Origin of the sequence: Inhella proteolytica, assembly GCF_016093275.1 — a bacterium.
Lineage (GTDB): Bacteria > Pseudomonadota > Gammaproteobacteria > Burkholderiales > Burkholderiaceae_C > Inhella > Inhella proteolytica.
Window position 1 is genome coordinate 53,894 of the sequence record NZ_JAEDAK010000013.1, and the last position, 54,198, is coordinate 108,091.

At 69.8% G+C, this 54,198-nt stretch carries 57 protein-coding genes (1 of these 57 running past the window's edge); 32 read left to right on the forward strand and 25 right to left on the reverse strand.

Translation table 11 applies throughout. The features are described 5' to 3' along the window. Nucleotides 1–93: 93 nt before the first annotated feature. The gene (locus tag I7X39_RS16980) at nt 94–663 is read left to right on the forward strand and encodes a response regulator (protein ID WP_198112359.1); all 570 of its coding nucleotides are present in this window, start codon (nt 94–96) and stop codon (nt 661–663) included. Next, entirely contained in the window at nt 653–1,819 is a 1,167-nt protein-coding gene (locus tag I7X39_RS23715) for a sensor histidine kinase (RefSeq protein ID WP_310739940.1), read from the forward strand. Before I7X39_RS16980 ends, I7X39_RS23715 begins: the two co-directional genes overlap by 11 nt. Nucleotides 1,820–1,827: 8 nt before the next feature. On the opposite strand, the gene I7X39_RS16990 is transcribed toward I7X39_RS23715, so the two are convergent. Then, entirely contained in the window at nt 1,828–2,223 is a 396-nt protein-coding gene (locus I7X39_RS16990; RefSeq protein ID WP_198112360.1) for a DUF302 domain-containing protein, read from the reverse strand. Between the two features lie 206 nt (nt 2,224–2,429). Here I7X39_RS16990 and I7X39_RS16995 point away from each other — a divergent pair, with 206 nt between their 5' ends. The 5 genes from I7X39_RS16995 to arsC are packed head-to-tail and all read left to right on the forward strand — an operon-like array spanning nt 2,430 to nt 6,521. Continuing rightward, nucleotides 2,430–3,029 carry a TetR/AcrR family transcriptional regulator gene (locus I7X39_RS16995; protein WP_198112361.1) on the forward strand — a complete coding sequence of 200 codons (600 nt, stop codon included), beginning with the start codon at nt 2,430–2,432 and terminating at the stop codon, nt 3,027–3,029. Beyond that, nucleotides 3,026–4,216 (forward strand): efflux RND transporter periplasmic adaptor subunit, encoded by a 1,191-nt coding sequence (locus tag I7X39_RS17000; protein ID WP_198112362.1) that lies wholly within the window; start codon nt 3,026–3,028, stop codon nt 4,214–4,216. The genes I7X39_RS16995 and I7X39_RS17000 overlap by 4 nt, the downstream gene beginning before the upstream one ends. Continuing rightward, nucleotides 4,213–5,433 carry an ABC transporter permease gene (locus I7X39_RS17005; RefSeq protein ID WP_198112363.1) on the forward strand — a complete coding sequence of 407 codons (1,221 nt, stop codon included), beginning with the start codon at nt 4,213–4,215 and terminating at the stop codon, nt 5,431–5,433. Before I7X39_RS17000 ends, I7X39_RS17005 begins: the two co-directional genes overlap by 4 nt. Before the next feature lies 1 nt (nt 5,434). Further along, nucleotides 5,435–6,139: an ABC transporter ATP-binding protein gene (locus I7X39_RS17010; RefSeq protein WP_198112364.1), complete on the forward strand. Its 705-nt coding sequence runs from the start codon at nt 5,435–5,437 to the stop codon at nt 6,137–6,139. Nucleotides 6,140–6,176: 37 nt separating this feature from the next. Beyond that, entirely contained in the window at nt 6,177–6,521 is a 345-nt protein-coding gene (gene arsC, locus I7X39_RS17015) for an arsenate reductase (glutaredoxin) (RefSeq protein WP_198112365.1), read from the forward strand. 44 nt (nt 6,522–6,565) lie between these two features. Here arsC and I7X39_RS17020 read toward each other — a convergent pair whose 3' ends face one another. Together I7X39_RS17020 and I7X39_RS17025 are read right to left on the reverse strand one after the other, a co-directional pair. Continuing rightward, nucleotides 6,566–6,838, reverse strand: a complete 273-nt coding sequence (locus I7X39_RS17020; protein ID WP_198112366.1) for a GNAT family N-acetyltransferase — start codon at nt 6,836–6,838, stop codon at nt 6,566–6,568. Beyond that, the gene (locus I7X39_RS17025) at nt 6,838–8,937 is read right to left on the reverse strand and encodes a prolyl oligopeptidase family serine peptidase (protein ID WP_198112367.1); all 2,100 of its coding nucleotides are present in this window, start codon (nt 8,935–8,937) and stop codon (nt 6,838–6,840) included. Before I7X39_RS17025 ends, I7X39_RS17020 begins: the two co-directional genes overlap by 1 nt. A gap of 122 nt (nt 8,938–9,059) precedes the next feature. On the opposite strand from I7X39_RS17025, the gene I7X39_RS17030 reads away from it, so the two are divergent. Both I7X39_RS17030 and I7X39_RS17035 read left to right on the forward strand, forming a co-directional pair. Beyond that, nucleotides 9,060–9,740, forward strand: a complete 681-nt coding sequence (locus I7X39_RS17030; protein ID WP_198112368.1) for a hypothetical protein — start codon at nt 9,060–9,062, stop codon at nt 9,738–9,740. A gap of 11 nt (nt 9,741–9,751) precedes the next feature. Next, complete coding sequence (locus I7X39_RS17035; RefSeq protein WP_198112369.1) at nt 9,752–11,794, forward strand: M3 family metallopeptidase; 2,043 nt, start codon at nt 9,752–9,754, stop codon at nt 11,792–11,794. 51 nt (nt 11,795–11,845) lie between these two features. On the opposite strand, the gene I7X39_RS23295 is transcribed toward I7X39_RS17035, so the two are convergent. Then, on the reverse strand, nt 11,846–12,226 hold the full coding sequence (locus I7X39_RS23295; protein ID WP_232352017.1) for a response regulator: 381 nt from the start codon (nt 12,224–12,226) through the stop codon (nt 11,846–11,848). A gap of 252 nt (nt 12,227–12,478) precedes the next feature. On the opposite strand from I7X39_RS23295, the gene I7X39_RS23300 reads away from it, so the two are divergent. Further along, nucleotides 12,479–12,763, forward strand: coding sequence for a hypothetical protein (locus I7X39_RS23300; RefSeq protein ID WP_232352018.1), 285 nt, complete (start codon nt 12,479–12,481; stop codon nt 12,761–12,763). Between the two features lie 39 nt (nt 12,764–12,802). Beyond that, nucleotides 12,803–13,183, forward strand: a complete 381-nt coding sequence (locus I7X39_RS23305) for a hypothetical protein (protein ID WP_232352019.1) — start codon at nt 12,803–12,805, stop codon at nt 13,181–13,183. On the opposite strand, the gene I7X39_RS17050 is transcribed toward I7X39_RS23305, so the two are convergent. Then, a complete protein-coding gene (locus I7X39_RS17050; protein WP_232352020.1) occupies nt 13,173–14,000 on the reverse strand; it encodes a crotonase/enoyl-CoA hydratase family protein in 828 nt (275 codons plus the stop codon). The genes I7X39_RS23305 and I7X39_RS17050 overlap by 11 nt on opposite strands. A gap of 62 nt (nt 14,001–14,062) precedes the next feature. Here I7X39_RS17050 and I7X39_RS17055 point away from each other — a divergent pair, with 62 nt between their 5' ends. Further along, nucleotides 14,063–14,371, forward strand: coding sequence for an antibiotic biosynthesis monooxygenase family protein (locus I7X39_RS17055; protein WP_198112372.1), 309 nt, complete (start codon nt 14,063–14,065; stop codon nt 14,369–14,371). A 35-nt stretch (nt 14,372–14,406) separates the two neighbouring features. Here the strand turns inward: I7X39_RS17055 and I7X39_RS17060 are convergent, their stop codons facing one another. The 6 genes from I7X39_RS17060 to I7X39_RS17085 all read right to left on the reverse strand — a co-directional run bounded on the left by I7X39_RS17060 (nt 14,407) and on the right by I7X39_RS17085 (nt 18,991). Further along, on the reverse strand, nt 14,407–14,826 hold the full coding sequence (locus I7X39_RS17060) for a diacylglycerol kinase (protein WP_198112373.1): 420 nt from the start codon (nt 14,824–14,826) through the stop codon (nt 14,407–14,409). Nucleotides 14,827–14,871: 45 nt separating this feature from the next. After that, complete coding sequence (locus I7X39_RS17065) at nt 14,872–15,897, reverse strand: adenosine deaminase (RefSeq protein WP_198112374.1); 1,026 nt, start codon at nt 15,895–15,897, stop codon at nt 14,872–14,874. Between the two features lie 140 nt (nt 15,898–16,037). After that, a complete protein-coding gene (locus I7X39_RS17070) occupies nt 16,038–16,442 on the reverse strand; it encodes a hypothetical protein (protein WP_198112375.1) in 405 nt (134 codons plus the stop codon). After that, the gene (gene rsgA, locus I7X39_RS17075) at nt 16,435–17,388 is read right to left on the reverse strand and encodes a ribosome small subunit-dependent GTPase A (protein ID WP_198112376.1); all 954 of its coding nucleotides are present in this window, start codon (nt 17,386–17,388) and stop codon (nt 16,435–16,437) included. The genes I7X39_RS17070 and rsgA overlap by 8 nt, the downstream gene beginning before the upstream one ends. Next, on the reverse strand, nt 17,385–17,711 hold the full coding sequence (locus I7X39_RS17080) for a 4a-hydroxytetrahydrobiopterin dehydratase (protein ID WP_198112377.1): 327 nt from the start codon (nt 17,709–17,711) through the stop codon (nt 17,385–17,387). Before I7X39_RS17080 ends, rsgA begins: the two co-directional genes overlap by 4 nt. Beyond that, the gene (locus I7X39_RS17085) at nt 17,708–18,991 is read right to left on the reverse strand and encodes a M48 family metallopeptidase (protein ID WP_198112378.1); all 1,284 of its coding nucleotides are present in this window, start codon (nt 18,989–18,991) and stop codon (nt 17,708–17,710) included. Before I7X39_RS17085 ends, I7X39_RS17080 begins: the two co-directional genes overlap by 4 nt. A gap of 77 nt (nt 18,992–19,068) precedes the next feature. Here I7X39_RS17085 and orn point away from each other — a divergent pair, with 77 nt between their 5' ends. The 4 genes from orn (at nt 19,069) to I7X39_RS17105 (ending at nt 22,910) form a co-directional block, all read left to right on the forward strand. Further along, a complete protein-coding gene (gene orn / locus I7X39_RS17090; RefSeq protein ID WP_198112379.1) occupies nt 19,069–19,623 on the forward strand; it encodes an oligoribonuclease in 555 nt (184 codons plus the stop codon). Further along, complete coding sequence (locus I7X39_RS17095) at nt 19,620–21,413, forward strand: chorismate-binding protein (RefSeq protein WP_232352021.1); 1,794 nt, start codon at nt 19,620–19,622, stop codon at nt 21,411–21,413. The genes orn and I7X39_RS17095 overlap by 4 nt, the downstream gene beginning before the upstream one ends. Next, nucleotides 21,410–22,051, forward strand: a complete 642-nt coding sequence (locus I7X39_RS17100) for a trimeric intracellular cation channel family protein (protein WP_198112380.1) — start codon at nt 21,410–21,412, stop codon at nt 22,049–22,051. Before I7X39_RS17095 ends, I7X39_RS17100 begins: the two co-directional genes overlap by 4 nt. 121 nt (nt 22,052–22,172) lie before the next feature. Next, nucleotides 22,173–22,910, forward strand: coding sequence for an N-acyl amino acid synthase FeeM domain-containing protein (locus I7X39_RS17105; RefSeq protein ID WP_198112381.1), 738 nt, complete (start codon nt 22,173–22,175; stop codon nt 22,908–22,910). Here the strand turns inward: I7X39_RS17105 and I7X39_RS17110 are convergent, their stop codons facing one another. Next, nucleotides 22,911–25,859, reverse strand: coding sequence for a putative bifunctional diguanylate cyclase/phosphodiesterase (locus I7X39_RS17110; RefSeq protein WP_198112382.1), 2,949 nt, complete (start codon nt 25,857–25,859; stop codon nt 22,911–22,913). Between the two features lie 432 nt (nt 25,860–26,291). On the opposite strand from I7X39_RS17110, the gene I7X39_RS17115 reads away from it, so the two are divergent. The 4 genes from I7X39_RS17115 (at nt 26,292) to I7X39_RS17130 (ending at nt 32,496) form a co-directional block, all read left to right on the forward strand. Beyond that, the gene (locus tag I7X39_RS17115) at nt 26,292–28,079 is read left to right on the forward strand and encodes a DEAD/DEAH box helicase (protein WP_198112383.1); all 1,788 of its coding nucleotides are present in this window, start codon (nt 26,292–26,294) and stop codon (nt 28,077–28,079) included. 4 nt (nt 28,080–28,083) lie between these two features. Continuing rightward, nucleotides 28,084–28,731, forward strand: coding sequence for a DUF1294 domain-containing protein (locus I7X39_RS17120; RefSeq protein WP_198112384.1), 648 nt, complete (start codon nt 28,084–28,086; stop codon nt 28,729–28,731). A 250-nt stretch (nt 28,732–28,981) separates the two neighbouring features. Further along, complete coding sequence (locus tag I7X39_RS17125; RefSeq protein ID WP_198112385.1) at nt 28,982–31,069, forward strand: DUF1800 family protein; 2,088 nt, start codon at nt 28,982–28,984, stop codon at nt 31,067–31,069. Nucleotides 31,070–31,077: 8 nt separating this feature from the next. Then, a complete protein-coding gene (locus tag I7X39_RS17130) occupies nt 31,078–32,496 on the forward strand; it encodes a DUF1501 domain-containing protein (protein ID WP_198112386.1) in 1,419 nt (472 codons plus the stop codon). Here the strand turns inward: I7X39_RS17130 and I7X39_RS17135 are convergent, their stop codons facing one another. The 3 genes from I7X39_RS17135 to I7X39_RS17145 are packed head-to-tail and all read right to left on the reverse strand — an operon-like array spanning nt 32,497 to nt 34,713. Beyond that, complete coding sequence (locus I7X39_RS17135) at nt 32,497–32,844, reverse strand: FKBP-type peptidyl-prolyl cis-trans isomerase (protein ID WP_198112387.1); 348 nt, start codon at nt 32,842–32,844, stop codon at nt 32,497–32,499. A gap of 13 nt (nt 32,845–32,857) precedes the next feature. Further along, complete coding sequence (gene gluQRS / locus I7X39_RS17140; RefSeq protein ID WP_198112388.1) at nt 32,858–33,733, reverse strand: tRNA glutamyl-Q(34) synthetase GluQRS; 876 nt, start codon at nt 33,731–33,733, stop codon at nt 32,858–32,860. Further along, nucleotides 33,733–34,713: a LysR family transcriptional regulator gene (locus I7X39_RS17145; RefSeq protein WP_198112430.1), complete on the reverse strand. Its 981-nt coding sequence runs from the start codon at nt 34,711–34,713 to the stop codon at nt 33,733–33,735. The genes gluQRS and I7X39_RS17145 overlap by 1 nt, the downstream gene beginning before the upstream one ends. Before the next feature lie 109 nt (nt 34,714–34,822). On the opposite strand from I7X39_RS17145, the gene I7X39_RS17150 reads away from it, so the two are divergent. Beyond that, complete coding sequence (locus I7X39_RS17150; protein WP_198112389.1) at nt 34,823–35,578, forward strand: pirin family protein; 756 nt, start codon at nt 34,823–34,825, stop codon at nt 35,576–35,578. A 79-nt stretch (nt 35,579–35,657) separates the two neighbouring features. Further along, nucleotides 35,658–37,256, forward strand: coding sequence for a carboxypeptidase-like regulatory domain-containing protein (locus I7X39_RS17155; RefSeq protein WP_198112390.1), 1,599 nt, complete (start codon nt 35,658–35,660; stop codon nt 37,254–37,256). Between the two features lie 44 nt (nt 37,257–37,300). Here I7X39_RS17155 and I7X39_RS17160 read toward each other — a convergent pair whose 3' ends face one another. The 7 genes from I7X39_RS17160 to I7X39_RS17190 all read right to left on the reverse strand — a co-directional run bounded on the left by I7X39_RS17160 (nt 37,301) and on the right by I7X39_RS17190 (nt 43,241). Further along, complete coding sequence (locus I7X39_RS17160) at nt 37,301–37,990, reverse strand: ABC transporter permease (protein ID WP_198112391.1); 690 nt, start codon at nt 37,988–37,990, stop codon at nt 37,301–37,303. Continuing rightward, the gene (locus I7X39_RS17165) at nt 37,991–38,680 is read right to left on the reverse strand and encodes an ABC transporter permease (RefSeq protein WP_198112392.1); all 690 of its coding nucleotides are present in this window, start codon (nt 38,678–38,680) and stop codon (nt 37,991–37,993) included. A gap of 14 nt (nt 38,681–38,694) precedes the next feature. Continuing rightward, entirely contained in the window at nt 38,695–39,477 is a 783-nt protein-coding gene (locus I7X39_RS17170; RefSeq protein ID WP_198112393.1) for a lysine/arginine/ornithine ABC transporter substrate-binding protein, read from the reverse strand. Between the two features lie 112 nt (nt 39,478–39,589). Continuing rightward, nucleotides 39,590–40,363, reverse strand: coding sequence for a transporter substrate-binding domain-containing protein (locus I7X39_RS17175; protein ID WP_198112394.1), 774 nt, complete (start codon nt 40,361–40,363; stop codon nt 39,590–39,592). Nucleotides 40,364–40,391: 28 nt separating this feature from the next. Next, nucleotides 40,392–41,150, reverse strand: a complete 759-nt coding sequence (locus I7X39_RS17180; RefSeq protein ID WP_198112395.1) for a sulfurtransferase — start codon at nt 41,148–41,150, stop codon at nt 40,392–40,394. 7 nt (nt 41,151–41,157) lie between these two features. After that, a complete protein-coding gene (locus I7X39_RS17185; RefSeq protein ID WP_198112396.1) occupies nt 41,158–42,162 on the reverse strand; it encodes an alpha/beta fold hydrolase in 1,005 nt (334 codons plus the stop codon). Continuing rightward, the gene (locus I7X39_RS17190; protein ID WP_198112397.1) at nt 42,159–43,241 is read right to left on the reverse strand and encodes a peptidylprolyl isomerase; all 1,083 of its coding nucleotides are present in this window, start codon (nt 43,239–43,241) and stop codon (nt 42,159–42,161) included. Before I7X39_RS17190 ends, I7X39_RS17185 begins: the two co-directional genes overlap by 4 nt. Before the next feature lie 98 nt (nt 43,242–43,339). Between I7X39_RS17190 and I7X39_RS17195 the strand changes: the two genes are divergently transcribed. Genes I7X39_RS17195 through I7X39_RS17210 form a run of 4 tightly spaced genes read left to right on the forward strand, consistent with a single transcriptional unit; the run spans nt 43,340 to nt 45,045 of the window. Next, a complete protein-coding gene (locus I7X39_RS17195) occupies nt 43,340–43,705 on the forward strand; it encodes a hypothetical protein (RefSeq protein ID WP_198112398.1) in 366 nt (121 codons plus the stop codon). Continuing rightward, nucleotides 43,706–44,185, forward strand: coding sequence for a hypothetical protein (locus I7X39_RS17200; RefSeq protein WP_198112399.1), 480 nt, complete (start codon nt 43,706–43,708; stop codon nt 44,183–44,185). It abuts the gene before it with no gap. Nucleotides 44,186–44,188: 3 nt separating this feature from the next. Continuing rightward, nucleotides 44,189–44,386 (forward strand): DUF1272 domain-containing protein, encoded by a 198-nt coding sequence (locus I7X39_RS17205; RefSeq protein WP_198112400.1) that lies wholly within the window; start codon nt 44,189–44,191, stop codon nt 44,384–44,386. Then, entirely contained in the window at nt 44,386–45,045 is a 660-nt protein-coding gene (locus tag I7X39_RS17210; protein WP_198112401.1) for an ankyrin repeat domain-containing protein, read from the forward strand. The genes I7X39_RS17205 and I7X39_RS17210 overlap by 1 nt, the downstream gene beginning before the upstream one ends. Here I7X39_RS17210 and I7X39_RS17215 read toward each other — a convergent pair. The 3 genes from I7X39_RS17215 to I7X39_RS17225 form a co-directional block, all read right to left on the reverse strand. After that, nucleotides 45,042–47,603, reverse strand: a complete 2,562-nt coding sequence (locus I7X39_RS17215; protein ID WP_198112402.1) for a [protein-PII] uridylyltransferase — start codon at nt 47,601–47,603, stop codon at nt 45,042–45,044. The two genes, I7X39_RS17210 and I7X39_RS17215, sit on opposite strands and share 4 nt — an antisense overlap. Before the next feature lie 83 nt (nt 47,604–47,686). After that, nucleotides 47,687–48,490 carry a type I methionyl aminopeptidase gene (gene map, locus I7X39_RS17220; protein ID WP_198112403.1) on the reverse strand — a complete coding sequence of 268 codons (804 nt, stop codon included), beginning with the start codon at nt 48,488–48,490 and terminating at the stop codon, nt 47,687–47,689. 10 nt (nt 48,491–48,500) lie between these two features. After that, nucleotides 48,501–49,325 carry an undecaprenyl-diphosphate phosphatase gene (locus I7X39_RS17225; RefSeq protein WP_198112404.1) on the reverse strand — a complete coding sequence of 275 codons (825 nt, stop codon included), beginning with the start codon at nt 49,323–49,325 and terminating at the stop codon, nt 48,501–48,503. 91 nt (nt 49,326–49,416) lie between these two features. Here I7X39_RS17225 and I7X39_RS17230 point away from each other — a divergent pair, with 91 nt between their 5' ends. From I7X39_RS17230 to gph, 6 genes are all read left to right on the forward strand, one after another. Beyond that, nucleotides 49,417–50,073 carry a protein-L-isoaspartate O-methyltransferase family protein gene (locus I7X39_RS17230; protein WP_198112405.1) on the forward strand — a complete coding sequence of 219 codons (657 nt, stop codon included), beginning with the start codon at nt 49,417–49,419 and terminating at the stop codon, nt 50,071–50,073. A gap of 169 nt (nt 50,074–50,242) precedes the next feature. Beyond that, the gene (locus I7X39_RS17235; protein WP_198112406.1) at nt 50,243–51,601 is read left to right on the forward strand and encodes a TolC family outer membrane protein; all 1,359 of its coding nucleotides are present in this window, start codon (nt 50,243–50,245) and stop codon (nt 51,599–51,601) included. A gap of 19 nt (nt 51,602–51,620) precedes the next feature. Then, nucleotides 51,621–52,418 (forward strand): peroxide stress protein YaaA, encoded by a 798-nt coding sequence (yaaA, locus tag I7X39_RS17240; protein ID WP_198112407.1) that lies wholly within the window; start codon nt 51,621–51,623, stop codon nt 52,416–52,418. Further along, nucleotides 52,415–53,254 carry a 2OG-Fe(II) oxygenase gene (locus I7X39_RS17245; RefSeq protein WP_198112408.1) on the forward strand — a complete coding sequence of 280 codons (840 nt, stop codon included), beginning with the start codon at nt 52,415–52,417 and terminating at the stop codon, nt 53,252–53,254. Before yaaA ends, I7X39_RS17245 begins: the two co-directional genes overlap by 4 nt. A 54-nt stretch (nt 53,255–53,308) precedes the next feature. Beyond that, nucleotides 53,309–54,019: a bifunctional 2-polyprenyl-6-hydroxyphenol methylase/3-demethylubiquinol 3-O-methyltransferase UbiG gene (gene ubiG, locus I7X39_RS17250; protein WP_198112409.1), complete on the forward strand. Its 711-nt coding sequence runs from the start codon at nt 53,309–53,311 to the stop codon at nt 54,017–54,019. Further along, nucleotides 54,019–54,198, forward strand: the start of a protein-coding gene (gph, locus tag I7X39_RS17255; protein ID WP_198112410.1) for a phosphoglycolate phosphatase. Its footprint extends 489 nt past the window's final position; only the first 180 of its 669 coding nucleotides appear in the window; the start codon lies at nt 54,019–54,021; its stop codon lies off the right edge, out of view. Before ubiG ends, gph begins: the two co-directional genes overlap by 1 nt.

Below are 54,198 nucleotides of genomic sequence, written 5' to 3' on the forward strand. Positions count from 1 at the left end.
GTCGCGGCCGGTCCCGGGCTTGCCCAGTCCCCTGTCCGAAAGCGGACAGCCGCCTCGCCCGCCACCGCCCAGGCGACGAAGATGCAGGTCGTGATGAGCCCTACGCCGCCGATCCTGCTGCTTGACGACGACCCGGACGTCGGCCTCGCCGCCCAACTGCTGCTGCAGCGCCGTGTCGCCCCGGTGCATTGCATCCAGCGCCCGGCCGAGCTGCCGGCTGCGCTGGATCGCCTTCGCCCCGGCTTGCTGCTGCTGGACCTGAACTTCGGCCCGGGCCGCAGCGATGGCGCGCAGGGGCTGCGCCTGCTGGCCGAGGTGCAGGCGCGGCCGCAGCCGCCGGCCGTGGTGGTGATGACGGCCTATGCCGAGATCGACCTGGCCGTGCAGGCGGTCAAGCGCGGCGCCTTCGATTTCCTCACCAAACCCTGGGACAACCCCCGCTTGGTGGCCACCTGCCGGGACGCCTTGCAGCTGACCCCGCGCGCAGCCGCGGAGACCGTGGCGGGGGCACCGGCCGAGCCGCCGCGCTCGCTGGCGGTGCAGGAGCGCGCCGCTGTGCTGGCCGCCATGGCCGAGGCGCAAGGCAATCTGAGCGCGGCCGCGCGGCTGCTCGGTCTTTCGCGTGCGGCCCTGTACCGGCGCCTGGACAAACATGGGCTCTGAGCGCTGGCGTGCCCTGGCAGGCCTGGCGCTGGCGGTGGCGGCCGGTGCCGCTGCCGGCCAGGCCAGCGCGCGCTGGCTCAGTGCGGCCGCCCTGCTGCTGCTGGCCGCGCTGGCCCTGGGCTGGCCACGCCGCACGGCCGCGCCACCCCCACCGGAGCCGCTTGCGCCCGCGCCGCCGCCCGACGCCCTGGCGCGCCTGCAGATCCAGCTGGAGCACCTGCCGGCGGCCAGCTGGGTGCTGAGCGGCGCGGGCCGGCTGCAGCCGCTGAGCCAGCGCGCGCGCCGCCTGCTGGCCCCCGGCGCGGTGCAGGACGCGGCGGCACTGCAAGCCTTGCTGATTGAGCGTGCGCGCGCCGGTCAGGCCGGTCAGCTGCAGCTGGACACCGAGCGCGGCAGCGAGCGCTGGAGCCTGGCCCTGCAGCCCCTGCAGCTGGCGGGCGAAGCCCAGGTGCTGCTGGTGCTGCTGCCGCTGGAGTCGGCGCTGGAAAGCGAGCGCCTGCTGGCCTGGCAGCAGCTGGTGCAGGTGCTGACGCACGAGATCATGAACTCGCTCACGCCCATCGCCAGCCTGAGCCAAGGCGCACTGGAACTGCTGGACGACCCCGCGGCGGGCGACGAGCTGCGCCTGGCGCTGGACACCATCGCCCAGCGCGCCGCCGGTCTGCAGCGCTTCGTGGCCGACTACCGGCGTCTGAGCCAGCTGCCGCCGCCGCAGCTGGAGCCGGTGGACCTGGGCGCGCTGCTGGCACGCCTGCAGGCCGCGGTGGCGCCGTCCTGGGCCGCGCGTGGCGGGGCGGCGCACTTCGATCTGGCCCACCCCGGCCTGCGCCTGCAGGCCGACCCGGCGCAGCTGGAGCAGGCGCTGCTGAATCTGATTCGCAACGCCGAGATCGCCACCCAGGACACCCCGCAGCCGCAGCTGTGGATCGAGGCGCGCCTGTCTCGCGGCGGACGCCTGCGCCTGACCGTGCGCGACAACGGCCCCGGCGTGCCACCCGGGCTGGAGCAGCAGATCTTCCTGCCCTTCTTCAGCGCCACGCCCGGGGGGCATGGCATCGGCCTGACGCTGACGCGCCAGCTGGTGCACGGCATGGGCGGCCGCCTGCGCCATGCGCGGCCGCTGGAGGGGGGCGCGGCATTCGTGCTGAGCTTCTGAGGCTCAGATCAGTTGCCTGCCAGGGCCGCGCAGGCGCGCCGCAGGCGGCGCTCGGCTTCGTCGGCCACCGCCTTCACGCCGGGCTTGCCCACCAAGGCCACCATGGTCTGCGGGTCCAAGAAACCCACCACCACCTGCCCCGGTGCCTCTTCGCGCACGATGACATTGCAGGGCAGCAGCAGGCCGATGTCGGGCTCGGCCTGCAGGGCTTGGTGGGCCAGCGGCGGGTTGCAGGCGCCCAGGATGCGGTAGGGGCGCATCTCGGCGCCGAGCTTCTCCTTCATGGCGTGCTGCACGTCGATGTCGCTGAGCACGCCGAAGCCCTCGGCCTTCAGGGCGGCCGTGGTGCGGCTGAGGGCTTCGTCGAACGACAGGCCGGTGAGGGTGGTGGTGAATCCGTACATGGCAGACCTCGCGAGGGGCGGGTGGGGTAGCGCAGCTCAGGCGCTGCGGGAACGTTTTGATTATTGGAGTCCGACCTTTGCGGGGTGGCTGGGGCGGCCGCATGGGCCAGGGACCTACCCGGATTTCCAGGGGCCCCCTGGCAGCCTGCGTCAAAAGTGCGTAGACTTGGCAAGTAATAGGTTACTTACCAATAGGACGCAGTCCCATGCCCGCCCGACTGCCCACCGAAAAACGCCAGGCCGAGATCGTGGCCGCGGCCTTGCGCTTGGCCAGCGAACGCAGTCCGGGCCAGATCACCACCGGCGAGATCGCCGAGGCCGTGGGCGTGACGCAGGGTGCGCTGTTCAAACATTTCTCCAGCAAGGACGCCATCTGGCTGGCGGCCATGTGCTGGGTGCACGCCACCCTCCTGCAAGCCGTGCAGGAAGCCGCGGAGGGTGCCGCTTCACCCCGCGCCGCGCTTGAGGCGGTGTTCCACGCCCATGTCGAGTTCGTGGTGGCCCACCCCGGCGTGCCGCGCGTCATCTTTCATGAGCTGCAGCAGCCGGGAGACTCCCCCGCCAAGCGGGAGGTGCGCGCCCTGCTGCAGGCTTACCGGCAGCTGCTGCTGGCGCTGCTGGGGGCTGCCGGCGCGCAAGGGCAGCTGCGCGCCGGGCTGGACGCCGAGGCGGCCGCCACCGCCTTCCTGGGCTTGCTCCAGGGCCTGGTGATGCAGTCCATGCTGACCGGGCAACCGGCGGCGATGCGCCCGCTGGCTGGGCGTGTGCTGGCGCTCTACCTGCGCGGCGTGGGAGCTTCGTCATGAAGCGCCTGGGTGTGAAGGGGCGTCGGTTGGTGCTCGGGCTGCTGGGCTTGGCGCTGCTGGCGGCGCTGCTCTTTGGGGCGCTGCGCGCCGGGCCGCTGGCGCCCGTGCGCGTCACGGTGGCGCGGGCCGAGCCGGCGCGCCTGGCGCCCGCCTTGTTCGGCATCGGCACGGTGGAAGCGCGCCGCAGCGTGCTGATCGGCCCCACGGGGGCCGGGCGCGTGCAAAGCGTGGCGGTGGATGTGGGGGAGCGCGTGCGGGCCGGTCAGCTGCTGGCCGAAATGGACCCCGTGGACCTGGAGGCCCGCGTGGCCGCGCTGGACGCCGCCAGCGCCCGTGCAGCAAGCGCGCTGCAAGCGGCCCAGGCGCAGTTGGACGACGCGCGGGCGCGCCAGGCCCTGACCGCGGCCAACTGGCGCCGCCATGCCGAGCTGGCGGCCCAGAACTTCATCAGCCCCGGCGCGTTGGAGGCCCGGCAGCAGGAGCTGGCCTCGGCGCAGGCCGCCGTCGGTGCGGCGCAGGCCAATCTGGCCGCCGCGCGGCTGGACCAGCAGCGCCTGGCGGCCGAACGCGCGGCGGTGCGCCAGCAGCGCGCCCATGTGCAGCTGCTGGCGCCGTTTGATGCCGTGGTTGTCAGCCGCGAGGCCGAGCCCGGCGCCACGGTGGTGGCCGGCCAGCCGGTGTTGCGCCTGATCGACCCGAGCTCGCTCTGGGTCAAGCTGCGCCTGGACCAGGGGCGCTCGGCCGGATTGGCCGCCGGCCTGCCGGCGCAGATCGTGCTGCGCTCCGACCCCGAGCACCCGCTCCCTGGCCAGGTGGCCCGGGTGGAGGCGCTGAGCGACAGCGTGACTGAGGAGCGCGTGGCCCAGGTGCGCTTCGAGCGCCTGCCCGCCACGCTTTCGGTGGGCGAACTGGCCGAAGTCACGCTGAACCTGCCCGAGACTGGCCTGGCGCCGACCGTGCCCAATGCCGCCATCCGGCGCCAGCAGGGCCGCAGCGGCGTCTGGCAGCTGGATGCCGAGGGCCTGCATTTCCGCCCGGTGCGCCTGGGAGCCAGCAGCCTGGAGGGCCGCGTGCAGGTGCTGGAGGGCCTGCCCGCCGGAGCCACCGTGGTGGTGCACAGCGAACGGGCGCTGGAGGCCGGCAGCCGCACGCGCGTGGTGGCCGCGCTGGCGGGGGCGCCCTTGTGATCAGCCTGGCCGGCCGCGACATCCTGCATGCCTGGGGCAAGTTCGTTCTCACCGGCATGGGCCTGGGCCTGCTGATCGGCGTGACCCTGACCATGGCGGGCGTCTATCGCGGCATGGTGGATGACGCGCGCGCCTTGCTCAGCAACAGCGGCGCAGACCTGTGGATCGTTCAGCAGGACACCCAGGGCCCCTATGCCGATGCCTCCAGCCTGCGCGACGACGTGGTGCGCAGCGTGCGTGGCCTGCCCGGCGTGGCGCGCGCCGCCAACGTCACCTACCTGACGATGCAGGTGCGCCGCGTGGGCCCGCTGCACGAGGCCGCCAGCGGCGAGGGCGAGGTGCGCGCCCTGGTGGTCGGCTTCGAAGCCGGCCAGCCGGGCGAGCCCGGTTACCTGGTGGCCGGCCGGCAGCTGACGCGCAGCCACTACGAGGCCGTGGCCGATGTGCGCACCGGCTTCGCGCTGGGCGAGCGCATCCGCATCCGGCGCCACGACTACACGGTGGTCGGGCTGACGCGGCGCCAGGTGTCTTCCGGCGGCGACCCGATGGTCTTCATTCCGCTCAAGGATGCGCAGGAAGCGCAGTTCCTGAAGGACAACGAGGCCATCCTGAACGAGCGCGCGCGCAGCGCGGCCAACCCGGTCTTCAACCGCCCCGGCGTGCCGGGCCTGCTGGAAAGCACGCAGGCCGCGTTGGCCAGCAACCACCAGGTCAACGCCATCCTGGTGCAGCTGGCCCCCGGCTTCCCGGCCGAGGCGGTGGCCGAGCCGGTGCGCCGCTGGAAGCACCTGGCGGCCTACAGCCGTGCGCAGATGGAGGAGCTCCTGGTGGCCAAGCTGATCGCCACCTCGGCGCGGCAGATCGGCCTGTTCCTGGTGATTCTGGCCGTGGTCAGCGCGGCCATCGTGGCCTTCATCATCTACACGATGACGCTGGGCAAGATCCGCGAGATCGCGGTGCTCAAGCTCATCGGCACCCACAACCGCACCATCGCCGCCATGATCCTGCAGCAGGCCTTGGGCCTGGGTCTGATCGGCTTTGCGGTGGGCAAGTTGGCGGCCACCGTTTGGGCGCCGGTGTTCCCCAAGTACGTGCTGCTGGAAGCGGGCGACGCGGCGCGCGGCCTGGTGGCCGTGCTGCTGATCTGCGCGCTGGCCAGCACCCTGGCCATCCGGGCGGCGCTGCGGGTCGATCCGGCCGAGGCGATCGGGGGCTGAGGTGACGGAGCCGGGCATCCGCATCGAAGGCCTGCGCAAGCGCTACGGCCAGGGCGACACTGCGGTGGATGCGCTCAAGGACGTGCACCTGCATGTGGCGCCGGGCGAGGTGGTGGGCCTGGTCGGCCCGTCGGGCTCGGGCAAGAGCACGCTGCTGAAGTGCCTCGGCGCGGTCATCGAGCCCAGCGGCGGCCGCATGGTGCTGGGGGGCGACACCATCTACGACGAAGGCTGGAAGACCCCCGACCTGCGCGCGCTGCGGCGCGACCGCATCGGCTTCGTGTTCCAGGCGCCCTACCTGATTCCCTTCCTGGACGTGACCGACAACGTGGCCCTGCTGCCCATGCTGGCCGGTCGGCCCAATGCCGAGGCGCGTGCCCGTGCCCGCGAGCTGTTGAAGGCGCTGGACATGGACCACCGCGCGCGGGCGCAGCCCTCGGAGCTCTCGGGCGGCGAGCAGCAGCGCGTGTCGATTGCGCGTGCGCTGGCCAACCGCCCGCCGGTGATCCTGGCCGACGAGCCCACCGCCCCGCTGGACAGCGAGCGCGCCCTGGCCGTGGTGGCGCTGCTGAACCAGATGGCGGTGCAGCACCACACGGCGGTGATCGTCGTCACCCACGACGAGAAGATCATCCCGACCTTCAAGCGCCTGTATCACATCCGTGATGGCCGCACCCATGAGGTGAGGGGCGAGGGCCAGACTTGAGCGACAGTGCGGCCCCCGCTTTTTGGAATCCCCGCCCGTGATCACGATCTATCACAACCCCCGCTGCAGCAACTCGCGCGCCGCGCTGGAACTCATCCGCCAGGCCGGCCACGAGCCGGTGGTGGTGGAGTATCTGCAGGCCCCGCCGGACCGCGCCACGCTGAAGGAGTTGGCGCGTGCCAGCGGCCTGGGCCTGCGCGGCCTGCTGCGCAGCAAGGAAACGACCTACGCCGAGCTGGGCCTGGACAACCCGGCGCTGGACGACGAGGCCCTGCTGGATGCGATGGCGCAGCACCCGGTGCTGCTGAACCGTCCCATCGTGGTGGGGCCACGCGGCGTGGGCCTGTGCCGCCCGCCCGAGCGGGTGCTCGATCTGCTATGAAAAAAGGCCCGCAGCGCGGGCCTTCGGATCACCGGCGCCTGTGCTCAGGCGCGCAGGTCGTTCCACTCGGGGTGGCGCTGCATGTACACCGCCACATAGCTGCAGGCCGGCACCACCTTGCAGCCTTCGCTGCGCGCCCACTGCAGGCCGGCTTCCACCACCTGTGCGGCCAGGCCCTGGCCGCGCAACGCCGGCGGGGTGCCGGTGTGGGTGAAGGTCAGCACCTGGCCCTGGCGGACGTAGTCCAACTCGCACACGCCGTTCGGGTGGCGGCCCTCGAAGCGCTGCTGCTCGGGCAGGTGGTGGATCTCGAGCATCACTTGCCGCCCAGTTGCATCCACAGGTAGCTGTACTCGATGGCCTGCCAGGTGGCGCGCTGTTCGTTGTCTGCCGCGCCGCCGTGGCCGCCCTCGATGTTTTCCCAGTACAGCGGGTTGTGGCCCAGCTCGATCATGCGCGCGGCCATCTTGCGGGCGTGGCCGGGGTGCACGCGGTCGTCCTTGGTGCTGGTGTTGATCAGCACGCGCGGCATCTTCACGCCGGCCTTGACGTTCTGGTAGGGGCTGTACTGGCTGATGAAGGCCCAGTCCTCGGCCTTGTCGGGGTCACCGTACTCGGCCATCCACGAAGCACCGGCCAGCAGCTTGTGATAGCGCTTCATGTCCAGCAGCGGCACCTGGCAGACCACGGCGTTGAACAGGTCGGGCCGCTGGGTGACGATGGCGCCCATCAGCAGGCCGCCGTTGCTGCCGCCCATGATGCCGAGCTGCGCCGGGGTGGTGATCTTCTTGGCGATCAGGTCCTCCGCCACGGCAATGAAGTCGTCGTAGGAGCGCTGCTTGTTCTCGCGGATGGCGGCCTTGTGCCAGGTGGGGCCGAACTCGCCGCCGCCACGGATGTTGGCCAGCACGAACACGCCACCCTTGGCGAGCCAGCCACGGCCGCGGCTGCTGCTGTAGCCCGGCGTCATGCTCACCTCGAAGCCGCCGTAGCCGTACAGCAGCGTGGGGTTTTTGCCGTCCGCCTTCGCCCCCTTGGGGTAGATGACGAAGTAGGGGATGGACGTGCCGTCCTTGCTGTTGACGAAGTGCTGCTCGGCGCGCATGCCCTCGGCGTCGAACCAGGTGGTGCGGCTCTTCAGGGCCTGGCGCTCGTCGCTGCCGGCGCGTGCCAGCGAGAGCGTGTCGGGGGTCAGGAAGTCCGTGTAGCTGATCAGGTAGCGGTCGGCCAGGGCGTCCTTCTTCAGGTCGCTGTCGTACAGACTGCTGATCGTCAGCGTGCCGGGGAAGGGCGCCTGCACGGCGCGCTTGGCGGGCGTCTTGCCGCGGAAGTCCCATTCCTCCAGCTTGGAGGCCACCTTGTCCGAGACGTTCAGCACCACATGCTGCTGGGTGGTGATGAAGCCGGCCAGCGAACGGGTGCTGGTGGGCTCGAACAGGCTGCTGAACTTGGGTTTGCCGGCCAGGAAATCCTTCCAGCTGCCGACCAGCAGGCTGCCGGCCTTGAAGCTCTGGCCGCCCACGGTCCAGTCGGAGCGCAGGCGCACCAGCAGGCGCTCTCTCCAGAGCTGGGGTTGGGCGTCCAGTGGCAGGTCCAGCTTCTTCAGGCCCTTGGGCGTGAGCAGGCGGTACTCGGCGCGGTAGAAGTCCAGCGCGCGCTGGATCAGGGCCCGCTGCTGGGCGCCGTGGCCGTCCACGCCCACGCCCACCCAGGTGTCCTTCTGCTCGCCTTCGAACAGGGTCTTGGCGCTGGCCAGCGGGGTGCCGCGCTGCCAGAGCTTGCTGATGCGCGGGTAGCCCGAATCCGTCATGCTGCCGGGGCCGAAATCGGTGCCGACGAAGATGTGGTTGCTGTCCTTCCAGTCCACCTGGCTCTTGGCCTCGGGCAGTTCGAAGCCGCCCTTGACGAAGGCCTTGTCGCGGGTGTCGAACTCGCGCACCACGGAGGCGTCCGAGCCGCCCGGCGAGAGCGAGAGCAGGCAGCGGCGGTAGTCGGGCGCCAGGCAGTTGGCGCCAGCAAACACCCAGCTCTTGCCTTCGGTGGCGCCCAGGGCGTCCAGGTCCAGCACGGTTTCCCAGGCGGGTTCGGCCTTGGCGTACTCGGCCAGCGTGGTGCGGCGCCAGATGCCGCGCTTGTGCTTGTCGTCCTGCCACAGGTTGTAGACCCAGTCGCCCATGCGCGTGAAGCGGGGAATGCGGTCCTTGGCGTTCAGGCCTTCAAGCAGCTCGGCGCGCAGGGCCTCGAAGCCGGGGCGGTTCTTCAGCAGCGCTTCGGTCTCGGCATTGCGGGCCTTGACCCAGGCCATGGCCTTCTCGCCGCTGACTTCTTCAAGCCAGAGGTAGGGGTCTTCGTCGGGGGTCTGGGCGCCGGCGGTCAGCGCGGTGGCCAGCAGGCTGGCCAGCAGGACGGGTTTCATGAGCGGCTGGGGCGGCGCAGGGCGCCGACGGTTTGGGAAGCCGGGGATTATGGGGAGGCTTCCGGTGCCAGACGGGGGTCATGGCATCATCGCCGGTTCGTCCAACTGACCCCGTTTCAGCCATGCGCGCACCCCTTCTGACCCTGGCTTTGATCGCCGCCCTGAGCACCACCGCGGTGAACGCGCAAACCCCGCCCAAGCAGCCGGCCAAGCCCGCCGCCAAGGCGCCGGCCAAGCCCGAAGCCACGCCGGCCAAGGCCAGGCCCAAGCTGATGACGCGCGACGAGTTGCGTGAATGCCTGGCGCGCCGCGAGGCCAATGTCACCGAGAGCAAGGCCATCGAGGCGGAAGACAAGGAACTGCTGACGCATGCCGACGCCGTCAAGTCCGACAAGACCGCGTTCGAGAACGAGCAGAAGGATTTCGTGGCCGCGCAGACCGTGCTGGTGGCCGACAACGAGGCCCTGCGCAAGCGCGGTGAAGAGCTGAGCAAGACCATCGGTGAACTCAAGCCGGCCAAGCAGAAGGAAGTGAAGGCCGACTACGACAAGGCCGCCGCCGAACTGACCGCCCGCGTGGACGCCCACAACGCCCGCCTCAAGGCCCTGAAGGCGCGTGAAGAAGCCTTGATGCAGAAGATCGACGACTTCAACAAGCGCCAGTCGGAAGCTTCGGCGCGCGTGGACAAGCTCGGCGAGGCCGAGGACAAGTGGCGCGCCGAGTGCGGCAACCGCCCCTACGACGAGCGCGACGAAGACGCGATCAAGAAGGAAATGGCCGCCAAGAAGGCTGCCGGCCAGTGAGCGGGGTGCGCATGAACCCGCTGCTGCAGGAGTGGACCGGTCCGGCCGGTCTGCCGCCCTTCGCCGAGATTGAGCCGGCGCATTTCATGCCGGCGTTTGAGGCCGCAATGGCCGCGCACCGGCAAGAGATCGAGGCCATCGCCGCCAACCCAGCGCCGCCGAGCTTCGACAACACCGTGGCCGCCTTCGACGCCAGCGGCCGCCTGCTGAACCGCATCGAATCGCTGTTCTACACGCTGGCCGCCTCGGCCACGAACGAGGCCCTGCAGGCCGTGCAGCGCGAAGTGGCCGCCCCGATGGCCGCGCACGCCAGCTGGGTGGCCATGCACCAGGGCCTGTTCCAGCGCCTGGATGCGCTGATGGCGCAGCGCGCCCAGCTCGGCCTGGCCGCCGACCAGCAGCGCCTGCTGGAGCGCCTGCACCTGGAGGCCGTGCGTGCCGGTGCCAAGCTGGCCCCGGCCGCGCGCGAGCGCTACGCGGCCATCATGCAGCGCTTGGCCGAGCTGAACACCCAGTTCGCGCAGAACGTGCTGGCCGATGAAGCCGGCTACCGCCTGATCCTGAAGAGCGAGGCCGAGCTGGCCGGCCTGCCCGAGTTCGTGCGCGCCGTGATGAAGCAGGCCGCCGTGGAGCGTGGCCTGGAAGACGGTGCGCACCTCGTGACGCTCTCGCGCTCCCACGTCGTGCCTTTCCTGACCTTCTCGGCCCGCCGCGACCTGCGCCAGCAGGCCTGGGCCGCCTGGGTCTCGCGCGGCGAGCACGAGGGCGAGACCGACAACCGCGCCATCGCCCAGGAAATCCTGACCCTTCGCAACGAGCAGGCGCGCCTGCATGGCTACACCAACTTCGCCGACTACCAGCTCGCCGACACCATGGCGCAGAACCAGGCCGCCGTGCAGGGCCTGCTCAAGCGGGTGTGGGATGCCGCGCTGAACGCCACCCAGCTGGAGCGCGAGGCCGTGCAGGCCGCCGCGCTCTCGCATGGCTTCATGGACAAGGTGGAAGCCTGGGACTGGCGCTTCTATGCCGAGAAGGTGCGCCAGGCGCGCTACGCGCTCGACGAGGCCGAGCTCAAGCCCTACTTCCCGCTCGAAGCCATGGTGGCGGCGATGTTCGATTGCGCCCAGCGCCTCTACGGTCTGCGCTTCGAACAGCGGGCCGATTGGCCCGTCTACCACCCCGACGTGGTGGCCTACGAGGTGTTCGATCAGAGCGGCGCCCACCGCGCCGTCTTCCTGCACGACAACTTCGCCCGCGTGGGCAAGCGCAGCGGCGCCTGGATGAACGCGCTGCGCTGGGCGCACCGAAACGGCTCTGCGCAGTCGCCCGTCATCCTCAACAACAACAACTTCGCCAAGGGCGCGCCGGGTGAACCCACGCTGCTGAGCCTGGACGACGTGCGCACGCTTTTCCACGAGTTCGGCCACGGCCTGCACGGCATGCTGAGCGAGACCCGCTACGAGCGCTTGAGCGGCACGCAGGTGCTGCGCGACTTCGTCGAGCTGCCCTCGCAGCTGATGGAGCACTGGATCGCCGACCCCACGGTGATGCAGCGCCACGCCAAGCACTACCAGACCGGCGCCGCCATCCCGCACGAGCTGATCGAACGCATCAAGGCCGCCGAGCTGTTCAACCAGGGCTACGAGACGGTGCGCTACACCGCCTCGGCCCTGGTCGATCTGGCCATCCACGCGCTGGAAGACGAAGAAGCGCCGGACATCGTCGCCTTCGAGCAGCAGACCCTGGAGCGCCTGGGTGCCCCGGCGGACTGCGGCATGAACCACCGCCTGCCGCACTTCCAGCACCTGTTCGTGGGCGACAGCTACGCCTCCGGCTACTACGTCTACCTGTGGGCCGAGGTGCTGGACTGCGACGCCTTCGAGGCCTTCAAAGAGGCCGGCGACATCTTCGATGCCGCCACCGCGCAGCGCTACCGCGAGCAGATCCTGGCCGCGGGCAATAGCCAGGAGCCGGGTGCGGCCTACCGCGCCTTCCGTGGGCGCGATGCGCAGATCGAACCGATGCTGAAGGGCCGGGGGCTGATCCCGGCGTGATGCGGGTTTGACGCTTGAATGAACAGGCCGGCCTTGCCGGCCTGTTCCGTTTCAGCCCCTGTGGGGCAGGCGCTCGGCCAGGCCCTTCTGGAAAGCCTGGAAATCGATCGGCTTGGTCCAGTAATCAGCAAAGCCGGCGGCCAGCGCGGACTTGATGTCCTCGGGCATGGCATTGGCCGACAGGGCGATGCAGGGAATCGCGGCGGTATCGGGGTGCTCGGCCAGGGCCTGGCGGACCTGGAAGCCGTCCAGATCGGGCAGTTGCATGTCCAGCAGCACCAGGTGCGGGCGCCAGTCGCGCGCCAGCGCCAGGCCGGACTGGCCGTCTTCGGCGCCGCGCAGCTCGATGTCCGCCCTTCGGCTCACCAGCTCTTCCACCACCAGGGCGTTGACGGGGTTGTCCTCGATATAGAGCAGGCGGTAGGCGGGCATGGGGCAGGATCTTCGCCCAGTTTGCTTGCGGGGCCCTTGCGCCTGGCGCGTGCTTGCGGGGGTGGGTTTTTCCGGCCTGTGACGTCGCTGCAGGGCGCGATGGCTTGGCCCGCTGCCCCGCGCGAAGGCCTGTTGCCGCGCCGCTGCCCGTGAGCGCTTGAAACCCCGCACTTGGGGCGCGCGGAGCGGCTCGTGCTTGAATTCCGGCCTGACGCCCCCATTTGGCCGGGGATCTTGCAAGGAGTTGCTGCTGTGTTGAATGCCGTGGTGCGGGCCGTGTTCGTGGTGGCGGCCGCCGTCCTGACCCTGGGTCTGCTGGCCCTGGGCCTGCTGGTGGCGGCGGTGCTGCTGGCCGTGTTCGGCCTGCGCCGCCTGCTGGCCCGCCTGCTCGGCCGGCCGCAGCCGCGCCGGCCGGACTTCCGCTTTGCGACCCAGGCTTGGCCGCGGCGCCAGCAGGCCCGCGGGGCGGCTGGTGAGGTGGTGGATGCCGAAGTGCGCGAGGTTCGCGACGCCCCGGTGGTGCGCGAGCTGCGCTGAGCACGGCGCCGCGCCGCTGACAGCGGCCCGGGAGGCTGCTTGAGCGCGCATTGGTTCCTGCTGGGCAGTGCCGCCATGGGCTTGGGCCAGGTGCTGGACGCCGGCCTGCTGTGGCGCGCGCGCGGGCGCATCAGCCTGACCCCTTTGTGCTTTTCCCTGGCGGAGTGGATCTGGGCGGCGCTGGCCCTGCTGGCCTGGCGTGAGGCCGACCCGGCCGTGCCCTGGTGGCTGCCCGCGCTGTTCCTGGCCTATGTGGCCGGCTTTGCGGTGCATGCCGCCCGTCAGGCCCGGCCGGAGGAGCCGGCGCTGCGCGACCTGACGCCGCGCGAGATCCAGGCCGGCGCGTTGTTCGGGGCCCTGTACCTGGGCCTTTCCGTGATGCTGTTGCTGGCGGGGCCCGCGGCCGAGATCAGTCCCTGAATTGCGGCGCTTGGCCGCCGCGGCCCTTCATCAGCGCCGTCATCAGGTCTTCGGAGATCAGCATCGCCGCGTTCCAGCTGGCGATCTGTTCCAGGCCGTCGGCCACGCTGTGGTCGCGCGCGTAGTTCAGAGCCTGCTTGCTGCCGCGGATGGCCAGCGGCGACTTGCTGGCAATCTGCTGGGCGATTCCGAGCACGCCGGCGTCCAGCTCGGCGCGGCTGGCGAACACGCGATTCACCAGGCCGATGGACAGGGCCTCGGCAGCATCCACCTTGCGGCCGGTGTAGGCCAGCTCGCGCACCAGGCCCTGGTTGCCCACCAGCTTGGGCAGGCGCTGCAGGGTGCCCACGTCGGCCACCATGCCGATGTCGATCTCCTTGATGGCGAACTCGGCCTCGGCACTGCAGTAGCGCATGTCGGCGCAGCAGATCAGGTCGATGCCGCCACCCAGGCAGGCGCCATGCACGGCGGCCAGCACGGGCTTGCGGCAGCGCTCCAGGCTGGTCAGGGTGTCCTGCAGCTCCAGGATCAGGGCGCGCAGCTTCTCGCGCACGCGCGCCTCGCAGTCGTCCTGGATCTGGCCCTGCAGGCCCATCATCATTCCGAGGTCGATGCCGGCCGTGAAGTGCGGCCCTTCGGCGCGCAGCACCACGGCGCGCACCTCGGGCGTGCGGTCGGCCCACTGCATGGCGCTGCGGATGTCCTGCCACATCGCCCAGTTCATGGCATTGGCCTTGTCGGGCCGGTTCAGGCTGAGGACGGCGACGGCGCCCTCCAGGCGGGCGCTCAGGGTTTCAAAGGTGGGCAGCATGGACATGAGGGGGGCAGGGCTCTGGCTTGGAGCCTGCATCATGCAGGCTGTTCGCCTTGGAGTCGCCCATGAGCCCTGCCTATGTATATGTCTGGGAGTTCCGTGTCGCACGCGCGCAGCGGGTCGGCTTCCTGGCCGCCTACGGCCAGCAGGGGCGCTGGGCGCAGTTGTTCGCCCAGGCGCCGGGCTACCTGGGCACACAACTGCTGCAGGACCAGGCGGACGAAAACCGCTTCCTGACCCTGGACCGCTGGGCCAGCGCCGCCGCCCATGCGGACTTCCACGCCCAGTTCGACGCCGAGTACCGGGCCCTGGACCAGGAGTGCGAGATCCTGACCGAGGACGAGCGCAGCCTGGGCTCGTACTGGGGCCTTTGAGCCAAGGGCGCGGCCTGCGGCTTCAGCGCTGCTCGTCAGAGGTTTGCCGCCAGGAGCTGGGCCATCCAGACCGCGAACACCGGCCCTGCGATGACCAACCAGCACAGCAGAGCCATCAGCGCCGCCAGTCCGACGGCCACGCTGGCGTAATCCTTGGCGTCACGGGACAGCGGGTGGGGCTCCAGGGAGACGCGGTCGACTGCCGCCTCGATGGCCGAGTTCAGGTACTCGACCAGCACCACCAGCAGCAGCGAAAGCACGAGCAGCAGGTGCTCGATGCGCGGCACGGGTAGCAGCAGGGCGACGATGCAAAGCACCCAGCAGGCAATCGATACCTCACCGGTGGCCGGGTCATGACGCAGGCCGCGCCAGATGCCGGCCGACTGGTGCCTGGCGGCCTGGGCGATGCGTGTGAAGCCCCTGCTTTTCCAGCCCGGGTCCGTTGAGGCGCTCATGGGCTGCTCCGGTATGGCGCTGGCAATCGGCACGCGGGGCTTCAATCAAGCGCCCGCAGCCACAGCCTCCAGGTGCTGCAGCCAGCCGGCCTTCTGCTCCGGGGCGGCAAAGCTGGCCTCCAGGCTGTTGCGTGCCAGCTGGATCGCCTCGGCCCGGCCCCATTGCGGGAAGGCTTCGAAGCAGGCCTCGTAATTGCGCAGCAGATAGCCGCCGAAATAGGCCGGGTCGTCGCTGTTGAGCGTCACCTTCAGCCCGGCCGCCAGCAGCGCCGGCAGGTTGTGCTCGCTCATCTGCGGGAACACGCACAGCTTCACGTTCGAGAGCGGGCAGACGGTCAGTGGAATTTGCTCGCGCGCCAGGCGTTGCACCAGGGCGGGGCTGTCGGTGCAGCGCACGCCGTGGTCGATGCGTTCCACCTTCAGTAGGTCCAGCGCGGTCTCGATATAGGCCGGCGGGCCTTCCTCGCCCGCGTGGGCCACGAGATGCAGGCCGAGTTCGCGGCAGCGCGCGAACACGCGCGCGAACTTCTCTGGCGGGTGCCCGCGCTCGCTGCTGTCCAGCCCCACGCCGATGAAGTGCTGGCGGTAGGGCAGGGCCTGCTCCAGGGTTTCGAACGCCGCGTCCTCACTGAGGTGACGCAGGAAGCAGAGGATCAGCGCGCTGCTGATGCCCAGCTCCTGCTGCGCCCGCGCACCGGCCCGCGTCAGGCCCTCAATTACCGTGACCATCGCCACGCCACGCTCGGTGTGCGTCTGCGGGTCGAAGAACAGCTCGGCGTGCACGATGCCATCGGCCGCAGCGCGCTCGAAGTAGGCGTAGGCCATGTCCTCGAAATCCTGCGCGTGGATCAGCACGCTGGCGCCGGCGTAGTAGACGTCGAGGAAGCTCTGCAGATCCGTGAACGCATAGGCGGCACGCAGGGCTTCGACGCTGGGGTAGGAGAGGGCAATGCCGTTGCGTTGCGCGAGCTGGAAGATCAGCTCGGGCTCCAGCGTGCCTTCGATGTGCAGATGGAGTTCGGCCTTGGGCAGGGCGCGGAGCAGTTTGGAGAGGACGGTGCGGTCGGTCATTGCAGGCTCCGTATGCAGCAACTGGGTGAAGTGTGTCTCGACAGATTCGGACCCTCACGCATCCGTCGCTCCAGTGAATCTTCCTACCTGCCGGCGAGCACCACCTGGCGATGTGCGCGGAAGCGGCGAAGACCTCATGCTCAGCCTGTTGAGCGCCTGGCACTTCGCCGGGCGCGCCAGTTCATCCACGCGAGCGCAAGACTGCTGCTCAGATGAATTGCCGATGCCCCGGTATAGACATACCACCCGAGCAGCAGCTTGCCCTTCCACTGCAGGGCGAAGGTCAGGAAGCTGACCGCATACAGCCCGGCAGTACAGGAAGCAATCGAGGCGATGAGGCGCCAGATCATGGGAAGCCGCCGCCACCAGACCAGCAGAGGCGGCAGATAGACAGCCAGCACCATCCACCATTGGCTCGGATCGCCGGAAAGAGGAAAGAAGACCTCCTCCTTTCCTTTGAGCGTGCAGGACTGCAAGGGCAGGAACAGACAGACAGCGATCAACAGGGAGCTGAGCTTCAGCAGCCTCTGCAGGCTCTCACCCATAGTGTGGCGGCCGGCTCAGCTCGTCATGCAGCTCCAGATAGATCCGATACCGGCTCTCCACGATCCGCCCCTCCTTCAGCGCCGCCTGCACCGCACAACCCGGCTCCTGCCGGTGCGTGCAGTTGGCGAAGCGGCAGCCCGCGGCCGCCGCGGCGGCGAAGTCGGGCATCAGGCCGGCCAGTTGGGTGGGGGTGATGTGCTGGATGCCGAAGGTCTGGAAGCCCGGCGAATCCAGCCAGCCGGATTGGCGTTCGGCGTCCAGCCAGTACCACTGCGTGTGGGTGGTGGTGTGGCGGCCGCTGTTCAGGGCTTCGGAAATCTCGCCCACCTGGGCCTGGGCATCGGGAATGAGCAGATTGGTGAGCGTGCTCTTGCCCGTGCCGCTGGGGCCCAGCACCAGCGTGGTCTTGCCCTGCAGCCAGGGGGCTAGCCGTGCCAGGGCGCCGGCCGGGTCGGCCTGCAGGCTCCACTCGAACACCTGGATGCCCATGGCGGTGTAGGGCGCGAGGCGCTGGCGCGCCGCGGCCACGCCGGGCAGATCGGTCTTGTTCAGGCCGATGCGGGCCTCGATACCTGCCTCGGCCGCCGCCACCAGGGCGCGGCTGAGCAGGGATTCGCTGAACACCGGCTCCACGGCCACCAGCACCAGCAGCTGGTCCACGTTGGCGGCGAAGCTCTTGCTGCGCCATTCGTCCTGGCGGTAGAGCAGGTTGCGGCGCGGCTCCAGGGCCTCGATGACGCCCTCGTCGCTGCCGGTCATCTGCCAGCGCACGCGGTCGCCCACCACGGCGTCGCTCTTTTTGCCGCGCGGGTGGCAGAGGATGCGCCCGCCTTCCGCCGTTTCCACCAGGTAGTGGCGCCCGTGGCCGCGCACCACCAGGCCCAGATCCAGATGGTCGCGCGGTGCTTGCTGAAGCTTGCGCTCGCGCGAGCCCGGTCGGCTCAAGGCGAGACCTCAGGCAGGGCGCTCACCTGCGCCGCGCAGATCACATCGTTCAGGCTCACCTTGCCACCGGCGCTGTGCGTGCTCCAGCGCACCGTGGCCATGCCATAGCTGAGCGACATGTCGGGGTGGTGGTCCTGCGCATGGGCCAGCTCGGCCACGGCGTTGGCGAAGGCCATCACCTGGTAGAAGTTGTCGAACTCGAAGCGGGCGCGCAGGCCGCCGTTTTCGTGGGTCCAGCCGGGCAGTTGGGGCAGCCATTCGGCCACGGCGCTGTCGTCCAGCGCGGGGGCATTGGCCTGGCAATGGGCGGTGAGCGGGTTCATGCGGGCCTCGCGTGCGAAAGGATGGCGGGGAGCCGTTCGGAAGCCGGCGGGTGAGAGTAAGTCCAGCGCGCCACCAGCGGGTCGGGCGTGAGGGTGCTGGCGTTGTCCTCGTGCAGCTTCAAGAGGGCCGAGGCCAGCGCGTGGCCATCGGCATGCTGGCAGGCGAAGGCGTCGGCCTCGAACTCGTGCTTGCGCGAGCTGCGGGCCATCAGGGGGCCTAGCGGGAAGCTGAACACCGGCAGCACCAGGCCGAACAGCAGCAGCGCCAGGGCCTCGTTGTCCCCCAACAGATTGGGCTGCACGCCCAGGCCCGCGTAGAAGGCGGGCTGCTGCGAGAGCCAGCCCAGCAGGGCGAAGCCAGCCAGCGTGAGGCCGGCCATCAGCACCAGGCGCTTGGGCACATGGCGCAGCTTGAAGTGGCCCAGTTCGTGGGCCAGCACGGCCTCGACCTCGGGGGGATCCAGGCGCTCCAGCAGGGTGTCGAACAGCACCACGCGCTTGGCCGCGCCCAGGCCAGTGAAGTAGGCATTGCCATGGGCCGAGCGGCGGCCGGCGTCCATCACAAAAAGGCCCTTGGCGGCAAAACCGGTGCGCGCGAACAGCCGCTCGACGCGTTCCTTCAGCGTGGCGTCACTGAGCGGCGTGAACTTGTTGAACAGCGGGGCGATCAGCAGCGGGTAGAGCAGCATCAGCGTGAGCGAGAAGCCGAACCACAGCGCCCAGGCCCAGATCCACCAGCTGCTGCCGGCGTGGCGCATCACCGCCAGCACGCCCCAGGCCAGCGGGCCGCCCAGCAGCACCAGCACCAGCAGGCCCTTGAACTGGTCGGCCACGAAGGTCTTCAGATCGGTGCGGTTGAAGCCGAAGCGGGCTTCCAGCTTGAAGGTGGTGTAGAGCTCGAAGGGCAGGTCGATCAGGGCATTGATCAGCGTGAAGCCCGCCAGCAGGGCCAGCGGGTAGGCATAGCCGCCCCAGGCCTGCGGGCCCACCTGGCCGAACAGCCAAAGGTTGAGCTGGTTCAGCCCGCCCAGCAGGGTCCAGGCCACCAGCACGCCGGCGCCGAATAGCAGCGAGACCAACTGCAGCCGGCCCTTGGCCAGCGTGTAGTCGGCCGCCTTCTGGTGCGCGGCCAGTGGCACCTTGGCAGCAAAGGCCGTCGGCACCTGGCCGCGGTGCAGGGCCACATGGCGCAGCTGGCGGCCGTTCAGCCAGAGCTTGAGCAGGGTGGTGGCCAGCAGCGCGGCCACGAAAAACAGGGTGACGGAAGAGGGGGCAAGCAAGGGCGGACCGCAGTTTCTCAGACGGATCGGCCAGTGTAGGTGGGCACAATCCTGCCGATTCACACCAAGGATTTGCCATGAGCCTGGAGCGCAACGACAACAACCTGATCTGGATCGACTGCGAGATGACCGGTCTGGAGCCCAACAAGGACCGCATCATCGAAGTGGCGGTCGTCGTCACCAGCCCCGATCTGGCGGTGCGCGTCGAAGGCCCGGTGTTCGCCATCCACCAGAGCGACGCGACCCTGGACGGCATGGACGCCTGGAACAAGGGCACGCATGGCAAGAGCGGGCTGATTGACCGCGTCAAGGCCTCGACCACCGACGAAGCCGCCGCCGCCAAGGCCACGATCGAGTTCCTGCAGCAGTACGTGGGCAAGGGCAAGAGCCCGATGTGCGGCAACTCGGTCTGCCAGGACCGCCGCTTCCTGGTGAACTACATGCCCGATCTGGAAGCCTTCTTCCACTACCGCAACCTCGACGTCTCCACGCTCAAGGAACTGGCGCGGCGCTGGAAGCCCACCGTGCTGGAGGGCGTGAAGAAGGCCCAGGCGCATACCGCGCTGGCGGACATCCACGAGTCCATCGACGAGCTGGTGCATTACCGCGCGAGCTTCCTGAACCTGGCTTGAGCGACGCCCTTTTCGCCGCCTTCGACTTCCCGCGCCACCCGCTGGCGCGCGAAGACGGCGAGCGCCTGCGTGGCGGCTGGAGCACGCCGCCGGACGAGTGGCTGCTGGCGCGCCAGCCGGCCGAGCTGGCGGGGGTGATCGACGCCGCGCATGCCGCTGCCCGCGCCGGCGCCTGGGTGCTGGGCGGCCTGCGCTACGAGGCCGCGCCGGCGCTGAACCCGGTGCTGGAGGGCGAGCCCGCGGAAGGCCTGCTGGCGGCCTTTGCCGTCTACCGCCGCGCGCCGCAGGATTGGCCCGAGCCCGGCCCCGAGCGCCCCCGCTGCCAGCCCTGGGTGCAGGGCCTGCATGACCCCGCGCGGGATGCCGAGCACATCGAGGCCGTGCGCGCCGCCATCCGCGCCGGCGATTGCTACCAGATCAATCTGACCACTCGGCTGCTCTGCACCCTGGAAGCGGGCGTTGGCCTGGACGAGCTGTTCCGCGCCTTGCACGCGGCGCAGCCGGGCGGTTTTTCGCTTTTCCTGCGCCAGCTGGGGGACGAGCCCGGCGTGGCCTCGGTCTCGCCCGAGCTGTTCTTTGACTGGCGGCCCTTGCCGGACCACGGCAAGACTTGGATCTTGGCCGCCCAACCGATGAAGGGCACGGCCCCGCGCGGCGCCGACCGCGCCAGCGACGAGGCGGCGCAAACCTACCTGCGCACCAGCGAGAAGGAGCGCGCCGAGAACCTGATGATCGTGGACCTGCTGCGCAACGACCTCGGGCAGGTGGCGCGCATCGGCAGCGTGCGCGTGCCGCGCCTCTTTGAGCTGCACGAGCTGCCCACCGTCTGGCAGATGACCAGCACAGTCACCGCCATCACCCAGCCGGGCGCCGGCCTGGCGCAGCTGTTCGCGGCGCTGTTCCCCTGCGGCTCGGTGACGGGCGCGCCCAAGCGCCGCGCCATGCAGCTGATTCGCGAGCTGGAGGCCGCGCCGCGCGGCTGGTACTGCGGGGCCTTGGGCTTGATGCAGCCCGGCGGCGCGACGACCTTCAATGTGCCGATCCGTACCGTGGAGCAGCGCCCCGGTGGCGCGTTGCGTGCCGGTGTGGGCAGCGGCATCACGCTGGATTCCGAGCCCGCGGCCGAACTGGCCGAGTGGCAGGCCAAGACGCGCTTCCTGGAGCGTGCGCGCGCGCCGATCGCCGGCATCGAGACCCTGCGGCTGCAGGATGGCCAGTACCCGCAGGGCGCGGCGCATCTGGCGCGGCTGGCGCGCTGCGCCAAGCACTTCGGCCTGGGCTTTGAGCGCGCTTCGGTGCAGGCGGCGCTGGATGCCGTGGCCGCCGCGCATCCGCAGGGCCTCTGGCGCGTGCGCCTGCAGCTGGGGCGCACCCTCCAGACCGAATGCCAGCCGCTGGAGCCCACGCCCGAGCCGGTGCGGCTGGCGGTGGCGCTGGGGCCGATCGCTACGGGCGGGCTGGCGCGCGAGTTCCTTGAATACAAGACCACGCGCCGCGAGGCTTACGAGGCCCTGCTGGCGCACAAGCCGCCCGAGGCCTTCGACCTCATCCTCTACAACGCGCAGGGCGAGCTGACCGAATGCGGACGCGGCAACCTCGCGCTGTGCATCGACGGCGCGTGGCTGACGCCGCGGCTCGAAGCCGGCCTGCTGCCCGGCGTGGGGCGCGCGTATTGGCTGGCGCAGGGGCGCATCCGCGAGGCCCGCCTGCTGCGCGAGGACCTGCAGCGCGCCAGCGCCTTCGCCTGGTTCAACGCCCTGCGCGGCTGGCTGGAGGCGGAGCTGCTGTGAACCTGTCGCCCTGGCTGACCGGCATCGAAGCGCTGGCCACGCTGGCCTTTGCGCTCTCCGGCCTGCTCGAAGCCGCGCGCAAGCGCCTGGACGTGGTGGGCGTCTGCGTGGTCTCGGGCCTGGCGGCCTTTGGTGGCGGCACCCTGCGCGACGTGCTGCTGGACCGCCGGCCCTTTTTCTGGGTCGAGCACTCGGATTGGCTGTGGGCCCTGCTGGGCCTGTGCTTGGCGGCGATGGCCCTGCTGAAGGTGCGGCACCTGGCGGTGACGAACCGGGCCATGCAGTGGCCGGATGCGCTCGGCCTGGGTCTGTTCACCGCCGGGGGTACCCAGCTGGCGCTGGACCAGGGCCTGCCGGCGCTGGTGGCGGTGCTGATGGGCGTCATCACTGCGGTGTGCGGCGGTGTGCTGCGCGACATCGTCTGCAATGAAATCCCCAAGGCCTTCCACGACCACCGGCCCTACGCCGTGTGCGCCTTTGCCGGCGGCTGGGTGCTGGTGGGCGCCCAGGCCCTGGGTTGGGGCGAGGGCCCCAGCCTGCTGGCCGCGGCCGGCACGGCCACGTTGTTGCGTGTCCTGGCCATGCTGACCGGCGTACGCCTGCCGGGCTGGCGCGAGCCGCCGCCACCGACTCGGTAGTTCCCCTGTCGGAATTTGTCTGACAGCGGGTAGCGCGCCCGCCTGACTACGCAGCCCTGTTACCGATTCCTACAGTCCGCCGACCCCCTGAATGAGGGGGATCCCCACGGAGAGGCGCTCGATGACTGGCTCGGTTTCGGAATTGCGTGTGTCCCCCTCGCTGGCAGCCTGCCCGGCCAGCGGTGCTGAGCTTGTGCAGGAGCGGTTGCCCTTCACGGTGACGGTGGCGCGCAGCGAGCAGGACCTGCGCGACGCCGTGCGGGTGCGCCAGAGCGCCTACGCCCGCCATCTGCCCCGCTTTGCCGAGACCTTGGGCGAGCCCGAGCCCGCCGACCGCGAACCCGGCAACTGGGTGCTGCTGGCGCGCAGCAAGCTGGACGGCAGCCCGCTGGGCAGCCTGCGCATCCAGACCAATGCGCGCCGCCCGCTGGACCTGGAGGCTTCCATGAGCCTGCCGCCGGAGCTGGCGAACGCCCGCCTGGCCGAGGCCACGCGCCTGGGTCTGGCCCAGGGCGTGAGCGGTCGTCTGGTGAAGGCGGCGCTGTTCAAGGCCTTCTATCTGATCTGCCGCAGCCAGGGCGTGGACCACATGGTCATCACGGGCCGCACGCCCATCGATCGCCAGTACCAGCGCCTACTGTTCGAGGATGTCTGGGCCCCGCACCAGACCTATGCGATGGCCCATGTGCACCAGCTGCCGCATCGCGTGATGCACCTGCATGTGCCGGGCGCCCAGGCGCGCTGGCAGGCGGCGCGTCACCCCTTGCTGAACTTCATGTGCGGCACCGAGCACCCGGACCTGCAACTCCCGGCAAGTGCACCCGCGGCTGCCCCGGTGGCAGCGCGGGCCCTGCACTGATCACTGGCGCAACAAGCCCGGGCTGGAGCCGACGAACATGCCGGTGACGGCGCCGCCGGTTTCCACCCGCTGGATGAAGGCGTGCAGCGCCTCGTCGTCGATCAGGTCGGCGGCGGAGCGCAGCTTGAGCAGCTCCTGCGGCGACTGCGGCCGCGCGACGGCAAAGCCCTGCACGTAATCCACGCCGATCTCGGCCAGGGTCTCCACCGTTTCGGCGTCCTCGGCCCACTCGGCCACCGTCTTCATGCCCAGGTTGCGCGCCAGGCTGACGATGGCCTCGACGATGGCGATGTTGGCCGGGTGCTGGTTCATGCTGACGATGAAACTGCCATCGATCTTCAGCAGATCGCCCGGCAACTCCTTCAGGTAGCTGAAGGAGGTGTAGCCGGCACCGAAGTCGTCCAGCGCCACCTTGGCACCGATCTGCCGCACCTGGCTGATGAAGCGCCGGGTATTGGCCAGGTCATGCAGGGCCACCGATTCGGTGATCTCCAGACACAGATAGGGCGCGGCCTCGATGTGCGTTTCGAGCATGTCGAACACGTCCTCGACAAAATGCTCGTCGTTCAGCGAGGCGCCGCTGAGGTTCATGCAGACGAACTTCAGCTGCGGCAGCTCGGCGCGGTGGTGAATGATCCACAGCAGGGTCTGCTGCAGCACCCAGCGGTCGATCACGCTCATGCGGCCGCTGAGTTCGGCGGCGGCGATCAGCCGGTGGGTGGGCACCGGGCGGCCGGCGCCGTCGTGCATGCGCAGAAGCACCTCGAAGTTCAGCGAGCCGCGCGGCTGCAGCAGGCTCATGATGGGCTGCATGGCCAGGTGCAGGCCCTGGATCTCTTCGCCGGCGGAGAGCAGGGCAACGAGCTTCATCTCGGCCTCGTGCTCCTGCTGGGCGGGGGAGTCGCGCTCGAACACCACCAGGCCTTCGGATTGCGGTTTGCCCTTGGCCTCGCGGCAGGCACGGTCGGCGCGCGCGATGGCATCTTTGATCGGCGTGCCGGCCGGTATCTCCACCAGGCCGACGGAGCCGCGCACATGGAAGGCGCGCTCGTCGATGCGGTAGGGGCTGTTGCCGATGCAACCCACCACGCCCTGGGCGATCAGGCGTGCCAGCGGCGTGCGGATGCCGGCCATGACGATGAGGAATTCGTCACCGCCCACGCGGCCGAACTGCATGGGCTCCACCAGCACGCCCTGCACGCGCGCGCAGACCTGCTGCAGCACGGCGTCGCCGGCGCTGTGGCCGTAGAGGTCGTTGATGAGTTTGAAGCGGTCCAGATCCAGATAGGCCAGGCAGAGCGTGTCGCCGGGCAGCAGGGCCTTGAGCGCCTCGTCCAGCCTGGCCTCGATGCCGCGCCGGTTCAGCACGCGCGTGAGGGTGTCGCTATGGGCCAGGAAATGCAGGTTCTCGGCCGCGCGCGAGCGCTCGGTCACGTCCTGCAGCGAGCCCTCGATGCGGTCCTGACTGAGCGCGGCGCGCACCAGGAAGCGGCGTTCGCCCTGGTTGTTGAGCTCCATTTCCACCTGGGGGCTGGCGTACAGGCGCTCGTGCAAGCGCACCCAGCTGCCGGGCTCGAAGTGGCGTTGGAAATCGTTCGCGCCAGGCTCCAGCACCTGGCTGCCGAGCATCTGTTGCAGGGCCGGATTCGCCGCCAGGAACTGGCCGCGCAGGTTCAGCGTGAACAGGCCGATGGGCAGGGCGGAGAAGGTCTGCTCCAGCTTGCCCTGCGCGGCGCGGCGGGCATCCTGCGCCTGTTTCATCTGGGCCGCCACCGAGAGCGAGGCCAGCAGGCTGCTGGAGAGCGCGGCGGTGACGCTGTTGCCGATGCCGCTGAAGGCGCGCAGCCCGAAGGCCGCCGCCAGCACCTCGGCCAGGCCCGCGCCCAAGGTGATGGCCAGTGAGGCCGCGTACCAGAGCGCCACCTGCGAGCGCGTCACCCACAGGATGCGCGCCAGGTAATGCACCAGCACGCCCACACCAAGCGCGGTGCAGACCCACATCAGCGGCAAGAACTGCGAGTAGGGCAGGGTCAGGGCCGCCAGCAGCAGCGGCACGCAGCTCCACTGCGCCAGCTGGAGCAGCGGCCCGGCGCCCACGCGCTGCAGTTCCTCGCGGAAGAAGCTGCGAAACAACGCATAGGTGCTGAGGTAGTACAGCGCCATCGTGGCCTGGCGCAAGGGGTACAGCCATTCCAGCGGCACCTGGTGGCCGAACCACTGCGCGTCCCAGCCGGCGGACAGCGCGGCCATGCGCAGGTTCAGCACCAGCCAGACGGCGAACACCGAGTAACTGGTGTTGCGGTTGATCAGCGCGCTGATGAAGAGGAAGGCCGCCAGCAGGGTCAGGCCGCCATCCAGCAGGCCGGCGGCATGGTGGAACTGCAGTACCGAATCCTGCAGTGCCGCTTCTTGCCAAGCCAGCACCTGCAGGCGCGCCGGACCGGCCGCCTGCGCCTGGCACATCAGCTCTCGGCCGGCCTGGCTGGGCTGCAGGTGCAGCGCAAAGCCGGCCTTCAGGGCCTCCAGGGCGCCGGTTTGTCCGCGGCGATCGGCCTGGCCGAGCAGGGTGCCGGTTTCGGCGTCCCAACAGCGCAGCGCCTGAAGGTGGCGCGAGGGAAATTCGAGCCAGGGCGTGGCCGGCGGCACCACCAGCTGCAGCCACTGCGGCTGCTCGGAAAGGCGGGTGTCGTGCGCCTTGGCCGTGGCTTGCTGGCTCAGCAGGGCGCGCAGCCCCGGGCTGGGCTGGCTGCTCAGGTGTTCCAGGCGGCGCAGGTCCAGCGCGGCAGGGCTGGATTCGGAAAACTCGCGCGGCCACTGGCTCAGCGCCAGCAGGGTCAGCAGGCCCAGCAGCAGCGGCAGCAGGTAGGCGGAAAAGCCCAGCAGCAGCCGATCCAGGCGGCCCGGCAGCGCACCCCAGGGCGAGGGCAGGGGGGTGCGCAGTGCCGTCATCGGTGCGGGCTCCTGATTGCCAAAATGGCCAAAGTTCCAATCGGTGTGCGAATTTACGCGTGAAAGTTACAGTTTTTTCCTAGGAATCGCCCTGGGTGGTATGTTGTAAGGAGATGTGTTGCCGCTGTGCAGCACGTCACACCGGCATCATGAAGTTCGTGCATTCGGGTTAGCACCAGTGTTACAGTGCTAGCTTCGCGCAAACAGCCCAGCTGACTGCGCGGTTCGTTCATCTCCTCTGACTCCTCCTTGGACCGCACATCGGTCCGACCTGCTACGGCAGGCACAGGTCGGCGGCGATGCCGTCGCACCGATCGGGCCCCCACACTTGATGGCCCGCGGAGTACCTAGCGACCCCACGGGCCCTGGAGGCCCTGTGTCCACCGACCGAGGAGGCCGGTGCGGCGCCTTGTTGTCAGAAGAGAGTTCGAGATGTCGTTTGATTCCCTGGGTTTGCCCGAGCAGCTGCTGTCCGCCGTCCGTGAGGCCGGTTACGAGAACGCCACCGAGGTGCAGACCCAAGCCATTCCGCAAGGCCTGGCCGGCACCGACCTGATGGTCAGCAGCCGCACCGGCAGCGGCAAGACGGCGGCCTTCCTGCTGCCCATCCTCACCCAAGTGCTGGCGCGCCGCGCCAGCAACCCCGAGCTGGTGCCGGCCTTCCTGCCGCGCTTCGGCGGTCGTCCGCAGCGCGGTGGCCCGCGTGCGCCGCGCACCCCGCGTGCCAACGGCCCGGTGGTCAACCCCATCGGCCTGGTGCTGGCCCCCACCCGTGAACTGGCCCAGCAGGTGGCGCAGGCCGCCATCCAGCTCGGCCGCGGTATCCCGGGCTTCTCGGTCTGCACCATCGTCGGCGGCATGCCTTACCAGGCTCAGCTGGCGCGCCTGCGCGCCGGTGCCGACATCGTGATTGCCACCCCGGGTCGCCTGCTGGACGTGGCCAACACCCAGACCGGCATGCTCAGCGAGATCAAGACCCTGGTGCTGGACGAAGCCGATCGCATGCTCGATCTGGGCTTCATCGAGGACATCGAGGCCATCGCCGCCATGCTGCCCAAGCCGCGCCAGACCCTGATGTTCAGCGCCACCTTTGATGGCCGCGTCGGTGGCTTGGCCCGCGAGCTGCTGAACCAGCCGCAGCGCATCGACGTCGCCTCCGCCCCCGAGCAGAAGGCGCAGATCGAGCAGCGCCTGCACTGGGCCGACCACCCGCACCACCGCGCCGCCCTGCTGGAGCATGTGCTGGCCGACGCCACCGTCGACCAGGCCGTGGTGTTTGCCGGCACGCAGATCGAGGCCGAGCAGCTGGCTGGCCAGCTGGCCGAGTTGGGCCATGCCGTGGCCGCGCTGCACGGCGGCATGCCGCAGGGCAAGCGCAACCGCACGCTGCAAGGCCTGCGCCGCCGCGAGCTGCGCGTGCTGGTGGCCACCGATGTCGCCGCACGCGGCATCGACGTGCCGACCATCAGCCACGTGATCAACCTGGGCCTGCCGATGAAGGCCGAGGACTACGTGCACCGCATCGGTCGCACCGGCCGTGCCGGCCGCTCCGGCCTGGCCGTGACCCTGGCCATGCGCGAAGACCTGCCGCGCCTGCGCCGCCTGCAGGCCTACACCAAGGAAGCGCTAGCGCCGAGCCGCATCGAAGGCCTGGAGCCCAAGAAGCCGGATCCGGTGGTGTTCAGCGAGCGTCCGCGCACCGAGTTCGGTGGTGGCGAGCGCCGCCCCTACGGCGACCGCCCGTCCTTCGGCGGCGACCGCAAGCCCTGGGGCGAGCGCAAGCCCTTTGACCGCGATGGCGAACGCAAGCCCTTCGGCGACCGCCCGGCCTTCGGCGACCGCAAGCCCTATGGCGAGCGCCCGCAGTTTGGTGATCGCCCCGCGTTTGGTGATCGCAAGCCTTATGGCGAGCGTCCGGCCTTCGGCGACCGCAAGCCCTATGGTGAGCGCCCGCAGTTTGGCGACCGTCCCGCCTTCGGCGACCGCAAGCCTTACGGCGACCGTCCGGCCTTCGGTGATCGCAAGCCCCACGGCGAGCGTCCCGCCTTTGGTGATCGCAAACCCTATGGTGAGCGCCCTGCCTTCGGTGATCGCAAGCCTTACGGCGAGCGTCCCGCCTTTGGCGGCCAGGGCGACCGCCCGCAGGCCGAGCGTTCGTGGGACGAGCGCAAGTCCGAGCGCCCGGCTGGCTTCGGCAAGCCGCGTCGCAACTACGAGTAAATAGATGGCAGGCCCGCGCGAGGAGCGCGGCCGCGTCCTGCAATGGGACGCGGTCAAGGGCCTGGGCTTTATTGCGCCCGACCAGGGCGGTGAGCGCTTGCTGCTGCGGCGCGCCGATCTGGCCGGGCGTTTGCGTTTCCGGGCGCCGGCCCTGGGTGAGGCGGTGCGCTTTCGCCGCGCCCGCTCCGGCCCCGGCCGCGAGCGTGCGGTGAAGGTGCAGCCGTTGCTGGCGCCGCCCCCAGCGCGGGCGCAGGCGGCAGCACCCCCTTCGCCACGCCAGCTGGCCTCGACGCGCCTGCTGGTGATTCCGCTCTTCGCCCTGGTGCTGGGCGGCATCCACCTGGCCTGGCCGCTGCCGCGGCCCGTGCCGCTGCTCTACAGCAGCCTGTCCATGGCCTTGTTCGTGGTCTATGGCATCGACAAATGGTCGGCCTGGCGCGGCGCCGGTCGGGTGCCTGAGCTCACGCTGCACTTGCTGGCCCTGCTGGGCGGCTGGCCGGGCGCGCTGCTGGGCCAGCAGGTGTTCGCGCACAAGATCAGCAAGCCGGCCTTTCTGCGCTGGACCTGGGCCATGACCAGCCTGAACCTGCTGCTGCTGGTGGGCCTGTGCACCCCCGCCTGGCAACCCTGGCTGAACTGGCTGCGCGGCTGAACTGCGACAAATTGCATCGACGGCGACGACGCGCACGCGCCGAACCGGGTGCCGCTTATCCGCTCCGATGAACCGCTCGGAACCCAGCCGGCGTGAAACGCGTCACGCGGCTCCGGACAAGTCCTGACTTGCGGCGCCAAGCTGGTGCATGCGCCTCGGCGGTCCCGCGCTCGGGTCGACACAAAGTGCTACCGCCCGCTGCGCCGGGCCATGCGCCAATCGCGCCGCCTCCAATGCCGAGATTGCTGCCATGGCCGCCTCAACTCCCCCGCGTCTTGCATTCCTGCCCCTGCTGCTGGCCCTGTGCGCCGGCGCCGCGGCCGACACCCTGAACCTGCGCGCTTACGGCAGCCTGGTGCAGGGCGTGGGCCCCAGCGTGGAAGTCCGTGTCAACGGCACGCTGGTGCGCACCCTGCAGATCAACAACACCAGCGCCCAGACCTTCAGCCTGGAGGTGCCCACGCTCGTTGCCGGCGCCCAGGTGGACGTGGTGTTCACCAACGACGCAGCCGCCAACGGCGAGGACCGCAACCTCTACGTGGACTATCTGAGCAGCGGCGCCACCACCGTGCTGCCCACAGCCCCCACCGCCCTGATCGACCGCGGCAAGGGCGCTGCCGCCTTCGACGGCGTGGACACCCGCCCCGGCCAGAGCGGCATCTACTGGAACGCGGCCCTGCGCCTGCGCTGGCCGGCGGCTGCCACGGCGCCGTCTCCCGCCGTGACGCAGGCGACGCGTTTCCTGCTGCAGGCTGGTTTCGGACCGCGCCCGGGCGAGGCCGAGACCCTGGCCAGCCAGAGCAGCCCGACGCGCTGGATCGCCGACCAGATGGCCCTGCCGCCGAGCAACGACTTCGTGAATCACATCCAGGCCAAGTACGCGCTGGGGGCGGACTACCGGCCCAATGGCAGCAAGTACCAGACGCGCTGGCTGCCGCAGCGCTTCTGGGCGGGTGTGGCGCAGGGGCAGGACCAGCTGCGCCGCCGCACGGCGCTCGCGCTGCACCACATCCTGATGGTGTCGATGGCGGACTCCAACCTCTACCACCACCAGCGCGCCTACGCGAACTACCTCGACATCCTGAACCGCCACGCCTTCGGCAACTACCGCCAGCTGATCGAGGACATCGCGCTCAGCCCGGCCATGGGCATCTATCTCTCGCACATCCGCAACCGCAAGGAAGACCCGGCCACGGGCCGCATGCCGGACGAGAACTTCGCGCGCGAGCTGATGCAGCTCTTCACCATCGGCCTGCACGAGCTGAACTCCGATGGCAGCGTGCGGAAAGACGCCAACGGCCAGCCGATCGAGACCTACACCAATGCCGATGTGATGGCCCTGGCCAAGGTGTTCACCGGCTGGTCCTGGGCCTTCCCGGACAACCAGCTCACTGAAAGCACCTTCCGCTGGAAGAGCCCGGACTACAGCGCCGCGGCCGATACGCAGATCGACCTGCAGCGCATGAAGGCCTACCCGGGCCAGGCCTCGACGGCGGATGTCGTGCTGTTCGCCGGCAAGCCCAACGCGGTGGCCATTCCGGGCAGCGCGGCGCCGGCCCAGCGCCTGAAGCTGGCGCTGGATGCGCTGTTCCAGCACCCCAATATGGGGCCCTTCGTGGCCAAGCAGCTGATCCAGCGCTTCACCCGCAGCAACCCCAGCCCGGCCTATGTGCAGCGCGTGGCGGCAGCCTTTGCCAACAACGGTCGCGGTGTGCGCGGCGACCTGGGTGCCACCGTGCGCGCCGTGTTGCTGGATGGCGAGGCCGGCTGGGCGCAGACCACCTTCAATATGGCCAGTTCGCCCGGCAAGCTGCGCGAGCCTGTGCTGCGCGTGGCGCACTGGCTGCGCGCCTTTGATGCCCGCTCGCCCAGCGGTGAGTTCCAGATGGTCTACGACTTCGAGCCGCTGGCGCAGATGGTGACGAACGCGCCCTCGGTGTTCGGCTACTTCCGCCCCGGCTACACGCCGCCGGGCACCGTCATCGCCCAGCAGGGCGGGGTGGCGCCGGAGTTCCAGATCGTCAACGAGGGCAGCACCGCCACCTGGGTGAACCGCGCCGAGTCCATGGCCGGCGGTGGCCTGGGCTGGAATGGCAGCAGCGCCGATGTGGTGGCCGACTACACGCCGCTCGTGAACTTGCTCAACACCGGCAATGCCCAGGCCGTGGTGCAGCGCCTGAACCAGCAGCTGTATGCGGGCCGCATGTCGGCCGCGCTCCAGTCGGCTCTGATCGAGGCCATGGCGGGTGTGGGCGGCAATGACGCCGCCAGCCAGCTCAACCGGGTCCGCATCGCCGTGTACGTGGCGCTCAGCGCCCCCGAGTTCAACATCCAGTGAGACCTGCCATGAGCCATCACGCTTCCCGCCGCCAGTTCCTGCGCAGCGCCGCCGCGCTCTCGGCCGTCGGCCCGGCCACGCCGCTGGCACTCAGCCTGGCCGGCCTGGGCACCCTGGCCCACCAATCGGCCCAGGCGGCCGATGTGTCTACCGGCTACCGTGCCCTGGTCTGCCTGTACCTGCATGGCGGCAGCGACATGCACAACTGGGTGGTGCCGACCGACAGCGCCAACTACTCGACATATGCCGCCGCTCGGCGTGAGCTGGCCGTGCCGCTGGCCAGCCTGCAGCCCATCAGCCAGAACCGCCAGGCCAGCGGCCGCAGCTTCGGCATGCCGGCCGAGCTGGCACCGCTGCGCGCACTCTACGAAGGCGGCCGTGCCGCCGTGCTGGCCAATGTGGGCCCGCTGCAGCGACCGGTCAGCAAGACCGACTTCCAGCAGGGCCGCAACCTGCCGCCCAAGCTCTTCTCGCACAACGACCAGACCTCCGCCTGGCAATCCCTGCAGGCCGAAGGCGCACCCAGCGGCTGGGGCGGGCGCATGGGCGACATCCTGATGTCCGCCAACGCCCAGCCGGTGTTCACGGCCATCTCGGTCAGCGGCAATGCCGTGTTCCTGAGTGGCGCGCAAGCGGTGCAGTACCAGGTTGGCAGCGAGGGACCGGTGGGCGTGCGGGGGCTGAGCAACAGCTGGACCCTGGGCTCGTCCCAGCTGGCCAGCGTGCTGCGCCGCACCCTGGTGGCAGCGGGCAACGACCCCTATTCGGCCGAGTACGCGGCGGTGATGCGCCGCTCGCTGGACACCAGCGCCGCCCTGCAGGCCGCGCTGGCGCAGACCCAGACCGCCGCCTTGCCGACCACGCCTGTGCAACTGGGCGCGGCCAACGCCGTGACGCTGGCCAATGAGGGGCTGGCCAAGCAGCTGCGCATGGTGGCGCGCCTGGTGGAAAGCGGCCAGCGCCTCGGTCTGCGCCGCCAGGTCTTCATGGTCTCGCTCGGGGGCTTTGACACCCACAACAGCCAGCTGCGCGACCAGCCCAACCACATGGCCCGCGTGGCGCTGTCGGTGGACTGGTTCATGCAGGCCCTCACGGCGCTGGGCCTGCAGAACCAGGTCACGCTGTTCACCGCCTCGGAGTTCGGCCGCACCCTGGTCAGCAATGGCGACGGCAGCGACCACGGCTGGGGCTCGCACCATTTCGTCGTCGGCGGTGCCGTGCGCGGCCGCAACATCTACGGCAACTTCCCGGTCACGGCACTGGGCACGGCCGATGACGTGGGCTCGGGCCGCCTGCTGCCCAGCACGGCTGTCACCCAGCTGGGTGCCGAGCTGGGCCGCTGGATGGGCTTGAGCGCCACCGAGCTGCCCTATGTGCTGCCCAATCTGGGCAATTTCTCCAGCACGCCCTTGGGCATGCTGGGTTGATCAGGCTTTCAAGAGATCGACTTCAAAGCACAGGGTGGCGTTCGGCGGAATCACACCGCCGGCGCCGCGCGCGCCATAGCCCAGCTCGGGCGGGATGATCAGCACGCGGGTGCCGCCTTCCTTCATCCCTTGCACGCCCTCGTCCCAGCCGCGGATCACTTCGCCGCCGCCGAGGTGGAAGTGGAAGGGCTGGCCGCGGTCCTTGCTGCTGTCGAACTTGGCGCCCTTTTCGCCGTCCTTCCACAGCCAGCCGGTGTAGTGCACGCGCACGGTGCGGCCGGCTTGGGCTTCGGCGCCTTCGCCGACGGTGGTGTCTTCAAATTGCAGGCCGCTGGGCAGGGTGTTCATGGAATGGCTCCGGTCAAAAGGGCGCGATTGTCGCGGCCCAGGCCCGGGTGGCGGCATGGAGCCAATCAGGCAGCGTGGCGGACGGGGGAAGGCCCTGCAGACTGAGGCCCGCGGCGGCCGCCTGCAGCGCCTGCAGTGGTTCGCTGCTGTCGAAAGCGGCGGCGCCGTTCTGCTTGGAGAGCTTTTGGCCATCGGCCGCCAGCACCAGGGGCAGATGCAGGTGTCGGGGCGTCGGCAGGCCCAGCGCCTTCTGCAGCAGGATCTGGCGGGGCGTGTTATCGGCCAGGTCTTCACCGCGCACCACGTCGCTGATGCCTTGTTCGGCGTCGTCCACCACCACCGCCAACTGGTAGGCCCAGAGCCCGTCGGCGCGCTTGAGCACGAAGTCGCCCACCGCCTGAGCCACATCCTGCTGCTGGGGGCCCAGGCGGCGGTCCTGCCAGTGCACCACGCCCGCCGGCACCCGGAATCGCCAGGCGCGCGCCGGGCGGCCGCGCAGGCCACCGTTCTCGGGCCGGCAGGTGCCGGGGTAGACCAGCTCGCCATGCCGCTCGCGCTGGGACTGCGCGGCGGCCAGCTCCTTGCGGGTGCAGGCGCAGGGGTAGGCCAGGCCGGCGGCGATGAGCCGCTGCAGCGCCTGCTCGTACAGCGCCTCGCGCTGCGATTGCCAGCTCGGTGGCGCGTCGGGCCGTAGGCCCAGGGCATCGAGCTGGGCCAGGATGAGTTTGTCGGTGCCGGGCGGGCAGCGCGGCCGGTCGACATCCTCGATGCGCACCTGCCAGCGCCCCTGGTGGGCGCGGGCGTCCAACCAACTGCCCAGCGCCGCCAGCACCGAGCCGGCGTGCAGGGGCCCCGTCGGCGACGGCGCGAAACGACCGACGTAGGCCATCAGAGCCGGTGGTGTTCGAGCAGGGCGCGCCGCGTGGCCTCGCTCTTGAGCTGCTGCAGCCACCAGCTCAGGGCCTTGCCGGGCGGCTGCGCACCCACGCGCCAGGCGTAGTGCAGGGTGATGCGGCGGTCGTCAAAGGTGCTCTTGCGCACCAGCAGGCCGCGCTCCAGGGGTTCGCGCACCATGGGCTCGGGCAGCCAGCCGCAGCCCAGGCCGCGCAGCGTGGCTTCGAGCTTGCTCTGCAGCGTGGGCAGGGTCAGCACGTCCTGGCCGGGCACCACGCCCAGGGTCATCTGGGTGAGCTGGCGGGCGGTGTCGGCCACGGCAATGATGCGGTGCTGGGCGATCTGTTGGGCCGTCAGCGGTTCGTCCAGCGCGGCCAGCGGGTGGCTGGGGGCAATGACGAACACGAAGCTCAGCTCGCCGATGACCTCGCAGCTGATGTGCGAGCCCGGCGGCGAGGAATTGGTGCCGATGGCCAGATCGGCCTGGCCCGACACCAGGGCCTCCCAGGTGCCGGACAGCACCTCGGTGCGCAGGCGCAAGCGCGTGGGCGGGTGCTCGGGGCCGCCGGCGGGCTTGCCCGGCGCATGCGGGCAGGGCTCGATCTGCTGGGTCTGGAAGGACTGGATCAGGTCGAACAGCGGCGCGCGGGCGATGACGTCATCGGCGGCGATCGTCAGCTCGGCCTCCCAGCCGGTGGCGATGCGCTTGACGCGGTTGGCCACGGCATCGATCTCGATCAGCAGGCGGCGGCCTTCGAGCAGCAGCTCCTGGCCGGCGGCGGTGAGTTGGGCGTGGCGCGCGCTGCGGTCGAACAGCAGCACGTCCATGGCATCTTCGAGCTGACGCACCGAATAGGTCAGGGCCGAGGGCACCTTGCCCAGCTCGCGTGCGGCGCCGGCAAAGCTGCCGGTGCGCGCAATGGCGTCCACCATGGCGAGGGCGTCGGGCGTGAGGACGCTGCGCTTGTCGGCGATGTGCATGGCTCAGCCTGGGTTTAAAGGATTTGAACGACCTCGTCATCCTGCCTTGCCCACCGGGTGGCACGCAGCCCCTAGAGTGAGGGCATTCCCTAGGAGCTCTGTCATGCAAACGGTCTTTCGTTCCGAACAGCGCGGTGCCGCCAACCATGGTTGGCTGCAGGCCAAGCACAGCTTTTCCTTTGCCGATTGGTACGAGCCCAGCCGCATGGGCTTCGGCGTGCTGCGTGTCATCAATGAAGACCGCGTGGCGCCGCACAGCGGTTTCGGCACGCATGGCCACCGGGACATGGAGATCGTCACCTACATCCTGGAAGGCGAGCTCTCGCACCGGGACTCGATGGGGAACGGGGATCCCGCCGCTGTGCGCGGCGGGGTGGGCGAGGCCGGCGGCGCCCATGCCGGGGTGATCCGCCCGGGTGAGATCCAGCGCATGAGCGCCGGCAGTGGCGTGCTGCACAGCGAGATGAACCACAGCGCCGCCCCCGTGCACCTGCTGCAGATCTGGCTGCTGCCGCGCAGCCGCGGCGGTGCGCCGGGTTACGAGCAGGCGAGCATCGAGCCCGCCAGCCTGCGCGGTCGCTTGGGACTGCTGGCCGCACCCGAGGGGGGGCTGGTGGCCATCAATTCGGACGCGCGCCTGTTTGCCGGCCGGTTCGATGGCGCTGAGCAAGCCGAGCTGGCGCTGGCCCCGGGCCGCCTGGCCTACGTGCATGTGGCGCGCGGCAGCCTGGTGGTGAACGGCGAGCGCCTGGCCGCGGGCGATGCCTTGCAGCTGGAGCCGGGGGCCGGTGCTGCGCTGCGCCTGCAGTTCGAGCAGGGCGAGCAGGCCGAGGTGCTGGTGTTCGACCTCGGCCGCTGAAACACCCGTTTACCCGCACCCCGTGCTTCGCTCCACGGGGTGCGAGGGACACTCCTGCGCCGCGTCGAGCGGAGTTCCCATGCCCAGCCCTATTTCCAACCACGAGTCGAAGCTGCGCCAGCCGCTGCTGGCCGGCCTGCTTGGCCTGCTGGCCGCCTGCGGTGGCGGCGGCTCCAACCTGGCGCCCGCACCGGCGCCACTGCCGGCTCCTAAGAGCCTGACGCTCAGCGGCACCGCGGCGGTGGGCCTGGCCCTGGCGAATGCCAGCGTGCAGGCCAGGTGCGCGGGTGCCGAGGGCTCTGCCACCACCGCAGCCGATGGCAGTTTTCGCCTGCAGCTCAGCGGCGCCAGCCAGCCCTGCCTGCTGAGGGTGAGCGCGAGCGACGGCACCCGCCTGCACTCCCTCGCCCTGGGGGCGGGCGAGCAGGCGCTGGTCAACATCACCCCGCTGACCGAGCTGCTGGTGCTGCGCGCCAGCCGCAAGGACGCGGTCAGCCTGTTTGACGGCTTCAACCCGGCCAGCGCGCCCAGCGCCGCCGAGTGGCGCGCTGCCGAGAGCGATGTGCGCCGCCTGCTCAACGGCGTGGTGGACCTGAGCCTGCTGCCGGATCTGGTGGCCGCGCCCCTGAAGGCCGCCATGCCCGGCCAGCCCTCGAACGACCCGCAGGACCAGCTGCTGGACGCCCTGAAGGAGCGCGCCAGCGCCGAGCAATGGAGCAGCTGGGCGCGCCTGCTGGCCAGCGGTGGGCCGCTCCCCGAAGCCGCCGCCTTCGTGCCCACACTGGCGCTGGCGGACCGCCAGATCACGCTCGCAGCCGGGCAAAGCCATCGCTTCACGGCGGCCACCAACTACCCGCCGAATGGCCGCTACCTGCGCCCGCCGCTGCGCTGGCGCGTGGTGGAGGCGGACGGCGGCAGCATCGACGCCCTGAGCGGCGCCTACCAGGCCCCGGCCCAGCCCGGCACCTATCACGTCCAGGTGGTACGGGACGACTTCGCCGGCATCGGGGCCACGGTGGAGGTGAGAGTGCTGGCGCGCGATGCCTTCGTGCCGCGCCTGGGCGTGCCGGCGCCCGAGCTCAGCCTGCGCGTGGGCCAGAGCTGGCGATTCAGTGCGGACACCAACTACCCGCCCAACGTCATGTACATCCGCCAGCCGCTGCGCTGGTCGGTGCTGGAGGCCGAGGGCGGCCGCATCGATGCCCTGAGCGGCCAGTACACGGCGCCGCCGCAGGTGGGCCGCTACCACGTGCGGGTGGAGCGCGAGGACTTCCCCGCCGTGAGCGCGCAGATCAGCGTGCAGGTGCAGGCCTGGGAGGTGCTGAACCTGCACCGCGGCTTGGTTGAAGCCGCCCCCAGCGAGCAGCGGGTCGTCCGCAGTGCCGCCGAGTTCAAGGCCCTGGTGGACGCCTGGCAGCTGCAGAGCAGTCCCTACCGCCCCGAGCCGCAGGTGGACTTCGGCCAGGACATGGTGCTGGCCATTGCCGAGCAGGGCAGCAGCGGCTGCGCCTCGTTGGAGATCGTGGACGTGCGCGCCGAGGCTGGCAAGCTGCTGGTGGCCTACCGCGAGCGCCCCATCCCGCCCGGCATTGCCTGCACCGTGGTCATCACCTACCCGGTGCTGCTGGTGGCCCTGCCGCGCAGCGATCTGCCGGTGGAGTTCGCGCGCCGGCCTTGAAGGCCGGGCGACTTAATGCAACGCTCGCCAGCGGCGGGCTTCGTTCAGCGCGGCATCAGCGGCTTGAGGTAGCGGTTCTCGGCCCAGCGGAACACGGCCACCAGGGCCATCGTCAGCACCAGGTAGAACACCCCGGCCGTGATGTAGGCCTCGAAGGGGATGTAGTGCACCGCGTAGATGCGCTTGGCCACGCCGGTGATGTCGGCGATCGTCACCAGCATCGCCAGCGAGGTTCCCTGGAGCATGAAGATGGCCTCATTGCCATAGGCGGGCAGGGCGCGGCGCAGCGCGGCCGGCAGCACGATGCGGCGCATCATCGTCAGCCGCCCCATGCCATAGGCCTTGGCGGCCTCGATCTCGCCGGCCGGCAGCGACTTGATGGCGCCGGCAATGATCTCGGTGGTGTAGGCCGCCGTATTCAGCACGAAGGCCAGGCAGGCGCAGAACCAGGCGTCCTGCAGCCAGGCCCAGGCAAAGCTCTGGCGCACCCACTCGAACTGGCCCAGGCCGTAATAAATGATGAACAGCTGCACCAGCATCGGCGTGCCGCGGAACACATAGGTGTAGAGCCACACCGGGCGCCAGATCCAGGGGTTGTGCATGGCACGCAGCACGCCCAGGGGCACGGCAATCAGCAGGCCGAAGGCCAGTGAGATGGCCAGCAGCTGCAGCGTGATCCAAGTGCCGGAGAAGAACTGCGGCAGGTTCTCGGCGATGGTTTGCCAGCCTTCCATTTAGAGCTTCCCCTGGCGCACGCCGATGGCGAGCTTGCGCTGCAGCCAGGCGAACAGCACTTCGCTGCAGCTGGTGAACAGCAGGTAGATCAGGCCCACGGCCATGAAGAACACGAAGGGCTCCTTGGTGGCGCCGGCGGCGTCATTGCCGCGCTTCATCAAATCGTCCAGGCCGATGACCGAGACGATGGCGGTGCTCTTGACCAGCACCAGCCAGTTGTTGGAAACGCCCGGCAGGGCGTGGCGCAGCATCTGCGGCAGCTGGATGCGCCAGCTCACCTGCCAGGGGCTCATGCCGTAGGCCATGCCGGCCTCGCGCTGGCCCGGCGGCACCGCCAGGTAGGCGCCGCGGAAGGCCTCGGTGAGGTAAGCGCCGAAGATAAAGCCGATGGTGAGCACGCCGGCCACGAAGGGGTCGACGTCGATGTAATCCTGGTAACCCAGGCGCAGCGCCAGATCATTGATGAGGATCTGGCCGCCGTAGAACACCAGCAGCACCAGCACCAGATCGGGCACGCCGCGGATGATGGTGGTGTACCACTGGGCCGGCCAGCGCAACCAGCGCTGGCGGCTCAGCTTGGCGAAGCAACCGATCAGCCCCAGCACCATGGCCACCGCCAGCGAGAGCAGGGCCACGCTGAGCGTCAGCAGGGCACCCTGCAGCAGACTGGGCAGAAAGCCATGGAGCATGGGTCAGATCCTGATCACTTCTTCTTCGGGGCGACGTCGTACGCGAAGTACTTGCTCGACATCTTGGCGTAGCTGCCGTTGGCGAACACGGCGTCGATGGCGCTGTTGAACTGCGCACCCAGCGTCTTCTCGTCGGCCTTGCGCATGCCGATGCCGATGCCGACACCGAAGTACTTGGCGTCGTCAATGTCCGGACCGACGAAGCTCATGCCCTTGCCGGCGTCCGACTTCAGGAAGCTGTCCACGGCGAACTTGTCCACCAGGGTGTAGTCCACGCGGCCGGCCTTCAGTTCCAGATAGATCTGGTCCTGGCTCTGGTAGCGCACGATGGTGCTGTCCTTGTAGAGCGCGTTGGCGTAGGTCTCGAAGGTGGTGGCGGACTGCACACCGATCTTCTTGCCCTTCAGTGCGGCGGGCGAGACATCCTTGCCGGTGCCGCTCTTGGCCACGAAGATGGCCGGCGAAGCCAGGTAGGGCTTGCTGAAGGCGATGGCCTTCTTGCGCTCATCGGTGATGGACATCGAGGCCACGATGGCGTCGATCTTGCGGGCTTGCAGAGCGGGGATCAGGCCGTCGAAATCGGTCTTGACCAGCTCGCACTCGCGCTTCATCTGCGCGCACCAGGCCAGGGCCAGGTCGATCTCGAAGCCCTTGACCTTGCCGTCGGCACCGACTTCGCTGAACGGGGGGTAGGCGCCCTCGACGCCAATCTTGAGCTTCTTGTCTTGGGCGCTGGCAGGAGCCATGGCGGTGGCCAACGCGACGGCGGCCAGAGCGGCCAGGGAGCGACGGAGCATGGGATTTCCTCGAAAGGGGCCGACGGATGCTGAGATGGCGGTGGGCCCAGTGCGCCGCCATCGTTGTGACGAAAACCCGCACCTTAACGTCTGGCGCGGGCGTCCTTAACGCTCAGGGCGGCGAAATGTCGTAGGGGAAGTACTTGGCCGCCAGGCGCTTGAAGCTGCCATCGGCCTGGCCGGCGGCGATCACGGCGTTGAACTGCGCCCCCAAGCTCGCCACATCAGCCTTGCGCAGGCCCACGCCCACGCCTTCGCCGAAGTACTTGCTGTCGCGCAGCGCCGGGCCGATGGTCTGCACACCGGCGCCGTTGGGCGAATCGATGAAGGTCTGCGCGGCGGTCTTGTCCACCAGCGAGTAATCCACCCGGCCGGCCTTCAGGTCCAGATAGACCTGGTCCTGCGAGGCGTAGCGCACGATAGTGCTGTCTTTGTACAGCGCGCTCACATAAGCCTCGTTGATGGTGGCCGACTGCACGCCGATCTTCTTGCCCTTCAGCGCCACGGGGCTGATGTCGTCGGCCGTGCCCTTGCGGGCGATGAAGGTCTGCGGCGTGCTGTAGTAGGGCTTGCTGAAGCCGATGGTTTTGCGCCGTTGCTCGGTGATGGACAGCGAGGCCACGATGGCGTCAATCTTGCGCGCCTGCAGGGCCGGGATCAGGCCGTCGAAATCGGTCTTCACCAGCTCGCACTCGCGCTTCATGCGGGCGCACCACTCGCGCGCCAGCTCGATCTCGAAGCCTTTGAGCTGGCCATCTGCGCCCACCTCGCTGAACGGGGGGTAGGCACCTTCCACGCCGATGCGCAGCTTGGGGCCCTGGGCCTGGGCGCTGCCCAGACACAGCAGGGCCAGCAGCGGGGCCAGGGCAAGTAGACGTCGTTGCATGGGAAAACTCCTCGGAAGGGGCGCCACCTTAACCCAGGCGCTGCGGGTGCTTCTCGCTCAGATCAGGGTCCAGGCACTCGCGCTCATCGAACACGAAGCAACCGCCGTGGTAATGCGCGCCGCCGGCCAGTTCGAAGTACTTGAGGATGCCGCCTTCGAGCTGGAACACCGGCGTACCGGGCAGGCGCTCCTGCATCAGCAGGGCGGCCTTTTCGCAGCGGATGCCGCCGGTGCAATAGCTCACCACGGTGTGGCCCTCCAGCTCGGCGCGGTGGGCTTCCAGCGCGGCGGGGAACTCGGTGAACTTGTGGATGCGCCAGTCCAGCGTGCCGTCGAAGGCGCCGTAGTCCACCTCGAAGGCGTTGCGGGTGTCCAGCAGCTTGAGCGGGCGGCCGGCGTCGTCATGGCCCTGGTCCAGCCAGCGCTTCAGCGTGGCCGCGTCCACGGCCGGCGCGCGGGCGGCGCGGTCGGGGCGGATCTGCGGGCAGTCCATGCGGATGATTTCGCGCTTGACCTTGACCTTGAGCCGCTTGAAGGGTTGGTGCTCGCTCCAGCTCTCCTTGGGCTGCAGGTCGGCAAAACGGGCGTCCTGCTCCAGCGCTGCCACCCAGGCCCCCACGGCTTCGGCCGGGCCGGCCAGGAAGAGGTTGATGCCTTCCTCGGCCAGCAGCACCGTGCCCTTGAGCTCAAGCGTCTGCGCGCGGGTCTGCAGGGTGTCGCGCAGCGCGGCTGCATCGGGCAGGGCGACGAAGCGGTAGGCGGAAATGTTGAGGATGGAGCCGGACATCAGGACATCAGCGCAGGGAATCGAGGAAGGGGCGGGCGGCCGCCAGCGCGGCCTCGGGGGCTTCGAGCTGGGGCACATGGCCCACGCCGGGCAGCAGGCGCAGCTCGGCCGGCGGGGCGCCGGGCGCGCGCAGGGCCTGGTACTGTTGTGCCGTCTTGGGCGGAATCAGCCGGTCGCGCTCGCCCCAGATCAGCAGCACCGGCGTCTGCAGGCCTTGCCAGGCCTGCTTGTACAGATCGGTGTGCACCTCGGCCAGAAAGGCCTGCACGCGCTCCGCCAAGGCCTGGCGGTTGCCTTCGCGCAGGGTGATCTCGAAGTAGCGGTCGAGCTCGGCGGCGCTGAGCTTTGCCGGGTCACCCAGCACCGATTCCACGCTGGCCTTGACCACCGGCCGCGGCAGCAGGAAGCGCGAGAGAAAGGCGGTGGGCGCAAAGCGGCTGGCGATGAAGCCGGGCGGCAGGGCCTCGGGCTCGAAGGGCAGGCCGCTCGGGTCCAGCAGCAGCAGGCCGGCCACGCGTTCGGGCTGGCGCGCCGCGCTCATCCAGGCCACCTCGCCGCCGAGCGAATTGCCGCTCAACACGACGCGGCGCAGCTGCAGCCGGTCCAGCACGGCCCAGAGGAAATCCACGTAGGCGCCGATGCGGTAGTCGCCATCGGCGGCTGGGCCGGTGAGGCCGAAGCCCGGCAGGTCCATGCGGATGACCCGCCGGGTCTTGCTGAGCTCGCGCACCCAGGCGTCCCAGACATGCAGGCTGTCGCTGGTGCCATGAATCAGCACCAGGGGCAGGAGGTCGGTCTGCGGGCCTTCGTCGCGCAGGTGCACCAGCTGCGTGCGGCCGCGCAGCGGCAGCTCAATGAACTGCGAGGGCGGCGGCGCCCAGCGCGCCACCAGGCTTTCCAGGGGGCGATCCGGGGCGCGGAAGGCGGCGAAGCTCAGGGCCAGGCCCAGCAGAGCCAGGCCGAGGGCGCGGACGAACCAGGCTGCCAGGCCGCCGGCCTGGCGCTGCTTCATGGTGCGGCGCCGGGGGCGGTGATGCGCACCGGCGCGCTGGTGCTGCACAGGTCCACCCGGCCCGGGTTGTGCACGAACCAGCCGCTGCGGTTGCGACGCGAGGCCACCCATTCGGCCCAGGCCGGGGTGTCGTCGCGCAGCACCTTCACGCTCGGGCGCTCGGCCTCGGGCAGATCGGCCAGCAGGCGGCTCTTCAGGATGGGCGTGCGGGTTTCGTTGGCGCCGTAGAAGCCCATCTGGCCGCCACCGCGCGGCAGCGCGGCCAGGTGTTCGATGCCCTTGAGCACGCGGCCCACCACGGTGATGTTCAGGTCCAGTGCGCGCGGCGCCTGGCCGATGACGGCATAGAGCGAGCTGCCATTGCTCGAATCGGCCTCGTTGCCACGGCCGGCGCCGATGGTGCCGTAGCAATGCGCGATCCAGGCCTTGCCGCTGGCGCGGTCGGCGCCCACCGGGAAGCCGTCGACAAAGCCGTTGATCGGCGCCCAGCCATCGGTTTCCTGCAGCGGCGTGAAGGGCAGGGCGGCAAAGGCGGTGCTGAATTCGGCCGGAATCTTTTCCTGAGCGCCCGCAGGCAGGGGCCGGGTCTTGGCGTTCTCGGCGCCGGCCGGTTCACCCGGGTCGCCCCATTGGGTGACGAAGTTGTCCTGCACGCGCAGCACGGCCAGGCCATCGAAGTAGCCGGCGCGCACCAGGGCGCGAATGTTGGCGGCGTGCGCGGGCGCAAAGCGCGGCGCCAGCTCGAACCACACCTGGGCCGGCGGCGTGCCGGCCGCGCCGGTCTGCAGCTCCATCAGCACGATGTTGTCGGGGGCCGGGCTGCGCCAGGCCTCGGGCGGGGCGCTGTTGATGATCTCGGTGGGCGAGCGGCTGCTGGTGACGCTGGCGGCCGGGGCCAGATCCGCATTCGTCTTGGGGTTGGCCTTGGGCGTGCTGGTGCGCTTGGGCGCGGCCTTCTTCTTGGCCGTGGTCTTGGCGGGAGCGGCCTCGACGGCCGGGGCCAGACTCAGGCCGCTCAAACCGAGGGCGATCGCAAGGATCCAGGAACTGCGGCGTTGCAAGGGGGTGGCGAGGCTCATGCAGGCAGGGGGCGCGCGACGCCCGAGGAATCGGATCAAGCGCGCGAGCATAGCGGGCGGGTCTACAGTCGCCGCCGTTGCCACTGCCGGCCTCCACCATGGTTCGACCCGCCTTTACCGTCCAGGCCTTCGGCGCCTACGCCATGGCCACCGGCCTGCTGCTGATGACGGCGCCGCAGCTGCTGCTCGTGCCACTGGGCTTTGCGCCGCCACAGGAGCTGTGGATCCGCATGGTCGGCGTGCTGGCCGCGGTGCTAGGAGCGTACTACTGGGCCATGGGCGCGGCCGATGTGCGCGCCTTCTTCCGCGCCACGCTCTGGGGCCGGGCGCTGTTCGCGCTGGCCTGCGTGGGCCTGGTGCTGGCGGCGAACGCACCCTGGACCCTGCTCTTGTTTGGCGCCCTGGACCTGGCCGGCGCGGCTTGGACGGCCGGGGCGCTGCGTGCCCACCCCGAGGAGAACTGAATGCGAACCCTGCTGCTGTGTTTCAGCCTTTGCTTGACGGCCTGCGCAAGTCAGCCGCAGGAGGGCGCGCAAGCCGGCGTCCAGAAGGCGGCCCTGACGCCGCTGAGCGATCTGAACCTGGTGCGCGCCGACATCCCGCCCGTGCTGCAGGCCGCGCGCAAGGCGCCCTATGCCGCCCCGGCCAATTGCGCCGCCGGCGCGCAGAACCTGGCCGAACTGGATGCGGTGCTGGGGGCCGACCTGGACAGCCCGCCCGATCCCAACAAGCCCAGCCTGCTGGAGCGCGGCAGCGATGCCGTGGGCGCCGCCGCCGGCAAGGCCTTGCAGAGCGCGGCCGAGGGCGTGATCCCCTTCCGCGGCTGGGTGCGCAAGCTCAGCGGCGCCGAGCGCTACGACCGTGCCGTGGCGGCCGCCATCACCGCCGGCGCCGTGCGCCGCGGCTTCCTGAAGGGCTGGGCCGGCGCCCAGGCCTGCCCCTGAGCCGTGTTGCAGCTCAAATCGCACTGTGAGCGCTGCCGGGCCAGCCTGCCGCCCGAGAGGCCCGGCGCCTGGATCTGCTCCTACGAATGCACCTGGTGCAGTGCCTGCTGCGTGACCCTGCAGCAGCGCTGCCCGAACTGCGGTGGGGACCTGCAGCGCCGCCCCACGCGCCAGCCCAAGGAGGCCACGGGTGGACGCTGATGGACGCTGAAACTCGCAAACGCATCGAAGGCGGCCGCACCGACCTGCTGGTGCCCTGGGCCGACACGCTCTCGGCCGGCGAACGCGCCTGGGCGCTGGCCTGGTGCGTGTACTTCGGCGACGTGAGCGCGCTGCGCTGCCTGCTGCGCGCCGGCGCCCGCCTGGACTTTCTTGACCAGGAGCTGCTGACCGCGGCCTTCCACGGCCATTGGCGCCTGGTGCAGTTCCTGCTGGAGGAAGGCGCCCCGATGGACGCCGTGCAGCCGCGCACGCGCGAATCCGCGCTGCACCTGGCCGTCTGCGGGCCCGACCCCAGCGCCGCCGACCGCGTGGTGCAGGTGCTGCTGGCGGCCGGTGCCGATCCGAACGCCTGCTGCGCCATCGACGTGCCCACCCACAGCCTGATGCGCGACGCCCGCACCCGCGGCGAAGCCGTGCTGCACCGCGCCGCAGCCTTTGCGAACCTGGCGACCGTGGAGCGCCTGCTCCAGGCCGGCGCCGACCCGCTGGCGCGTGATGCCCATGGCGATACCCCGCTGGCCTGGGCCAGCTGGGCCCGGCGCCCGGTGGAGCTGCTGCGCGCCCTGCTGCACGAAGGGGTGGAGATCCACCCCGACTACCGGCCGCTGCGCGAGAACCTGCTGGGCGATCCCTGCTAGGCCGGTAAGGCCAGCGCGTCCAGCAGCTCGCTCTCCACCTGCAGCTGCTGGCGCGCGTGCTGCAGCGCCGCGCCGCTGACGAGGAAGGTGTCCTCCACCCGCTCGCCCAGCGTCGAGATCTTGGCCAGCTGCAGATTGATGTGGTGCTTGGCCAGCACGCGGGCAATGGCGTAGAGCAGGCCGGCGCGGTCGCTGGCGGATAGCGACAACACCCAGGCCTGGGCGCGTTCGTCCGGCCGCAGGCTGACGCGTGGCTGGTAGGGGAAGGACTTGACGCGGCGCGACAGGCGCGCGCGGCGCGGCTCGGGCAGCGGGCCGGTCTGCGTCAGCGCCAGCGCGAGTTTCTGCTCCACCAGGGGCACCAAATCGCGGTGCAGGGTGGCGGGGTCGCTGGAGATGACCTGGAAGGTGTCCAGCGCCACCCCGTCGGTGCTGGTGTGGATCTTGGCGTCCAGGATGTTGAAGCCGGCGCCGTCGAAGTAGCCACAGATGCGGGCGAACAGATCGGGGACGTCGCGCGCGTAGACCAGCACCTGCAGGCCCTCGCCCACCGGGCTGGGGCGGGCCCGCACCACGGGTTGCGGTGCGCCGATATGCCGCCAGAGCTCGCGTGCGTGCCAGGCCAGTTCGGCGGCCTCGTGGCGGGCGAAGTAGCTGAGCTGCAGCGTGCGCCACAGCGGCGCCTCGGTCTCTGGCAGGGCCGAACGCAGGGCCAGCAGTTGGCGGGCCTCCTGCTTGCGCGCCTCGATCTCGGCCTCGCGGTTCACCGGTGCGCCGCCCAGATGGCGCAGGGTCAGGCGGTAGCAGTCCTCCAGCAGCTTGCCTTTCCAGGCGTTCCACACCTTGGGGCTGGTGCCGCGGATGTCGGCCACCGTCAGCAGGTACAGGGCCGTGAGGTGGCGGGCGTCGCCCACCTCGGCGGCGAAGGCGGCGATGACCTCGGGGTCGGACAGATCTTCCTTCTGCGCCACCTGCGAGAGGCGCAGGTGCTTCGCAACGAGGAACTCGACCAGTTCGGTGTCGACCTTGCTGAGCTTGTGGGCGCGCGCGAAGCGCCGCACCTCCTGGGCACCGAGCTGCGAGTGGTCGCCGCCGCGGCCCTTGGCCACATCGTGGAAGAGCGCGCCGATGTAGAGCAGGGCGGGGTCGTCGAACTGCGCCGCCAGCTGCGAGCAGAACGGGTACTCGTGCGCATGTTCCGGCAGCAGGAAGCGGCGCACATTGCGCAGCACCATCAGGATGTGCTGGTCCACGGTGTAGACGTGGAACAGGTCGTGCTGCATCTGCCCGACGATGGCGCGGAACACCCAGAGGTAGCGCCCCAGCACCGAGGTCTGGTTCATCAGCCGGAAGGCATGCGTCTGGCCCTGCGGGGCGCGCAGGATGGCCATGAACTGCTGGCGGTTCACCGGGTCGGCGCGCCAGCGCGCGTCCATCACCTGGCGCGCGTTGTAGAGCGCGCGCAGGGTGCGGCTGGACAGGCCCTTGAGCCCCTGCACGTTGGCGTAGAGCACGAAGGTTTCCAGGATGGCCTGCGGCTCGCGCTGGTAGAGGCCGTCGTCCACCACCTCGATGAGGCCGCCGCGGTCCAGGAAGCGCTCGTTCACCGGCACGGTGGGCGGGGCCACGCCGCCGGCAATGCGCTCGGAGAGATTCAGCAGCAGGATCTGGTTGAGCTGCGTGACCGCTTTGGCGGCCCAGTAGTAGCGGCGCATCAGCAGCTCGGAGGCGCGCACGCTGCCCTGCGCCTGCAGGCCGAGCTGCTGGGCCACGGCGGCCTGCAGGTCGAACACCAGGCGGTCTTCGCGCCGGCCGGCCTGGCAGTGCAGCAGGCAGCGGATCAGCTTCAGCGTGGCCTCGTTGCGGTGCAGGTGCCGGCTTTCCAGCGCAGTGATCAGGCCACCTTGGGCCAGCGCCGCCCAGGTGTGGCCCAGGCCGGCCGCGCGGGCAATCCAGATCAGCAGCTGCAGATCGCGCAGGCCGCCCGGGCTTTCCTTGCAGTTGGGCTCCAGCGCGTAGGGCGTGTCCTCGAACTTGGTGTGGCGCTGCTGCGCCTCCAGCGTCTTGGCGCGCAGGAAGGCGGGTACGTCCACATGGCGCTGCACCTCGGCTCTGAAGCGCTTGAACACGGCGGCGGGGCCGGCCAGGCGGCGCGCCTCCAGCAGCGCGGTCTGCACCGTCACGTCCTTGCGGGCTTCCTCCAGGCACTCGTCCAGCGTGCGCACCGAGGAGCCGATCTCCAGCCCATGGTCCCAGCAGTCGGTGATGAAGCGCTCCAGGGACTCGCGCAGCGGCCCGGGCATGTGGGAATCGGTGCCGCTGGGCAGCAGCAGCAGCACGTCCACGTCGGAGTGGGGGAAGAGCTCGCCGCGGCCATAGCCGCCCACGGCGATCAGGCAGGCCTGGGCCGGCAGGGCGGCCTGTTCCCACAGGGCGCGCAGTGCGGCGTCGGTGTGCTGGGCCAGATCCTTCAGCAGGCGCTGCGCGCGCGCCGCCGTGGGGGCCTGCGCCGCGAACGCCTGCAGCAGGCGCTGCTTGCCCTCGCGGTAGGCGTTCATCTCAGCGGCGTCCGGCCGCCCGAAGCCGCTGACGGCCCCCTTGGGGGGTGGCGAGCGCAAGCGAGACTGGGGGCAGTGTCACGTCAACCGGTGATGAAGGCGGGCGGGGGCGGGCTGCCGGCGGAGAGCGTCAGGATGTCGTAGCCGGTTTCTGTCACCGCGATGGTGTGCTCCCACTGGGCGGAGAGCGAGCGGTCCTTGGTGACGATGGTCCAGCCGTCGGGCAGTTCCTTGATCTCGCGCCGGCCGGCATTGATCATGGGTTCGATGGTGAACACCATGCCGGGCACCAGCTCTTCCAGCGTGCCGGGGCGGCCGTAGTGCAGCACCTGCGGTTCTTCATGGAACTTGCGCCCCACGCCATGGCCGCAGAACTCGCGCACCACGGAGAAACCGGCCGGCTCGGCATAGCTCTGGATGGCATGACCGATGTCGCCCAGGCGCGCACCCGGCTTGACCTTGGCGATGCCCTTCCACATGGCTTCGTAGGTGAACTGGCACAGGCGCTTGGCGGCGATCGAACCCTCGCCCACGATGTACATGCGGCTGGTGTCGCCGTGCCAGCCGTCCTTGATCACCGTGCAGTCGATGTTCAGGATGTCGCCGTTCTTCAGCGGCCGGTCGTTCGGGATGCCGTGGCAGACCGTGTGATTGACCGAGGTGCAGATGGCGGCCGGGAAGGGCGGGTAGCCGGGCGGCTGGTAGCCGATGGTGGCCGAGATCGCGCCCTGGACCTCGAGGATGTGATGGCGTGCGATGTCGTCCAGCTGCTGGGTGGTGACCCCCGGCTTGATGTGCTGGGTCAGCAGGTCCAGCACCTCGGAGGCGAGGCGACCGGCGATGCGCATGCCCTCGATGTCTTCGGGCGTCTTGATCTGAATGCTCATAGGGCGCCGATTATCCCGACCAGTCGATCCACCCTGCCTGCGCCGTGGCCAAAACCACCAGGCCGAAGGCGATGCGGTACCAGGCAAAGGGGGTGAAGCTGTGGCTGGCCACATAGCGCAGCAGCCAGCGCACGCACACCCAGGCCGACAGGAAGCTGAACAGCAGACCCACCGCGAACATCGGCAGATCGGCCCAGGCCAGCAGCGCGCGTTCCTTGTACAGGCTGTACAGGCCGGCCCCGATCAGCGTGGGGATGGCGAGGAAAAAGCTGAACTCGGTGGCGGCCTTGCGCGACAGGCCCAGCAGCATGCCGCCGATGATGGTGGCGCCCGAGCGGCTGGTGCCCGGCACCATCGCCAGGCACTGCACCAGGCCGACCTTGAGCGCATCCAGCGGGCCCATGGCGTCCACTGAATCCACCCGCACCACCGCCTGCTGGCGGCGTTCGGCCCACAGGATGATCAGCCCGCCGACGATGAAGCTGCTGGCCACCACGGTGGGCGTGAACAGATGGGCCTTGATGGCCTTGCCCAGCAGCAGGCCCAGCACCACGGCGGGCAGGAAGCCGATGCCCACGTTCAGCGCAAAGCGTTGCGCCTCGGGCTGGCTGGGCAGGCCGCGCAGCACCGTGCGCAGCCGTTCGGCATAGACCAGGATGACCGCGAAGATGGCGCCGGTCTGGATGGCGATGTCAAACACCTTGGCCCGCTCATCGTGCAGGCCCAGCAGTTGGCCGGCCAGGATCAGATGCCCCGTGGAGCTGATGGGCAGGAATTCCGTCAGGCCTTCGACCACACCCATGATCGCGGCCTTGATCAAGAGCAAGGCGTCCATGGCGTCTCGTCTGAAAAGGGCGCGGATGATAGCCAGTGCCTCCTCTCAGCTCCCTAGAATGCCGCCCGGCTATTCCCACCGAACCACGCATATGAACGTCGAACAGGCCCGCTTCAACATGATCGAGCAGCAGATCCGCCCCTGGGATGTGCTGGATCCGGCGGTCTTGCAGCTGCTGACCCTGGTGCGCCGCGAGGACTTCGTGCCCGCCGAACTGCGCCACCTGACCTTCATGGACACCGAATTGCCGCTCGGCCATGGCCGCCTGGCCCTGCAGCCCAAGGTGGAGGCCCGCCTGCTGCAGGAGCTGCAGGTGCAGCCCACCGACCGCGTGCTGGAACTGGGCACCGGCACCGGCTACCTGACGGCGTTGCTGGCGCACCAGGCCCAGGAAGTGCTCAGCCTGGAGCCCGAGGCCGACCTCGCCGAGGCCGCCCGTTCCCGCCTGCGTCGCCTTGGCCTGTCGCGCGTCACCGTGCGCCAGAGCCAGGATCTGAGCCAGGGCAGCGCCGCCGACGGCCCGTTCGACGTCATCGTCGCCACCGGCTCGCTGGCCCAGACCCCCAATGCGCTCAAGGCCCAGCTCAAACCCGGCGGCCGCCTGCTGCTGGTGGAAGGTGACCAGCCGGTGATGCGTGCCGTGCTGTGGCGCCACACCGGCCCCGAGCAATTCGCCCGCCGCGAGCTGTTCGATACCGTGCTGCCGCGCCTGCCCGGTGCCACCGAGCCCACCAGCTTCGCGTTTTGAGCGCGGGCAGCCATTCGCCGGCAACGTGCGCTTGATGCGTGTTTTGGCACCGCTGGCTCCCCGCGAGCTGCAGGTCATCGCATGACCCCCGGCTATAAACCCGCGCAAGCCCTATAACCTCGGCCGCTGCGCCATCGGGCGCGTTTTCATTACCGCTGAAGGACTGTCCATGCCCGCTTTGACTCCGACCCCGCTGAAACTCGCTGCTGCCTTGCTGCTGGCCCTGGCGGGTGGAGCGGTGCAAGCCCAGAGCCTCAATGAGCTGTACCAGGCGGCGCGTGCTTACGACGCCACCTACCTCTCGGCCCGGGCCACGGCCGAGAGCGTGCAGTACAAGCTGATGCAGGTCGAGGCGCTGCGCAAGCCCACACTGGGTGTCGGGGCCGGAGCTACCCATACCCAGACCGATCCCCCGGCGATCTACCAGACCGTGAACGGCCAGCGCGTGCAAGTGGCGGGCGACCGCGTCGGCACCACCAATGTGAACGCCGGCCTGAAGGCCTCGCTCTCGCTCTACAACCGCGCCAACGGGCTGACCATCAACCAGGCCGAGCGCGGCGTGGTTAAAGCCGGCGCCGCCCTTGAGGCGGCCGAGCAGGACTTGATGGTGCGTGTGTCTCAGGCCTATTTCGACGTGCTGGCCGCGCGCGAAGCGCTGAGCCTGGCGCAGGCCAACAAGCGGGCCATCGGCGAGCAACTGGCGTCGGCTAAGCGCAATTTCGAGGTCGGTACTGCCACCATTACCGACACCCGTGAGGCGCAGTCGCGCTTTGACCTGTCCACCGCCACCGAGATCGCTGCCGAGAATGACCTGCGCGTCAAGAGCGTGATCCTGGACCAACTGGTGGGTCGCACCGGCGTCGATCCCAAGCCGCTGGCCCTACCGATTGCGCTGCCGTCGCTCGAACCAGTGAATGTTGATTCCTGGCTGGCCCAGGCTGAGGAAAGTCCGGCTGTGCGGGCTGCGCGCATCGATCTTGAAACCGCCCAGCTGGAGGTTGCAAAGGCCGGTGCGGCCTATGGGCCGACGGTAGACATGACCGCCTCGCTCGGCGGCCAGGACCTGAGCGGCCGCGGCGCCAATCCCAAGGGCTTCACGAGCAATGGCAGCGTGGGTGTCCAGTTCACCCTGCCGCTCTACTCCGGCGGCGCCAACGAAGCGCGCAAGCAGGAAACGCTGAAGCTGCAGGAAAAAGCCCGCAATGACCTGGAGGCGGCACGCCGTACCGCCGCGGAACGCACGCGCAGTGCTTTCCTGGGCCGCCAGTCCCTGCAGGCGCAGGTCAAGGCGCTCGAGTCGGCCGAAGCCAGCGCCAAGCTGGCGCTGGAAGCGACGCAGCTCGGCTACAAGGTGGGTGTGCGCGTGAACCTGGACGTGCTGAACGCCCAGGCCCAGCTCAACAACACCCAGAACAGCCTGGCCAAGGCCCGCTTCGACACCCTGGTGACCGGCCTTCGCCTGCGCCAGGCGGCTGGTCAGCTGCGCCCCGAGGACGTGGCCGCGCTGGACGCCCTGCTGGCCAAGTGACGGGGAGGGTGGCGCGCCGATGCTGATGGTCCTGTCGCCAGCCAAGACGCTGGACTACGAATCGCCGCTGCCACCCGCCTTCCAGGCGCTGGAACCTGAGCTGACCCGGCCCGCCCATGTGGCCGAGGCCGAGCGCCTGATCGAGTGCATGCGCCAGCTCTCGGCGGCTGAAGTGGCCGAGCTGATGGAGCTCTCGCCCGCGCTGGCGGATCTCAATGTGCAGCGCTTCAAAGCCTGGCGGCCGCGCCACACGGCGCACAACAGCCGTGCCGCGGTGCTGGCCTTCAATGGCGATGTGTACGAAGGTCTGGATGCCCGCAGCCTGGGCGCGGACGTGCTGCGGCGAGCGCAGCAGCGCCTGCGCATCCTCTCGGGCCTCTACGGCATCCTGCGGCCGCTCGACCGCCTGCAGCCCTACCGCCTGGAAATGGGCCGCCCGGTGCAGACGCCCACCGGCAAGGGTCTGTACGCCTTCTGGGGCACGCGCCTGGCCGAGGAGCTGAACGCCTTGGGCGCCCAGCAGCGCAGCCCGCTGCTCATCAATCTGGCTTCGCAGGAGTACTTCAAGGCCGTCAACCGCAAGGCGTTGCGGCTGCCGGTGCTGGAACTGGTGTTCGAGGAAGTCAAGGACGGCGGGCCCAAGGTCATCAGCTTCTTCGCCAAGCGCGCGCGCGGCCTGATGGCGCGCTTCGTGCTGGAACAGGATCTGGACCATCCGGACGACCTGCGCGCCTTTGACCGCGAAGGCTACGCTTGGGTGCAGGCGGCCTCCAGCCCGGAGCGCTGGGTGTTCCGCCGTGAAGGAGTCCCGTCATGAGTGGCACGCAATACGTCACCCCCGATCTGAAGCGCTGGCTACGCGAGCAGCTCATCGCCGGTCAGTCCAGCGTGGACCTGGTGCAGTCCATGATCAAGGCCGGCTGGCAGCAGAAGATCGCGCTGGAAGCCGTCGCCCAGGCCAAGCTGGACGGCTGGTTCAAGAAGGAAGAGGCCACCCCAGGCGTACCCGACGCCGCGGTGCGCGACGGCGCCTGCGTGCTGGACGCCGGCGATCGCGAGGTGCAGGTGCTCAGCGCCGTCGAATTGCCGCGCGTGCTGGTGTTCGGCAATCTGCTCTCGGCCGAGGAGTGCGAAGCCATCATCGAGCTGGCGCGCCCGCGCATGGCGCGCTCGGAGACCGTGGCCGAGGACAAGGAAGGCAGCGAGGTCAACATGGCCCGCACCAGCCGCGGCATGTTCTTCGAGCGCGGTGAGGCCGAGGTGGTGGCGCGGGTGGAAGCCCGCATCGCCCGCCTGCTCAACTGGCCGCTGGAAAACGGCGAGGGCATGCAGGTGCTGCACTACCAGCCCGGTGCCGAGTACCAGCCCCATTACGACTACTTCGACGCCCGCCACGCCAGCACGCCCAGCATCCTCAAGCGCGGCGGCCAGCGGGTGGGTACCTTGGTGATGTACCTGAACACACCCAAGCGCGGCGGCGCCACCACCTTCCCTGATGTGAAGATGGCCGTGCAGCCCATCCGTGGCAATGCGGTGTTCTTTAGCTACCCCAAACCCGAGCCCGGCACCCTGACCCTGCACGGCGGCGCCCCGGTGCTGGAAGGCGAGAAGTGGGTGGCCACCAAATGGATGCGCCAGGGGCGCTTCGAGTAGGCCTGCCCGCCGGGCCAGGCCCGACAATGCCGGCCCCACTCGAAGCCCTGACCGATGAGCGCCGTCCATAACGCCGACCCCGCCGAGCTTGCCAAGTTCGGTGATGCCGCCCACCGCTGGTGGGACCCCGAGAGCGAATTCAAGCCCCTGCACCAGATCAACCCCCTGCGCCTGGCCTGGATCGACGGCCTCGCGCCGCTGAAGGGCCAGAAGGTGCTGGACGTGGGCTGCGGCGGCGGCCTGCTGGCCGAGGCCATGGCCCTGCACGGCGCGGCCGAGGTGCTCGGCATCGACCTGAGCACCAAGGCCCTGGGCGTGGCCGAGCTGCACGCCATGGATGCCGAAGTGGCGAATCTGCGCTACCGCGAGGTGGCGGTCGAAACCTTGGCCGAGGAGATGCCCGGCCACTTCGATGTCGTCACCTGCCTGGAGATGCTGGAGCATGTGCCGGACCCTGCCTCCGTGGTGCGGGCCTGCGCGCGCCTGGTGCGCCCGGGCGGCTGGGTGTTCTTCTCCACCCTGCACCGCAACCCCAAGGCCTTTGCCCTGGCCGTGGTGGCGGCCGAGTACCTGCTCAACATGCTGCCGCGCGGCACTCACGAATACGGTCGCTTCATCCGCCCGGCCGAACTGGCCGGTGCGGCCCGCGAGGCCGGGCTGGTGCCCCTGCAGATGGCGGGTCTCAGCTACAACCCGCTGACGCAGCGCTACGCGATCGGCTCCGACACCGACGTCAACTACCTGCTCGCCTGCCGCCGTCCGTGATGTCCCGCTTTGCCTGCCGCGCCGTGCTGTTCGATCTGGACGGCACCTTGATCGATTCCGCCCCCGACCTCGCCGGGGCCGCCAACCAGCTGCGCGAACAGCATGAACTGCCCCCCCTGCCGCTGGCCCAGCTGCGCCCCTGGGTGGGCGCCGGCGCGCGCGGCATGCTGGGTGCGGCG

Bases quoted from the DNA above. Each gene is read 5' to 3' on its own strand.
- I7X39_RS16980 (WP_198112359.1), top strand. From the start codon at position 94: ATGAGCCCTACGCCGCCGATCCTGCTGCTTGACGACGACCCGGACGTC.
- I7X39_RS23715 (WP_310739940.1), top strand. From the start codon at position 653: ATGGGCTCTGAGCGCTGGCGTGCCCTGGCAGGCCTGGCGCTGGCGGTG.
- I7X39_RS16990 (WP_198112360.1), bottom strand. From the start codon at position 2,223: ATGTACGGATTCACCACCACCCTCACCGGCCTGTCGTTCGACGAAGCC.
- I7X39_RS16995 (WP_198112361.1), top strand. From the start codon at position 2,430: ATGCCCGCCCGACTGCCCACCGAAAAACGCCAGGCCGAGATCGTGGCC.
- I7X39_RS17000 (WP_198112362.1), top strand. From the start codon at position 3,026: ATGAAGCGCCTGGGTGTGAAGGGGCGTCGGTTGGTGCTCGGGCTGCTG.
- I7X39_RS17020 (WP_198112366.1), bottom strand. From the start codon at position 6,838: ATGCTCGAGATCCACCACCTGCCCGAGCAGCAGCGCTTCGAGGGCCGC.
- I7X39_RS17025 (WP_198112367.1), bottom strand. From the start codon at position 8,937: ATGAAACCCGTCCTGCTGGCCAGCCTGCTGGCCACCGCGCTGACCGCC.
- I7X39_RS17030 (WP_198112368.1), top strand. From the start codon at position 9,060: ATGCGCGCACCCCTTCTGACCCTGGCTTTGATCGCCGCCCTGAGCACC.
- I7X39_RS17035 (WP_198112369.1), top strand. From the start codon at position 9,752: ATGAACCCGCTGCTGCAGGAGTGGACCGGTCCGGCCGGTCTGCCGCCC.
- I7X39_RS23295 (WP_232352017.1), bottom strand. From the start codon at position 12,226: ATGCCCGCCTACCGCCTGCTCTATATCGAGGACAACCCCGTCAACGCC.
- I7X39_RS17050 (WP_232352020.1), bottom strand. From the start codon at position 14,000: ATGTCCATGCTGCCCACCTTTGAAACCCTGAGCGCCCGCCTGGAGGGC.
- I7X39_RS17055 (WP_198112372.1), top strand. From the start codon at position 14,063: ATGAGCCCTGCCTATGTATATGTCTGGGAGTTCCGTGTCGCACGCGCG.
- I7X39_RS17060 (WP_198112373.1), bottom strand. From the start codon at position 14,826: ATGAGCGCCTCAACGGACCCGGGCTGGAAAAGCAGGGGCTTCACACGC.
- I7X39_RS17065 (WP_198112374.1), bottom strand. From the start codon at position 15,897: ATGACCGACCGCACCGTCCTCTCCAAACTGCTCCGCGCCCTGCCCAAG.
- I7X39_RS17070 (WP_198112375.1), bottom strand. From the start codon at position 16,442: ATGGGTGAGAGCCTGCAGAGGCTGCTGAAGCTCAGCTCCCTGTTGATC.
- I7X39_RS17080 (WP_198112377.1), bottom strand. From the start codon at position 17,711: ATGAACCCGCTCACCGCCCATTGCCAGGCCAATGCCCCCGCGCTGGAC.
- orn (WP_198112379.1), top strand. From the start codon at position 19,069: ATGAGCCTGGAGCGCAACGACAACAACCTGATCTGGATCGACTGCGAG.
- I7X39_RS17105 (WP_198112381.1), top strand. From the start codon at position 22,173: ATGACTGGCTCGGTTTCGGAATTGCGTGTGTCCCCCTCGCTGGCAGCC.
- I7X39_RS17110 (WP_198112382.1), bottom strand. From the start codon at position 25,859: ATGACGGCACTGCGCACCCCCCTGCCCTCGCCCTGGGGTGCGCTGCCG.
- I7X39_RS17115 (WP_198112383.1), top strand. From the start codon at position 26,292: ATGTCGTTTGATTCCCTGGGTTTGCCCGAGCAGCTGCTGTCCGCCGTC.
- I7X39_RS17120 (WP_198112384.1), top strand. From the start codon at position 28,084: ATGGCAGGCCCGCGCGAGGAGCGCGGCCGCGTCCTGCAATGGGACGCG.
- I7X39_RS17125 (WP_198112385.1), top strand. From the start codon at position 28,982: ATGGCCGCCTCAACTCCCCCGCGTCTTGCATTCCTGCCCCTGCTGCTG.
- I7X39_RS17130 (WP_198112386.1), top strand. From the start codon at position 31,078: ATGAGCCATCACGCTTCCCGCCGCCAGTTCCTGCGCAGCGCCGCCGCG.
- I7X39_RS17135 (WP_198112387.1), bottom strand. From the start codon at position 32,844: ATGAACACCCTGCCCAGCGGCCTGCAATTTGAAGACACCACCGTCGGC.
- gluQRS (WP_198112388.1), bottom strand. From the start codon at position 33,733: ATGGCCTACGTCGGTCGTTTCGCGCCGTCGCCGACGGGGCCCCTGCAC.
- I7X39_RS17150 (WP_198112389.1), top strand. From the start codon at position 34,823: ATGCAAACGGTCTTTCGTTCCGAACAGCGCGGTGCCGCCAACCATGGT.
- I7X39_RS17155 (WP_198112390.1), top strand. From the start codon at position 35,658: ATGCCCAGCCCTATTTCCAACCACGAGTCGAAGCTGCGCCAGCCGCTG.
- I7X39_RS17160 (WP_198112391.1), bottom strand. From the start codon at position 37,990: ATGGAAGGCTGGCAAACCATCGCCGAGAACCTGCCGCAGTTCTTCTCC.
- I7X39_RS17165 (WP_198112392.1), bottom strand. From the start codon at position 38,680: ATGCTCCATGGCTTTCTGCCCAGTCTGCTGCAGGGTGCCCTGCTGACG.
- I7X39_RS17170 (WP_198112393.1), bottom strand. From the start codon at position 39,477: ATGCTCCGTCGCTCCCTGGCCGCTCTGGCCGCCGTCGCGTTGGCCACC.
- I7X39_RS17175 (WP_198112394.1), bottom strand. From the start codon at position 40,363: ATGCAACGACGTCTACTTGCCCTGGCCCCGCTGCTGGCCCTGCTGTGT.
- I7X39_RS17180 (WP_198112395.1), bottom strand. From the start codon at position 41,150: ATGTCCGGCTCCATCCTCAACATTTCCGCCTACCGCTTCGTCGCCCTG.
- I7X39_RS17185 (WP_198112396.1), bottom strand. From the start codon at position 42,162: ATGAAGCAGCGCCAGGCCGGCGGCCTGGCAGCCTGGTTCGTCCGCGCC.
- I7X39_RS17190 (WP_198112397.1), bottom strand. From the start codon at position 43,241: ATGAGCCTCGCCACCCCCTTGCAACGCCGCAGTTCCTGGATCCTTGCG.
- I7X39_RS17195 (WP_198112398.1), top strand. From the start codon at position 43,340: ATGGTTCGACCCGCCTTTACCGTCCAGGCCTTCGGCGCCTACGCCATG.
- I7X39_RS17200 (WP_198112399.1), top strand. From the start codon at position 43,706: ATGCGAACCCTGCTGCTGTGTTTCAGCCTTTGCTTGACGGCCTGCGCA.
- I7X39_RS17210 (WP_198112401.1), top strand. From the start codon at position 44,386: ATGGACGCTGAAACTCGCAAACGCATCGAAGGCGGCCGCACCGACCTG.
- I7X39_RS17215 (WP_198112402.1), bottom strand. From the start codon at position 47,603: ATGAACGCCTACCGCGAGGGCAAGCAGCGCCTGCTGCAGGCGTTCGCG.
- map (WP_198112403.1), bottom strand. From the start codon at position 48,490: ATGAGCATTCAGATCAAGACGCCCGAAGACATCGAGGGCATGCGCATC.
- I7X39_RS17225 (WP_198112404.1), bottom strand. From the start codon at position 49,325: ATGGACGCCTTGCTCTTGATCAAGGCCGCGATCATGGGTGTGGTCGAA.
- I7X39_RS17230 (WP_198112405.1), top strand. From the start codon at position 49,417: ATGAACGTCGAACAGGCCCGCTTCAACATGATCGAGCAGCAGATCCGC.
- I7X39_RS17235 (WP_198112406.1), top strand. From the start codon at position 50,243: ATGCCCGCTTTGACTCCGACCCCGCTGAAACTCGCTGCTGCCTTGCTG.
- yaaA (WP_198112407.1), top strand. From the start codon at position 51,621: ATGCTGATGGTCCTGTCGCCAGCCAAGACGCTGGACTACGAATCGCCG.
- I7X39_RS17245 (WP_198112408.1), top strand. From the start codon at position 52,415: ATGAGTGGCACGCAATACGTCACCCCCGATCTGAAGCGCTGGCTACGC.
- ubiG (WP_198112409.1), top strand. From the start codon at position 53,309: ATGAGCGCCGTCCATAACGCCGACCCCGCCGAGCTTGCCAAGTTCGGT.